Here is a 57671-nt window from a genome sequence, read left to right on the forward strand (position 1 = left end):
GACGTCGAGACAAGACCGATCCGTCCGGTCGGGCCGCCATCAGCGGACGGAGGCGCGCTCGGCCCCACCGCGGACGCTCGCCATCGCGCGTCGGTAGTGCTCGACGAGCTCGTCGCCGAGGGTCTCCCACGTCCGCGAGACGACCACGCGCCTCCCCGCTTCGCCGAACCGGGCCCGCAGCTCGTCCGAACCGACCAGGGTGCGCACGCTCCGGCGGAGCGAGTGGTCGTGGCGGGGATCGAAGAGGAACCCGTCGACGCCGTGCCGCACGAGGTCGAGCGGACCGCCGGCGGCCGGGGCGACGACCGGCAGCCCGCTCGCGTGGGCCTCCTGCACGGTCTGACCGAAGGTCTCGGTCGAGCCCGTGTGCACGAAGACGTCGAGGGCCGCGTAGGCGTCGGCGAGGTGCTCGCCGTGGAGGGGGCCGGTGAAGACCGGGTCGAGATGCCGCAGGCGACGCCGCAGGGCGGGCAGCGAGGGGCCGCCGCCGACGACGACGAGTCGCGCCTCGCGCAGGGGCCTCAGGGTCGCGAGGCGTTCGACCTGCTTCTCGGGGGCCAGACGGCCCACGTAGCCGACGAGCGTGCGCTCCGGGGCGCCCCACGACTCGCGCAGGGCACGCACCGCGTCGCCCGACTTCCGGTTCGGGTGGAACAGGGTCGAGTCGACCCCGCGCCCCCAGGTCGCGAGCCGCCGGACGCCGGCCGTCTCGAGGTCCCTCACGGAGGCGCGCGAGGGGACCAGCGTCGTCGTGGCCTGGTCGTGGATGCGGCGCACGAGCCGCCAGGCGACGGCCGAGCCGAGCCCGAGCCCGTTCGTCCCCGCGTACCGGGCGACGTCGGTCTGGAAGACGGCGACCGAGGGCACGCCCAGGCGTGCCGCCGCGGCGATGGCCTGGGCGCCGAGCAGGAACGGCGAGGCGACGTGCACGACGTCGGGTCGGAAGCCGGCGATGGCGGCCGCGACCTGCGGGTTCGGCAGACCGACCGGGAACTGGCGGTAGGCCACCGACGGCACCCGGTGGACCGGGAAGCCGGCGTAGCTCGTGGTGCCGCGACCCGCCGGCGCGATGACCAGGGCCTCGTGCCCGCGTCGGGCCAGGTGGTCGAGCACGCGCAGCACGCTCGTGGTGACCCCGTTGACGGTGGGCAGGAAGCTCTCGGTCACGATCACGACTCGCATCGGTCCTCCTCGGACTGCTCGTGCCGCGAGCCTCACCGGTGACGGTGGCGGGAGGGGATCGGAGGCATGGAGGAGGAGCGTCGATAAGGTGAACGCATGACGATCCAGGAAAGCCTCGACCGGTTCTACAGCATCATCCCGGCGGGCGGCATCGGGTCCCGTCTCTGGCCGCTCAGTCGGGCCGACGCGCCCAAGTTCCTCCACGACCTCACCGGCAGCGGTACGACCCTGCTGCGCGGCACCTGGGACCGCCTCGCCCCGCTCAACGGCGACCAACGCATCATGGTCGTCACCGGGCGGGCGCACCGTGCGGCGGTGGAGTCGCAGCTGCCCGGCCTCGCCGACCACAACGTCGTCCTCGAGAGCGAGCCGAAAGACAGCACCGCAGCCATCGGTCTCGCCGCCGCCGTGCTCCGTCGTCGCGAGCCGGACGTCATCATCGGCTCGTTCGCCGCCGACCACGTCATCGCCGACACCCGCGGCTTCGGCCGCGCCGTCCGCGAGGCCATCGTCGCCGCCGACGAGGGCTACATCGCCACGATCGGCATCACCCCGACCGAGCCCGCGATCGGGTTCGGCTACATCCACGTCGGGGCGCCCCTCGACATCGAGGGCGCCCCGAGCGCCCGGACGGTCGAGTCGTTCGTCGAGAAACCCGACCTCGAGACGGCCGAACGATACGTCTCCGGCGGCGACTACCTCTGGAACGGCGGCATGTTCATCTCGCGCGCCGACCGGCTGCTCGAGCAGCTGGGCGAGACCCGTCCCGACCTGCTCGAGGGCATCGAAGAGCTCGCGGCCGCATGGGACACCCCGAGGCGCGGCGCCGTCGTCGACAAGGTGTGGCCCGGCCTCGAGAAGATCGCCATCGACTACACCGTCGCCGAGCCCGCGGCCGCGGCGGGCCGCCTGGCCGTCGTGCCCGGCGACTTCGACTGGGACGACGTCGGCGACTTCGCGTCCATCGCCAAGCTGCACGCCGGCGGCCGCAAGAGCGACCTGGCCATCCTCGGCGAGAACGCCCGCGTGCTGGCCGACAGCTCGAGCGGCATCGTCGTCGGCAACAGCGGCCGACTGATCTCGCTGATCGGCGTCAACGACATCATCGTGGTCGACACCCCCGACGCCCTGCTCGTCACGACGACCGCCAACGCGCAACGCGTCAAGAGCGTCGTGGACGCCCTCAAGCTGAGCGGGCGCAGCGACGTCCTCTGACCCACTCGAGGGCCGTGCAGGTTTCGTGTTCGTTACGTCGTGGTCGCGACTGTGTAACGCCTCGGCATCACTACCACCCGACGGTCGGCGGCGCTCGTCACAGTAGGTAACCTGTCAGCCATACCCACCCGGCGCGCCTCGTGCCGGGCTGCACCCTGGAGGACAACTTGACTACAACTGCGCGCAAGGCCGTGCTCAGCGGCCTCGCCCTGGCGAGCACCGCCGTCATCCTGGCCGGCTGTGCCTCGGCCCCCGAGAGCGGCTCTGGCTCGACCAACGGCGCCTCGAGCGACTTCGTCCCTTGCATGGTCTCCGACGCCGGCGGCTTCGACGACAAGTCGTTCAACCAGCTCGGCTACGAGGGCCTCACCGAGGCCGCCGAGACCATCGGATCGACCCCGAAGACGGTCGAGTCGGCCGACGAGACGGTCTACGACGCCAACCTGTCGAACCTCGCCGACCAGGGCTGCAACCTGATCGTCACGGTCGGCTTCGCGCTCGCCGACGCCACCAAGGCGGCGGCCGAGGCGAACTCGAACATCAACTACGCCACCATCGACGACGCCTCGATCACGGCCGACAACGTGCAGCCGATCACCTTCAACACCTCCGAGGCCGCTTTCCTCGCGGGGTACGCGGCAGCGAGCTACTCGAAGACCGGCGTCGTCGGCACCTTCGGCGGCATGCAGTTCCCGACCGTCACGATCTTCATGGACGGCTTCGCCGACGGCGTGAAGTACTTCAACGAGCAGAAGAGCAAGGACGTCAAGGTCGTCGGCTGGGACGTCGACTCGCAGACCGGCAGCTTCACCGGTGGCTTCGAGGCCGGGACCACGGCCAAGCAGAGCGCTCAGACGCTGATCGACCAGAACGCCGACGTGATCCTGCCGGTCGGCGGCCCGATCTACCAGAGCGCCGCCGAGGCGATCCGCGACTCCGGCAAGGACGTCGTCCTGGTCGGTGCCGACAGCGACACCTACGAGACCGACAGCGCGAACAGCGACCTGTTCCTCACGTCGGTGCTCAAGGGCATCAAGCAGGCGACCGACGCGGTCGTGACCCAGGCCAGCGAGGACAAGTTCTCGAGCACGCCCTACGTGGGCACGCTCGAGAACGACGGCGTCGGCATCGCGTCGTTCCACGACTACGCCGACAAGGTCGACTCCGGTCTGCAGGACGAGCTCGACACGATCAAGGCCGGCATCATCGACGGCTCGATCGAGGTCGAGTCGCCCTCGGCTCTCACCAGCTGACGAAAGCACCTCCCGTCATCGATTAGCATCGACTGACCCAGGGCCGGGAGCGACGGTCACCCCGTCGCTCCCGGCCCTCTCAACGCCCGTGGGCGGACCGCCGACCCGGTGCCGTCCGTCACCCACCCGAATGCCTAGACCCGAGGTAGCCACCTGAGATGAAGCTCGAACTGCGGGGCATCACCAAGCGATTCGGCGCTCTGACCGCCAACGACCACATCAGCCTGACCGTCGAGCCCGGCGAGATCCACTGCCTGCTCGGCGAGAACGGCGCCGGCAAGTCCACGCTGATGAACGTCCTCTACGGCCTGTACCAGGCCGACGAGGGCGAGATCCTGCTCGACGACGCCGTGCAGCACTTCTCGGGCCCGGGCGACGCCATGGGTGCCGGCATCGGCATGGTGCACCAGCACTTCATGCTCGTCCCCGTCTTCACCGTCGCCGAGAACGTCATGCTCGGCCACGAAGAGACCAAGTCCGGCGGCCGTCTCGACCTGTCCGCGGCCCGAGCGAAGGTGCGCGAGATCAGCAGTCGGTTCGGTTTCGACATCGACCCCGACGCCCTGGTCGAAGAGCTGCCCGTCGGCGTGCAGCAGCGCGTCGAGATCATCAAGGCCCTGTCCCGCGACGCGAAGGTGCTCGTGTTCGACGAGCCCACCGCCGTGCTGACGCCGCAAGAGACCGACGAACTCATGGTGATCATGCGTCAGCTCCGCGACGCCGGCACCGCCATCGTCTTCATCACCCACAAGCTGCGCGAGGTGCGCGAGGTCGCCACCCGCATCACCGTCATCCGCCTGGGCAAGGTCGTCGGCGAGGCCGAACCGACCGCCTCGAACGCCGAGCTCGCCTCGCTCATGGTCGGGCGCGCCGTCGAGCTCACCGTCCAGAAGGCCCCGGCCGAGGCCGGTGAGCCCGCCCTGGTGGTCGAGAACCTCCGGGTCGTCGACCCGATCGGGCAGGTCGTCGTGGACGACGTCTCGTTCGAGGTCCGTCGTGGCGAGATCCTCGCCATCGCCGGCGTCCAGGGCAACGGCCAGACCGAGCTCACCGAGGCGATCCTCGGCCTGCAGCCCCGTGTCGAGGGTCGGGTCTCGCTCGACGGGCGCGACATCACGGGCCGCAGCGTGCGCCAGGTGCTCGACGCCGGTGTCGGTTTCGTCCCCGAGGACCGCAACCAGGACGGCCTCGTCGGTGAGTTCACCGTCGCCGAGAACCTCATGCTCGATCGCTCGCAGTCCGGCCCCTTCGTGAAGCGTGGCTCCCTGAAGCTCGCCGACCTCGCGGCCTTCGCCGTCGCCAAGGTGAAGGAGTTCGACATCCGCACCCAGGGCATCGCCACGCCCGCGGGCCGCCTCTCGGGCGGCAACCAGCAGAAAGTCGTGCTGGCGCGCGAGCTCAGCCGCGACCTGCGGCTCTTCGTCGCCGCTCAGCCCACCCGCGGCATCGACGTCGGCTCGATCGAGTTCGTGCACAAGCGCATCGTCGAGACCCGCGACCAGGGCGTGCCCGTCATCGTCGTCTCGACCGAGCTCGACGAGGTCGCCGCCCTGGCCGACCGCATCGCCGTGATGTACCGCGGCACCATCGTCGGCATCGTGCCGGCGGACACCCCTCGCGACGTGCTGGGGCTCATGATGGCCGGCGAGATGCCGCAGGGAACGGAGCAGGCAGCGTGAGCGACGCCACGACCACCACGCAGGGGCCGGGTACACCACCCGCCCCGTCGTCACCGGAGTCCACAGAGGGGCGCGGCTCGCGCCTCCTGCGAGAGATCACGACCGGCAACGCGCTCATCTCCGTGCTCGCCGTCGTGCTGGCACTCGTCGTCTCGGGCCTCCTGATCGGGTTCACCGACACCACCGTGCAGGGCACGCTGGGGTACTTCTTCTCCCGTCCGGCCGACTTCTTCCAGGCGTTCTGGGCCGCGGTCGGCGGGTCGTACTCGTCGCTGTTCCAGGGCGCGATCTACAACTTCCGGGTCGACGGTTTCGCGGCGGGCATCCGTCCGCTGACCGAGACCTTGAACTACGCCGTGCCGCTCATCGCCGCGGGCCTCGGCGTCGCGGTGGCGTTCCGGGTGGGACTGTTCAACATCGGTGCCCGCGGGCAGATGCTGATGGCCTCGGCAGCCGCGGGCTGGGTGGGCTTCTCGTTCCACCTGCCGCTCGCCGTGCACCTTCCCCTCGCCCTCGCCGCCGGCATCGCGGCGGGTGCGCTCTGGGGAGGCATCGTAGGTTTGCTGAAGGCCCGGACCGGCGCACACGAGGTGATCCTGACGATCATGCTCAACTACATCGCCTTCTACCTGCTGGCCTTCATGCTGCGCACGCAGGGGTTGCTCCAGGCTCCGGGCAGCGCGAACCCGAAGTCGCCCGCGACGCTCGACACGGCGATCCTGCCCGACCTGTTCGGCGCCCGCTACAACCTCAACTGGGGCTTCGTGCTGGTCATCGTCATCACGGCGGTCGTCTGGTGGTTGATCAACCGGTCGACGCTCGGTTTCCGGTTCCGTGCCGTGGGCGAGAACCCGCACGCGGCCCGCACGGCCGGCATGAACGTCAAGAACATCTACCTCTACGCGATGCTCATCTCGGGCGCCCTCGCGGGCGTGGCCGGCTCGACGCAGGTGCTCGGCACGCTGACCAGCGGCTTCACCTCGGGCATCGACGCGGGCATCGGGTTCGACGCGATCACCGTCGCGCTGCTCGGTCGCTCGCGGCCGTGGGGCGTGTTCGGCGCCGGCGTCCTGTTCGGGGCGCTCAAGGCGGGCGGGTACTCCATGCAGGCCGCCAACGGCGTGCCGATCGACATCGTGCTCGTCGTGCAGTCCCTCATCGTGTTGTTCGTGGCCGCGCCCCCGCTGGTCCGAGCGATCTTCCGTCTGCCGGCCCCGGGCCTCCGCCCGGTGCGCAAGGCCTCGAACAAGGAGGCGGTGGTCACCAAGTGAGCACGCTCACCCCCGACACCGCGGTCCCCGCCGCCCCGTCGCCCGACCTGGCCCGGGCCACGACCCGCAGCCTCAAGGCTCCGATCGCCTTCGCGATCTTCACCGTCGTGGCCGCCGTGTTGTTCCTCGGCCTGGCCCGCGACGGCGAGAGCACGTTCCGCCTGTCGACCGCGACGGACTTCTTCGCCCTGCCCGACGCCGTCCTGCCGGCCGCCGGCACCGGCATCGTGCTCACGGTCCTGTTGGCCGTCGTCACCGTGATCGCCGCGCTCCGCGCGATCCGCTTCGAGAAGGTGCCGATCTGGCTGGTCGCCGTGTTCGGCGTCCTGTTCCTGCTCGGCTTCCTCACCTGGGCGAGCGCCGGTCAGACCATCCCGGTGCCCGGTCTGCTGCTCGGCGCTCTCGCGCTCAGCACCCCGCTGATCTTCGGTGCCCTCGGGGGCGTCATCAGCGAGCGGGTCGGCGTCGTCAACGTCGCGATCGAGGGGCAGCTGCTCGCCGGCGCCTTCGTCTCCGCGATGGTCGCCTCGGCGACCGGTTCGGCCTACGTCGGCCTGATCGGGGCGATGATCGCGGGCGTGCTCGTGTCGATGGTGCTCGCGGTCTTCAGCATCCGCTACATCGTCGACCAGGTGATCGTCGGCGTCGTGCTCAACGTGCTCGTCACGGGCCTCACCAGCTTCCTGTACTCGCAGGTGCTCTCGAAGTCCGAGTCGCTGAACCGCGGGGTGCGCTTTCCGCAGCTCGACATCCCGGTGCTCAGCCAGATCCCGATCGTCGGGCCGGTCTTCTTCCGCCAGACGATCATCGTCTACCTGATGTACATCGCGATCGCGGTCGTCTTCTACGGTTTGTTCCGCACCCGGTGGGGGCTGCGCCTCCGATCGGTGGGCGAGCACCCGCAGGCGGCCGACACCGTGGGCATCAAGGTCAACGCCACCCGTTTCTGGAACGTCTCCCTCGCGGGTGCCATCGCCGGTCTCGGCGGGGCCTACTTCACGCTCGGCTCACTGGGCAACTTCCAGAAAGAGATGACGGCGGGCGCGGGCTTCATCGCCCTGGCGGCGGTCATCTTCGGTCGCTGGGACCCGATCCGGGCCACGCTCGCGGCACTCCTCTTCGGTTTCGCGAGCAACCTGCAGAACGTGCTCGGTGCCATCGGCTCGCCGGTGCCCAGCGAGTTCATGCTCATGTTGCCGTACGTCGTGACGATCTTCGCGGTCGCCGGCCTGGTCGGGCAGTCCCGGGGCCCCGCGGCCTCGGGCAAGCCCTACATCAAGTCGTGACGGCCCGCAGCAGCGAGTCGGTCGTCGCCGAGACCGACTGGGACGCGCTCCGTGAGGCCGCCCGCGACGCCATGCGCAAGGCGTACGTGCCGTACTCGAGGTTCCCGGTGGGGGCAGCCGCCCTCACCGACGACGGCCGGGTGGTCTCGGGGTGCAACGTCGAGAACGCCTCGTACGGCATCACCCTCTGCGCCGAGTGTTCGCTCGTGTCCGACCTCGTGATGACGGGCGGCGGACGGCTGGTCGCGTTCGCCTGCGTCGACGGCAACGGCGGGGTCCTCATGCCGTGCGGTCGCTGCCGGCAGCTGCTCTACGAACACTCCGACGAGGCCATGGTGCTCGACACCGTCTCGGGCTTCAAGACCATCGACGAGGTGATCCCCGACGCGTTCGGGCCGCGCCAACTCGAGCAGTACCGGGCCTCGCAGAGCTGACCCGCGCCTCCTCGTCCGTCCCGATCGCGACGTCCGCGTCGCCGCACCACACCCACCGCACCACCGCTAGGAGCCCCACCGTGACCCAGAACGCCGTCGAACCGTTCGACACCGTCGACCTCATCCGCGTCAAACGGGGCGGCGACGCCCTCAGCACCGAGCAGATCGACTGGTTGATCGACGCGTACACGCGCGGCTACGTCGCGGACGAGCAGATGTCGGCGTTGACCATGGCCATCTTCCTCAACGGCATGGAGCGTCGCGAGATCCGTGACATGACCATGGCCATGATCCGGTCGGGCGAGACGATGGACTTCGCCGGACTCGGCAAGACGACCGTCGACAAGCACTCCACCGGCGGTGTCGGCGACAAGATCACCCTGCCGCTGGCCCCTCTGGTCGCGTCGTTCGGCGTCGCGGTGCCCCAGCTCTCGGGTCGGGGCCTCGGCCACACCGGGGGCACGCTCGACAAGCTCGAGTCGATCCCGGGCTGGCAGGCGTCCATCTCGAACGAGCGCATGCGCGAGATCATGGCCGACAGCGGTGCCGTGGTCTGCGCCGCCGGTTCGGGCCTGGCCCCGGCTGACGGCAAGCTCTACGCGCTCCGCGACATCACGGGCACCGTCGAGGCCATCCCGTTGATCGCGTCGTCGATCATGAGCAAGAAGATCGCCGAGGGGACCGCGGCGTTGGTCCTCGACGTCAAGTTCGGTTCGGGCGCGTTCATCCAGGACATCGAGAGGTCGCGCGAGCTGGCTCGCACCATGGTCGACCTCGGCACCGACGCCGGCGTCGCGACCACGGCTCTGCTCACCGACATGAACGTGCCGCTCGGCCTGACCATCGGCAACGCCCTCGAGGTGCGCGAGTCGGTCGAGACCCTCGCCGGAGGGGGGCCGGCCGACATCCGCGAGCTCACCGTCGCCCTCGCCCGCGAGATGCTGACCCTGGCGGGTCGGCCCGATGCCGACGTCGAGGCCGCCCTCGACGACGGCCGCGCGATGGACGCCTGGAAGCGCATGATCCGAGCCCAGGGCGGCGACCCCGACGCCGCGCTGCCGACCGCCCGCGAGACGCACGTCGTCACCGCCGGCGGCACGGGCTACCTGACCGAGCAGCACGCGCTGCCCTTCGGCATCGGCGCCTGGCGCCTCGGCGCCGGTCGCGCCCGCAAGCAGGACCCCGTCCAGGCCGCCGCCGGCATCGAGCTGCACGCGAAGCCGGGTGACCGGGTGACCCAGGGGCAACCCCTGTTCACGCTGCACACCGACGAGCCCGGCCGGTTCGAGCGGGCGCTGGAGGCCGTCGAGGGCGCCTGGACGATCGGCGACGAGGCCCCGGCGGCACGCACCATCGTCGCGGAGCGGATCGGCTGACCGGGTCCCGCCCGACGAACGTCCGTCCGGCGCCGCGCTTCCGTTCAGGAGGCGCGGTGCCGGTTCTCGTGACGGGCCCACCTCTCTCGTGGCGCGCGTCCAGAGTCGTCACCCGGACCGCTAGTAGATTGAGGGCATGAGCGCTCCCGACAAGGACTACCGGCTGCCGAACGGGGGCCCGCGCTTCGCGGCGCTGCCGAAGGTCTCGCTGCACGACCACCTCGACGGTGGCCTGCGACCCGAGACCGTCGTCGAGTTGGCGATCGAGGCCGGGGTCGACCTCCCCGCCACCGAGCCCGAGGCGCTCCGTCGCTGGTTCGTCGAGAACGCCGACTCGGGCAACCTCGTCGACTACCTCGCGACCTTCGACCTGACGGTCGCGGTCATGCAGACCGCCGACCACTTGACCCGCGTCGCCCACGAGTTCGTCCTCGACCTGGCCGCCGACGGCGTCGTCCATGCCGAGGTGCGCTGGGCACCCGAGCAGCACCAGCGACTCGGACTCACGTTGGACGAGGCGGTCGAGGCGGTGCAGTCCGGCTTCGCGTCGGCCGTTCGGTCGCTCGCCGCCGACGGGTACGAGATCTCGGTCGGGCAGATCCTCAGCGCGCTGCGCCAGGGCGAACGATCGCTCGAGATCGCGCAGCTCGCCGTCCGGCACCGAGAGAACGGCGTGCTCGCGTTCGACATCGCCGGGCCCGAGGCGGGGTACCCGGCCGCCGATCACAGGGTCGCCTTCGACCTGTTGGCCCGCGAGTTCATGCCCGTCACGGTGCACGCGGGCGAGGCGGACGGCCTCGACAGCATCCGTGGTGCGTTGATCGACGGGCGGGCCCTCCGCCTCGGCCACGGCGTGCGCATCGCAGAGGACATCCGCGTCGTCGCCAGCAAGGGCTCGACCTCCACGGTCGAGATCGGGCCGATCGCCTCATGGGTGCGTGACCGCGAGATCCCTCTCGAGTTGTCGCCGCAGTCGAACCTGCAGACCGGCGCCGTCGCCGCCTGGGGCCGAGACCTCGACGACCACCCCTTCGACCTCCTGTACCAACTCGGGTACAGCGTGACGGTCAACACCGACAACCGTCTGATGAGCGACACGAGCCTCTGCAAAGAGCTCGCCCTGCTCGGCCAGGCCTTCGACTACGACCTCGACGACCACGAGACGTTCCAGCTCAACGCCGCCGCGTCGTGCTTCCTGCCGCTCGAGGATCGCGAGGCGTTGGCCGATCGCATCACCGCCGGCTTCGAGGGGGTCTGAGCATGGCGCTTCCCCCGCTGCCCGACGAGGCGGTCGTCATCGGAGCCCGGGTCGCCGACTGGCGCGAGGCCGTGCGACTCGCCGGTCACGCGCTGGTGGACTCCGGTGTGGCCCGCGAGGGCTACGGCGACGAGATGGTGCGCATGATCGACGAGCACGGCCCCTACGTGGTCATCGCGCCCGGCCTCGTGCTCGCCCATGCCCGCCCGGGTGACGACGTCGTCCGCGACGGCCTGGCCGTGGTCACGTTGGCCGAGCCGGTGCCGTTCGGACACCCGCACAACGATCCCGTCAGCGTGGTCCTCGGTCTCGCCATCGTCACGGTCGGCGGCCACCTCGAGTCGATCGCCGACCTCGCCAACGTGTTCAACGAGGCCTCCGTCATCCCCGCCCTCGCGGCCGCCACCTCGGTCGACGAGGTGCGTCGGTTGATGGGCGTCTCCGCCTGACCATCCCTCGACAGATCGAGACAGCCCCCATGAAGATCGTCACCATCTGCGGCGCCGGCATCGGCAGCAGCGGAATCCTCAAGGTCAACGCCGAGCGGGTGCTGGCCAGGCTCGACATCGAGGCCGACGTGGTCGCGGCCGACATCGGCTCGATCGCCTCGGTCGGCGACGACGCGCAGGTCATCCTGACGTCGGCCGAGTTCGTCGAGGCGATCGGCTCGACGTTCGCCGACGTCATCGTCATCCAGAACCACTTCGACCAGGCCGAGCTCACCGAGAAGCTGCAGAAGTCGCTCGGCTGAGCGCGGGGCCTGCCCGCGAGGCGCAGGCGGTGCCCTCGGTACGCGAGAGGCCCCGGAGGAGCTGGTCGCGCCTCCGGGGCCTCCGTCGTCGTCGAGGCGGTCACCCGCCCGGCGCGGTCCGGCCGCTGCTCAGGCCAGCAGGGCGCGCATGCCTGCGTCGAGGTCGGCCACGGCCGCCTCGGCAGCGGTCCGACGGGCGACGGCGTCGCCCTCGGTGCTGGACGCGTCGATGTAGACCTTGAGCTTCGGCTCGGTGCCGCTCGGGCGGACGATGACCCGAGAGCCGTCGGTCAGCCAGTAGCGCAGCACGTCTCCCGCCGGGAACGACCCGAACCCGTCCCGGAAATCGTCGATCCGGTCGACGCGGTGTGAGCCGATGGTCGAGGGCGGGCGCTGCCGAAGGCGGGTCGTGAGGGCCGTGATCGTGGCGAGGTCGTCGACCCTGATCGAGATCTGCGACGAGGCGTAGGCCCCGAACCGCTCGTCGAAGGCGACGAGGTGCTCGGCCAGGCTCGAGCCGGCGGTGTGCAGCTCGGTCGCGAGGGCGAGCAGGTCGACCGCGGCCGAGATGCCGTCCTTGTCACGCACGACGTCGGGGTCGACGAGGTAGCCGAGCGCCTCCTCGTAGCCGTAAAGCAGCCCACCGACGCGGGAGACCCACTTGAATCCGGTCAGGGTGTCGACGTAGTCCAACCCGTGCACCCGCGCGATCTCGCGCAGGGCGGGGGAGGAGACGATGCTCGCGGCGAGGGTGCCGTCTCGGTCGTCCCGACGCGCGCGCTCGGCGGCACGCCAGCCGAGCAGCGAGCCGACCTCGTTGCCGCTGAGGCGACGCCAGCCGCCGTCGACGGGGATCGCGACCGCGAGCCGGTCGGCGTCGGGGTCGTTGGCGATGACCAGGTCGGCCCCGACGCGGTCGGCCGTGGCGTACGAGAGGTCCATGGCGCCGGGCTCTTCGGGGTTGGGGAAGGCCACGGTCGGGAACGCCGGGTCGGGTGCGCTCTGCTCGCTGACCGGGATCGGTTCGGCGAAGCCCGCCGTGGCGAAGACGCGGCGGGCGACCTCCCACCCGACGCCGTGCATGGCGGTGTAGACGACGCGGGGCTGGCGACCCGTGGCCGCCGTGCCGGCCACGGCGGCGGTGCGACGGACGTACTCCAGGACGAGGTCGTCGCCGGCCTCGCGGTAGTCGTCGGAGCGCGGTAGATCGGTGACGGGGGACTGCGCCGCATTCTCGATCTCGGCCGCGATCTCTCCGTCGACGGGTGACACGATCTGCGACCCGGCGTCGACGCCGCCGAGGTAGACCTTGTAGCCGTTGTCCTGCGGCGGGTTGTGGCTCGCGGTGACCATGACGCCGGCGCTGACGTCGAGCTGACGCACGGCGAAGGCCAGCACCGGGGTCGGCAGGGCGCGGGGCAGGATCGTCGCGGCGACGCCGGCCGCCGCCATGATCTCGGCGGTGTCACGTGCGAAGACGTCGGAGTTCTTGCGCCCGTCGTAGCCGATGACGATCGAGGGGTGGGCTTCGCGGCCCCGCAAGAACGCCGCGAAGCCGGCCGCGGCCTGCGCCACGAGCACGCGGTTCATGCGGTTCGACCCCGAGCCCAGGGCGCCGCGCAGGCCGGCGGTGCCGAACTGCAGGCGACCGGCGAACCGGTCGGTGAGTTCATCCAGGGCGTCGGAGTCGTCGGCCCCGGCCCGGGTCAGCAGGCGGTCGAGCTCGTCGCGCGTCTCGTCGTCGGGGTCCTGGTCGCGCCAGGCCGTGGCCGTCGCGAGGAGCCGTTCGAGGTCCGCCGGTGCCGAGGCGCCGGCGGTGCCGGCCCCCGTCACGTCGTCGCTCACAGCGCCGCCACGATGCGAGCGAGCAGGTCGCTGATCTTCGCCTCGGCGTCGCGCCCGGCCTCGAGCACCTCGGCGTGGCTGAGCGGGGTCTTCTGGATGCCCGCGGCGAGGTTCGTGATCAGGGACATGCCCAGCACCTCCATGCCGGACTGGCGGGCGGCGATGGCCTCGAGGGCCGTCGACATGCCGACGATGTGTCCGCCGATCGCCTTGGCCATCTGCACCTCGGCGGGCGTCTCGTAGTGGGGCCCGCGGAACTGGGTGTACACGCCCTCGTCGAGGGACGGGTCGATGCCGCGCGCGAGGTCGCGCAGGCGAGCCGAGTAGAGGTCGGTCAGGTCGATGAACGTGGCGCCCTCGAGCGGCGAGTCCGCCGTGAGGTTGATGTGGTCGCTGATCAAGACGGGTGTGCCGGGTTTCCAGGTCTCCCTGATGCCGCCGGCACCGTTCGTCAGGATCATCGTGGTGGCACCCGTCGCGGCGGCCGTGCGGACGCCGTGCACGACCCGGCGCACGCCGTGGCCCTCGTAGTAGTGCGTGCGGGCACCCATGACCAGGGCGTGCTTGCCCGAGGGCAGGGCGATGCTCCGGATCGAGCTCGTGTGGCCGACGACGGCCGACGCCGCGAAACCGGTGATCTCGGTCGCCGGGACCTCGGCGACGGTCTCGCCGATCAGGTCGGCGGCCTTGGCCCAGCCGCTGCCCAGGGTCAGGGCGATGTCGTGCCGGGCGACGCCGGTCTTCTCGGCGATCTCGGCGGCGGCGGTGCGGGCGACCTCGAAGGGGTCGGCCGCGCGGTCGTCGAGCGGGTGCGTGGTGGTCTCAGACATGGCGTCCACTCTATGGTCTGCCGACCCGCCACCCCGGTTGCGCCGGGGCCCGGCGCGCGGGTCAGCCGATGCTGAGCAGGACGTGACCCGACGACACGGTCTCGCCGACGACGGCCGCGATGCCCGAGACGATGCCGTCACGGTGGGCCGCGACGGGTTGTTCCATCTTCATGGCCTCGAGCACGAGCACCAGGTCGCCCTTGACGACCTGCTGGCCGGCCTCGACGGCGAGTTTGACGACGGTCGCCTGCATCGGCGCCTTGACCTCGGCGCCGGTCGCGGTCACGACCGACGACCGGGAGGCGCCGCGGCGCTTCGGGGCGATCGCAGGAGGCGCGGTGCGCGACCCGAGACCGGCCGGCAGCGAGACCTCGAGTCGCTTCCCTCCCACCTCGACCACGACGGTGTCGCGTTCGTCGGCCGGGCGGGGGGCCTCGGCCTCGCCGCTCCACGCGGGGATGGTGTTGTCGAACTCGGTCTCGATCCAGCGGGTGTAGATCGAGAACGGCTCGCCGCCGTCCGGTGCGAAAGCCGGGTCGTCGACGATAGCGCGGTGGAAGGGCAGCACGGTCGGCAGACCGGCGACCTCGAACTCGGCGAGGGCGCGGCGTGAGCGCTCGAGGGCGTCCTCGCGCGACGAGCCCGTCACGATCAGCTTGGCGAGCAGGGAGTCGAACGACCCACTGATCTCGTCGCCGGCCTGGACGCCGCTGTCGACGCGGACACCGGGACCACCTGGGGCCTTGAAGACGTGGATCGGCCCGGGGGCGGGCATGAAACCGCGACCGGCGTCCTCGCCGTTGATGCGGAACTCGAACGAGTGGCCGCGGGCCTCGGGGTCGTCGTACTCGAGCACGCCGCCCTCGGCGAGGCGGAACTGCTCGCGCACGAGGTCGATGCCGGTGACCTCCTCGGAGACGGGGTGCTCGACCTGGAGGCGGGTGTTGACCTCGAGGAACGACACCGTGCCGTCCTTGCCGATCAGGAACTCGCAGGTGCCCGCGCCGACGTAGCCGACCTCGCGGAGGATGGCCTTGGACGACTCGTAGAGCGCGGTGGTCTGCGCCTCCGTCAGGAACGGGGCGGGCGCCTCCTCGACGAGCTTCTGGTGACGGCGTTGCAGCGAGCAGTCGCGCGTCGACACGACGACGACGTTGCCGTGCGCGTCGGCGAGACACTGCGTCTCGACGTGGCGGGGCTGGTCGAGGTACTTCTCGACGAAGCACTCGCCGCGGCCGAAGGCTGCGACGGCCTCGCGGACGGCCGAATCGAACATCTCGGGCACCTCGTCGCGGGTGCGGGCGACCTTGAGGCCGCGTCCGCCGCCGCCGAAGGCCGCTTTGATGGCGACGGGCAGGCCGTGCTGGTCGACGAAGTCGAGCACCTCGTCGGCACCCGAGACGGGGTTGAGGGTGCCGGGTGCGAGCGGTGCGCCGACGCGCTCGGCGATGTGCCGGGCGCTGACCTTGTCGCCGAGCTGCTCGATCGCCTCGGGGGAGGGGCCGATCCAGACGAGCCCCGCGGCGGTCACGGCGCGGGCGAAATCGGCGTTCTCGGCGAGGAACCCGTAGCCGGGGTGCACGGCGTCGGCCCCCGAGCGGCGGGCGACCGAGAGGATCTTGTCGATGACGAGGTAGGTCTCGGCGCTCGTGGTCCCGCCCAGGGCGTAGGCCTCGTCGGCGAGGCGGGCGTGCTGGGCGTCGCGGTCCTGGTCGGCGTAGACCGCCACCGAGCCGATTCCGGCGTCACGCGCGGCCCGGATCACGCGGACGGCGATCTCTCCACGGTTGGCGATGAGGACCTTGCTGATACGCGGCATAGTTCCCCACCCTATTGCGCGCCTCGCCACTGCCTTTGGCTGACGTGCACAAAAAGGACCTGGAGGTGCGAGGCGGAACCTACAAAGCCCTCGCGGTCGGTGAGGTCCACAGTTCGTGCCACGGCACACCGAAGCCCCGCACGAGCGACCGCAGCACGGGTACCGAGAGCCCCACGACGGCGCTCGGAGTGCCCTCGATGTGGGTGATGAACGCGGATGCCCGGCCGTCGATCGTGAAGGCGCCGGCGACCTCGAGCGGCTCGCCCGTCTCGACGTAGGCCGTGAGCTCGCGCGGGTCGAGGTCGTCGGCGAAGGTGAGGGACGCGCTCGCGACCCGGCCGGCGCCTCCTGACGGGTTCTCGGTCGTGGCGCGCCGAGCACCGCCGCGGTGGTCCACCAGCCAATGGCCCGACCAGAGGGTGCCGTGACCGATCTCGGCCATCCGGCGCCACCGGTCCAGCGCCAGCGCGGGCTCGTGCGGTTTGCCGTGCACCTCGCCGTCGAACTCGAATGCGCTGTCGCCGCCGAGCACCAATCCGTCGAGGGGGTGGCCGTCGACCAGGGTGTCGAGCACGGCCTCGGCCTTGAGGCGGGCGAGGTGCTGCACCGTCTCGGCCGCCGTGAGGTCGCGGCCGAGACGGTCCTCCTCGACCCGGACCGCGGCCTCCTCGTCGACGCCGGGACTGATCAGCACCGGCTCGATGCCGGCGGCGCGCAGCAGGGCGAGTCGGGCGGGGGAGGTGCTGGCCAGGTAGAGCGGGACGGTCATGCCGCCCAGCCTGTCAGACTCGACGCATGGGAGACATGCTGGGCCGCGAGGTCGAACTGGACGTGACGGGCATCGCACACGGGGGCATCTCGGTGGCCCGGCTCGACGGGAGGGTGGTGTTCGTCACCGACACCCTGCCCGGCGAGAAGGTCGTGGCGCGCATCGCCGAGGACCGCAAGAAGTCGTTCTGGCGGGCCGACACGGTGAGCGTCCTCGAGGCGAGCGAGCACCGGCGACCGCACGTGTGGGGCGCGGCCGCCCTCGAGTTCGATCCGGCCGACCGTGCCGGCGGGGCCGAGTTCGGGCACGTCGAGCTCGCCCACCAGCGCGAACTGAAGCGCCGCGTGGTGGTCGACGCGCTCACTCGGATGGGCGGTGTCACCGACGCCGAGGGCAGGGTCACGGTCGAGGCCCTCCCCGGCGACGACGAGCGCGGCGGCATCGGGTGGCGGACGCGCCTGCGCCTCCACCTCGACGCCGAGGGGCGTCCCGGGCAGTACGCGGCCCGGTCGCACCGGGTCGTGCACGTGCCCGACCTGCCGCTCGCGTCCCCCGAGGTCGCCGAGGTGGCCCCGCTGGGCGACGCCTTCCCGGGCGAGGAACACGTCGACGTCGTCGCCCCGAGCGTGGGGGGCGCCCGTCTGATCATCGGGCGACAGGCCCGATCGACCATCACCGAGGTCGTCGGCGACCGCGAGTTCCGCCTCGACGACGGCGGGTTCTGGCAGGTGCACCGCGAGGCCGCCGCCACGCTCACCACGGCCGTGCAGACCATGATCGACCCGGATCGGTTCGACCCCAAGGCCGCCAACCTCGACCTCTACGGCGGGGTCGGTCTGCTCGCCGCCGCCGTGGGGGACCGGTTCGGCGCCGGGACGCGCATCACGAGCGTCGAGAGCGACGAGCGGGCCACGGAGCACGCCTCCGAGAACCTGGCGGAGTGGATCGGCGCGTCGGCCGTGACCGGACGCGTCGAGCGGTGGCTGAGGCAGACCTCGTCACAGGCGAGCGACTCCGAGCGCGAGCGGCTCGCCGCCGCGACGATCGTGCTCGATCCGCCCCGCTCGGGAGCCGGTCGTGACGTGGTGACCGAGATCGCGGCGCTCCGCCCCGCCCAGGTCGTCTACGTCGCGTGCGACCCGGTCGCCCTGGCCCGCGACATCGCTCTCTTCGCCGAACGCGGGTACGCGCTCGACGCCCTGCAGGCGTACGATCTCTTCCCCCACACGCACCACGTCGAGACGGTCGTGCGCCTGCTGCCTGCCTGAGCCGCAGGCCGGTTACGATGTACCCCGTGCACGCCCGGGGTTCAGGGACCAGGGCACACGCCGACCGAAGGATCACCGTGTCAGACCTCACGACCGAGACCCCCACTCCCGCCCGCCCGACCGCGCCCGTGCGGGTCGCCGTCGTCGACGACCACGAGTCGGTGCGGCTCGGCATCCAGGCCGCCTGCCAGAACGAGGGCTTCGAGGTGATCCTCACCGCGGCCGGCGTGCAGGAGTTCGTCGAGAACCTCGCCGGCCGCGAGGTCGACGTCGTCGTGCTCGACCTGTCGCTCGGCGACGGATCGACCGTCACCGAGAACGTCAAGCGCGTCCAGGCGACGGGGTCGGCGGTCCTCGTCCACAGCATCGCCGACCGGGTGGCGTCGGTGCGCGAGGCGCTCGCCGCGGGGGCGGCCGGGGTCATCCCGAAATCCTCCGCCACCAAGACCGTCATGGCCGCCGTCGCCACGGTCGCGCGGGGGGACGTGCTCAACAACCTCGAATGGGCGAGCGCGATCGACGCCGACCGCGACTTCGCCAAGGCCCAACTCGGCCGACGTGAACGCGAGATCCTGCACCTCTACGCCTCCGGCCTGCCGTTGAAGCTCGCGGCCCAGCAGCTCGGCATCGGTTACTCGACGGCTCGCGAGTATCTCGACCGGATCCGTGTCAAGTACGTCGAGGTCGGCCGTCCGGCACCCACCAAGGTCGACCTGCTGCGTCGTGCCGTCGAGGACGGCATCCTCCCGGGTCTCGACGCGGACGGCGGCGATGGCCGGTGAGGGTCGGCTGAGCCCCCCGAACCCCCTCGCGGCGCTCCGGCCCCCGCGCAACCCGATCAGCCGCGCCCTGCTCGACAAGGTGCTGGGGCGCATCATCGCGGCGGCCGGGCTGGTCTTCGGCCTGCAAGCGCTCCCGGGCATGATCGGCCAGGTCGGCAGCATGCAGCTCGCCTGGGCCTGGGTCATCGGCGTGGCGATGTTCGGCGGGTTCTTCGCGCTCGCCGTGGCGAGCCTCGTGCAGCGAGGCGTGACGACGGTCGAGTCGTTCGTCGCGATCGCGTACCTGATCGCCCTGGTCACCTGGCCTCTCGCCGTCGACGACCCGAGCCAGGTCCAGTCGAGCGTTCCGTGGCTGTGGTACCTGTGCACGGTCGCCACGGCGTCCGCGGCCTCGGCGTTCTCCACCTGGATCGCCACCGGGTACCTCTTCGTCGCGCCCGCCGTCTACGGCTTCATCCGTCTGACACCGTCGGGCGGCGCGGTCTCGCCGCAGCGCGCGACCCTCGACTCGGTGTACGCGATCCTGCTCGGCGGCGCCGTGTTGATCCTCGTGGTGATCCTGCGCCAGGCGGCCGCGAACGTCGATCAGGCCCAGGCGACCGCCGTCGCACGGTACTCCGAGGCCATCCGCGAGCACGCCACCGAGCTCGAGCGGGTCGAGGTCGACGCCATCGTCCACGACAGCGTCCTCACGACCTTCATCCAGGCGGCCCGGGCGTGGTCGCCCGACGAACGCGAGCTCTCGACCAACATGGCCCGGAACGCGATGTCCCACCTCTCGGCCGCGGCGAGCACCACGCCGTTCGACGAGTCGGACACCACGCTCGTGAGCGTGGTGGACCGCATCGAGGCCGCCGTGGCCGACCTGGGGGTCGTGGTGGCGGTGCGGCGGGGACCGATCGAGGGCGAGGGCATCCCGTCCAACGCCGCCGAGGCGCTCTACTCGGCGACGGTGCAGGCTCTCGTCAACAGTTCACAGCACGCGGGCGACGGGCCCGGTGTCGAGCGGTGGGTCGCCATCGTCCGTGACGCCGGGGGCATGACGACCGTCGAGGTCGGTGACACGGGCAGGGGGTTCGAGCCGGCGTCCGTACCGACGGAGCGCCTCGGGGTCCGCGTGTCGATCCACGAGAGACTCAACAACGCCGGGGGGTTGGCGACCATCGACTCGGCTCCGGGGAGCGGCACCGTGGTGCGCCTGCGGTGGCCCGTCGACGTTCTCCCGGATGCAGACCCGAGGGCCGACCTCTCGCCCGGCCCCGCCGGCGAGACGGGTGCTCCGGAGGGCTCCGCATGAGGGTCTCCGTGCCTCGATGGCTGATCGTCTCGCTGGCCGCGGTCTTCTCGGCCTACCACCTGGTCCTGGCGGCCGCGTCCCTTGACCGCTTCGCCGACCCGATGCCCGTCGTCGCCTGCATGGTGCTCTACTCGGCCGCCACCGTCACGGTGCTGTGGCCCGGTGGCCACGTCATCATGCCCGTCTGGATGGCCTCGTTCGCGTTGGCGGTCAGCATCGTCATCCCTCTCGTCGTCACCTCGCAGCTCGATCCCTCGGTCAAGAACGGCTACGCGACCTGGTACGTCGCGGCGGTGGGCACGCTGATGGTCATCGTGTCGACGCGTCGGCGACAGGGGTTCGCCTGGCTCGGTGTCGGATTCATGGCGGTGCACGGCCTCGTGTGGGCCGGCCCCGCCGAGATCGCCGACCTCGGCATCGTCGGGAGCGTGGTCTGGGTGGCCTTCAGCCACGCCATGTCGAGCACCCTCACCCGCGCCGGGCGCGAGACGCGTGAGTTCATCCTCGCCGAGCACGAGGCGGCGGACTGGCAGGCCGCCCAGGAAGCCCACGTGAACGAGCGTCAGTACCGCCTGCTGCAGACGGGTCGGACGGCGCGCCCGATGTTGCAGACCATCGTCCGGCGGCACGGCGACCTGACCTCGGCCGAACGACAAGAGTGCCTGAACCTCGAGGGTGCGATCCGAGACGAGATCCGGGGGCGCCGCCTCCTCGACGACGACGTGCGTCACGAGGTCATGGCCGCGCGCCGGCGCGGAGCCGTGGTCAGCCTGCTCGACGAGGGAGGCATCGACGACCTCGGGCCGGCGGACCTGCGCCGGGTCCACGCCGTGCTGGCGGCAGCCCTGCGTGGCTCGGTAGCCGACCGCATCGTCATCCGCACGGTCCAGGGCGGCGGTGACGACGCGGTCACGGTCGTCGGGCTCGGCTCGGCCGACCTGTCGTCGAGTGCACTCGGCCGAGGTGTCTCGGCCGACGCGGACGAGGACGAGGACGACGACGAAGTCCAGCTCTGGTTGCAGATCCCGCGCTCGGCGCCCTGAGGGCTCGTAGGAGCGTCGGAGCCGACGAGCCCGGCAGGAACGGAGAAAGGGCCGGACGATCGTCCGGCCCTTTCCAGACCCTGAGTCAGGGCGGCAACCCGAATGTCGCCCTGACTCCCCCCGGCAAGAGCCCGCTTACCCTAGTCGGCTCCTGCGCGGTGGTGTGACTCTGAGAGAGACACCTAGCATCAGCAACTATGACTCGTCGACGACGTGCGTGCAGTCGTCATTTAGGGGGACAGGCGGGGGAGGATCACCTCGTCTACCCCTGTTCGAGGCGCGTCAGCCTGCGAAACCGCGCCACTGGCCGTCTCCCGCGACGACCATCGGACGAGGTGCTCGGGCCGAACGGGTCCAGGCCGACGAGGTGGGGCGGGACGTCGTCCCTGCCGACTCGGCACGGCCCGCCTCGACCGCGGCGAGCAGCGCCGTCACCGCCGCCAGCTCGTCGGAGGTCGGGGCTCCCGCGACGACCCGCAACAAGGGAGCGGCCGTCGGTTCGACCATGTCGTGGGGAGCGTCCGTCGCGTCGGATGACGCGGCTGCGTGGCGCCCGCTCACAGGGGGATGTTCCCGTGCTTCTTCGGCGGCAACGTCGCCCGTTTCGTCTTCAGGGCGCGGAGTGCCTTGATCACGGCGACCCGGGTCGCCGCGGGTTCGATGACACCGTCGAGTTCACCGCGTTCGGCGGCGAGGAAGGGGCTCGCGACGTTGTACGTGTACTCGTTCGCGAGTCGCGTGCGAACGGCTGCGACGTCCTCGCCGGCCTCCGCAGCCGCCTTGATCTCGTTGCGGTAGAGGATGTTGACGGCGCCCTGACCGCCCATGACGGCGATCTCGGCCGTCGGCCAGGCGAGGTTGATGTCGGCACCCAGCTGCTTGGACCCCATGACGATGTAGGCGCCGCCGTAGGCCTTGCGCGTGATGACCGTCACGAGCGGGACGGTTGCCTCGGCGTAGGCGTACAGCAGCTTGGCGCCGCGACGGATGACGCCCGTCCACTCCTGGTCGGTACCGGGCAGGTAGCCGGGCACGTCGACGAGCGTGAGGATCGGGATGTTGAACGCGTCGCAGAAACGCACGAAACGGCTGGCCTTCTCGCCGGCCTCGATGTTCAGCGTGCCGGCCATGGCCGACGGTTGGTTGGCGATGACGCCGACCGGCCGACCCTCGACCCGGCCGAAGCCCACGACGATGTTGGGCGCGAAGAGCGGCTGGACCTCGAGGAAGTCTCCGTCGTCGACGACGTGCTCGATGACCGTCATCACGTCGTAGGGCTGATTCGGGCTGTCGGGGATCAGGGTGTTCAGCTGGCGGTCGTGGTCGGTGGTCTCGAGTTCGACCGGGACGTCGAAGACGTGCGGGTCGGCGAGGTTGTTGTCGGGCAGGTACGACAGCAGCGTGCGGGCGTAGTCGAGGGCGTCGTCCTCGTCGCTCGCCAGGTAGTGCGAGACGCCCGAGACCTTGTTGTGGGTCAGGGCCCCGCCGAGTTCCTCGAAGCCGACGTCCTCGCCCGTGACGGTCTTGATGACGTCCGGTCCGGTGACGAACATGTGGCTCGTCTTGTCGACCATGATCACGAAGTCGGTCAGCGCGGGGGAGTACACCGCGCCTCCGGCCGCCGGTCCCATGATCAGTGAGATCTGGGGGATGACACCCGAGGCGGCCGTGTTCAGCCGGAAGATCTCGCCGTACTTGCCGAGGGCGACGACGCCTTCCTGGATGCGGGCACCACCCGAGTCGAGGATGCCGATGATGGGCACCCCGGTCCTCAGTGCGAGCTCCATGACCTTGATGATCTTCTCGCCGGCGACCTCGCCGAGCGAGCCCCCGAAGATCGTGAAGTCCTGCGAGTAGACGGCCACCTGACGGCCGTGGATCGTGCCCGTGCCGGTGACGACCGCGTCACCGTAGGGACGTTTGGCCTCCATGCCGAAGGCGTGCGTGCGGTGGCGCACGAACTCGTCGAGCTCGACGAACGAGCCCGGGTCGAGGAGCTCGTCGATGCGCTCGCGGGCCGTCTTCTTGCCCTTGGCGTGCTGCTTGGCGATCGCGGCCTCGCCGCTGGCCGTGACGGCCTCGTGATAGCGGGCCTTGAGGTCGGCGAGCTTGCCCGCGGTGGTGTGCAGGTCGGGCGCGGCGTCGGTGAGGGGCGCGGAGTCAGGAGTCACGCGCTTCACTCTACTGACCGGCCCGCGGCCCGCCGTTGGAGGTTTCCACGCGTGGACGACCTCGGACGTCGTAGGACTCGTCAACTCGGCCCCTAGGCTGGGCCGATGGACTTCCCCTTGACCTCGGCCGTCAGCCCCCGTGTCGCGGTGCTCGAGTCCACGGGGTCGACCAACGCCGACCTGCTGGCCGCCGTCGACGAGCCGCACCTGGCCACCTGGCTCACGCTCGACCAGTCCGCCGGTCGGGGACGACTCGACAGACGGTGGGTGACCGCGCCCGGTCGGTCCCTCGCGGTGAGCGTTCTCCTGCACCGCGGCGACCTGCCGGTCGACTCCCTGGGCTGGGTACCGCTCCTCGCCGGGGTCGCGATGCGCGCCTCCGTCCGGGGCGTGGTCGAGAGCGGTGACGTCACGCTGAAGTGGCCCAACGACGTCCAGGTCGACGGCGACAAGGTCTGCGGCCTGCTCGCCGAGCTGCGGTCCGACGCGAGTGCCGTGGTCGTCGGCGCCGGGGTCAACCTGACGGTGCCCGTCGACGACCTGCCCACCTCGACCTCGACGTCGCTCGGCCTGCACGGCGCGCGAGGTACGGCGCTCGAGCTCGCCGACTCCGTGTCGTCGTCCTGGGTCTCGGGCCTGGCCCGGCTCGTCCGGGACCTCACCGGCGCCGGGGGCGACGCGGCGGCGAGTGGTGCCCTGGCCCTGGTCCGGGCGGACTGCGCGACCCTCGGCCGCGACGTCCGCGTCGAACTCCCCGGAGGCGCGGCCCTGGTCGGCGAGGCGGTGGACGTCGACGAGGCGGGTCGGCTGGTGGTCCGTTCGGCGTCGACGGGCGGGCTGACAGCCGTGGCTTCGGGTGACGTCACGCATCTGCGGTATGAATGAGCCTGTGAGCACCGATGGACCGCAGCCGACCGAGTACGTCGTCGCGCGCTTGCGTCCTCACGCCCGCGTCCTGTTCTGGCCGTCCCTCGCCCTCGTCGGCATCTGCGCGGCGACCGGGTACTTCGGTGGTCGCTTCGACGTGGACTGGCAGAACTACGTCGTGCTGGGGGCGGCCGTGGCCCTGATCGTGCTGCTCTGGCTGATCCCCGTCCTGTCCTGGCTCGGCAAGCGCTACGTCGTCACCTCGCGGCGCCTCGTCGTCCGCAGGGGGCTGTTCGTCCGCACCCGCCAAGAACTGCTGCACAGCCGCGGCTACGACCTGACGGTGCGCAAGAACTCGATCCAGAGCGCGTTCCGCAGCGGCGACGTCCTCATCAACACCGGTCTCGACCGCCCACTCGTCCTCTGGGACGTCCCGACGGCCGATCTCGTCCAATCGACCCTGCACGATCTGATGGAGTCGAATCTCAACAGCGTGGCGCAGCGTCGCCAGCACGAGCAGTCCGTCGGACACGCCGACACCACCTCATGGGGCGACGACCGGGTCGTCTGACCCGGCGCGCGTGATATAGGATATTACAATGCGAATCTCTGTCATCGGTTGCGGTTACCTCGGAGCCGTGCACGCCGCGTGCATGGCCGACCTCGGGCACGAGGTGGTCGGCATCGACGTCGATCCGCGCAAGATCGCGATGCTCTCGTCGGGTCACGCGCCGTTCTTCGAACCCGGTCTGCCCGAGGCGCTCCGTCGGGCCCTCGACTCGGGGCGACTGCGGTTCTCGACCGATCCGGCCGACGCCGCGGGGTCGCAGGTGCACTTCGTCGCCGTGGGCACCCCCCAGACCGCGGGCAGCGACGCGGCCGACCTGACCTACGTCGACGCGGCGGTCCAGGGTCTGCTGCCCCACCTCGCCGACGGCGACCTCGTGGTGGGCAAGTCCACCGTGCCGGTCGGCACCGCGGGTCGACTCGCCGACCTGGTCCGCGCCTCCTCCGGGGCCGACCTCGCCTGGAACCCCGAGTTCCTGCGCGAGGGATTCGCCGTGGCCGACACCGTCGCGCCCGACCGTTTCGTCTACGGCGTGCCGTCCGGCGACGCCGGCGACAAGGCGACGGCCGTCCTCGACGAGGTCTACGCGACCGCGCTCGCCACGGGTACGCCCCGCCTCGTGACCGGCTACGCGACGGCCGAACTGGTGAAGGTCTCGGCCAACGCGTTCCTCGCCACGAAGATCTCGTTCATCAACGCGATGGCCGAGATCGCCGAGGCGACCGGCGCCGACGTGACGCAGCTCGCCGACGCCATCGGGCACGACGCCCGCATCGGTCGGCGGTTCCTCAACGCCGGCCTGGGCTTCGGCGGCGGCTGCCTGCCGAAAGACATCAGGGCCTTCCGGGCTCGCTCGCGCGAGTTGGGCCTCGAATCCCTCGACTTCCTCGCCGACGTCGACGCCGTCAACCTGCGCCGCCGTGATCGTGTCGTCGACCTCGCGGGCGAGATGCTCGGCGAGGTGCGCGGGGCGCGTGTCGCCGTGCTGGGTGTGGCGTTCAAGCCCGACAGCGACGACGTCCGTGACTCGCCCGCACTGGACGTCGCGCGCCGACTGCGCGCCGCCGGAGCCGACGTGGTGGTGCACGACCCCGAGGCCAACGAGACCGCCTCTCGACTGGCGCCCGACCTCACCTACGTCGACGACGTCCCGACGGCCCTCCGTGACGCCGACCTCGTGCTCGTCCTCACCGAGTGGAAGCAGTTCAAGGCGCTCCGTCCGGCCGACGTCGCCGAGCTGGTCTCCGAGCGGCGGATCATCGACGCCCGCAACGTGTTCGACCCCGCCGAGTGGCGCGAGGCGGGCTTCGAGTTCCGGGCGCTGGGGCGGCCGTAGGCGGACGACCCGCCGACGCGGACGCCGGGTGGCCGGGGCGCGCCTCCTTCGGCACGTCCGGGTCGATCGAGCGAGCGTCACCGATACGATGACCGCATGACGAACCGGGCTCTCATCACCGTGCTCACCGCCGGGGTCCTCGCCCTCACCCTCTCCGCGTGCACGAGCGGCGACGACGATCCGTCGCCGACGGTGTCGAGCTTCAGCCCGACGTCGACCGCGTCGCCCCCGGCGCCCGACACGGGGGCCGGGGCGACCGCCCCCACCACCCCCATGGCCCCCACCGAGTCGGCCGACGACCCTGTCGGCACCGTCGAGACCCCGGTCCCCGTCCCGGCCGACCAAGCCGACGGCTGGACCGACACCCGTGCCTACGACGCCTGCCGGAACGAGGCCGCGAGGTCGCAGGGTGCGGATTACACCTGGAACGACCGCTCGTCGCAGATCCTCGTCCAGGGCTCCGGGGGGCGCACGATCGACGTCGCCGGGCTCTACACCGGCGGCGACGTCGGTGTCGCCAACGTCACCTACCGGTGCGCAGTCGGTGGTACTCCCGACTCGCCGCAGCTGAGCGGGACGGTCGTCCGATGACGGCTCTTCGCGTCGGCGTGGTCGGTGGTGGCCAGCTCGCCCGCATGATGATCCCGCCCGCCGTCCACCTCGGCATCGAGATCAGCGTCCTCGCCGAGGCCGAGGGCAGTTCGGCCCGGTTGGCCGCGACCCGGGTGGGCGACTACCACGACGTCGACGTCGTCCTCGACTTCGCCCGCACGGTCGACGTGGTCACCTTCGACCACGAGCACGTTCCCCAGCACGTCCTCGCCGCCCTCGTCGACGCAGGCGTGCGCGTGCACCCCGGGCCGTCCGCGCTGGCCGTCGCGCAGGACAAGATCGTGATGCGTCAGAAGCTCTCCGAGCTCGGTCTGCCCGTTCCCGACTGGGCCGCCGTCCGTGACACCGCCGAGCTCGAGGCCTTCCTGGCCGATCACGGTGGTCGCGCGGTCGTCAAGACGGCGCGTGGGGGCTACGACGGCAAGGGCGTGCGGGTGGTCTCGGCGGCCCACGACGCCGACGACTGGTTCGGTGCCCTGGCCGAGGACGGCAACGGAGGCGCGCTCCTCGTCGAAGAGCTCGTCTCGTTCCGGCGCGAACTGTCGCAGCTCGTGGCCCGGCGGCCGAGCGGCGACATCGTCCCCTGGCCCCTCGTCGAGACCGTCCAACGGGACGGGGTGTGCTCCGAGGTCTTCGCCCCGGCGCCGTCGAGCGCCGGTCGTCTGGCGGACGCGGCCGACGAGATCGCCCGGACGGTCGCCGAACGCCTCGGCGTCACCGGTGTCCTCGCCGTCGAGCTCTTCGAGACGACCGACGAGCGCCTGCTGATCAACGAACTCGCGATGCGGCCCCACAACACCGGGCACTGGACGATCGACGGCTCCACGACGAGCCAGTTCGAGCAGCACCTCCGGGCCGTGCTCGACCTGCCCCTCGGCGACACGGACTGCCACCGTCCCTGGAGCGTCATGCTGAACGTGCTCGGCGGGCCGGCGACGGGGTCGATGGCCGACCGCCTCCCCGCTCTCATGGCCGACCAGCCGGCGGTCAAGGTGCACGACTACGGCAAGGACCCCCGGCCGGGTCGCAAGGTCGGGCACGTCACGGTGGTCGGTGACGACCTCGACGAGGCCGTCTTCCGGGCGCGCGCCGCTGTCGAGTTCTTCAGCGACTGACAGCTATCCTCTAGTCCGTGTCCGACCCGAAGAGCACCGACGTGCGCCCGAACGACCCCGCCGTACCCGCGAAGGTCGCCATCGTCATGGGCTCCGACAGCGACTGGCCCACCATGCAGGGTGCGTCGACCATCCTGTCCGAGCTGGGCATCCCGCACGAGGTCGAGGTCGTCTCGGCCCACCGGACGCCCGACAAGATGATCGCCTTCGGTCGCGAGGCCGCCGGTCGCGGGCTGTCGGTCGTCATCGCCGGGGCCGGGGGAGCGGCGCATCTGCCCGGCATGATCGCGTCGGTCACGACCCTCCCCGTGGTCGGTGTGCCGGTCGCCCTGGCGAAGCTCGACGGCCTGGACTCGTTGCTCTCGATCGTGCAGATGCCGGCCGGCATCCCCGTCGCCACGGTCTCGATCGGCGGCGCCGTCAACGCCGGTCTGCTCGCGGCCCGCATCATCGGAGCGCACGACCCGGTGATCGCCGAGCGGTTGGCCCGCCACGCCGAGTCCCTCGCCGAGCTGGTCGAACAGAAGAACGCCGACCTGCGTCGATCGCTGTGAGCACCTCGCTGCCCGTCCGTCACCCGGACGTCACCTCCGAGCCCTTCATGACGAAGCGTGCCTGGGTGCTCGTCCTGCTCAACGTGATCGTGCCGGGGTCGGCCCAGGTGCTCGCCGGTAGCCGGCGACTCGGCCGGTGGGGCCTCGCCTCCACCCTCGTCTTCTGGGCGGTCGCGGTCGTCGTCATCGTCCTGGCGTTCACCTTCCGCTCGCCACTGATCGAGATCGCGACCAACGTCGTCGCCCTGACCGTGGTCCAGATCTTCCTCGCCTACTACGCGGTGCTGTGGGTGGTGTTGACGGTCGACACGCTGCGGCTGGCCCGGATCGTCCGGGCGGCCCCCTCGGCCCGGGGTCTCCTCGCCGGAGCCCTGGTGCTTCTGATGGTGGTGACCGTCGGGCCCGCCGCCTACGGGGCCTACCTCGCCGGCGTGCAGCACGGTCTGCTCAACAGTCTGTTCACCTCGCGTGCCGACGCCGCGCCTCCTGTCGACGGTCGCTACAACATCATGTTGCTCGGCGGCGACGCCGGTGCCGACCGCACGGGGCTGCGCCCCGACAGCATCTCGGTGGCGAGCATCGACGCCGAGACCGGCGCGACCACGATCGTGGGCATCCCGCGCAACCTCTACGACGCTCCCTTCGTCGTGGGATCACCCCTGTACGGCGACTATCCCGACGGCTACGACTGCGGCGACGACTGTCTCGTGAGCTTCCTGTACACCTACGGCGAAGAGCACCCCGACCTCTACCCGGACGCCGAGTCGAAGGGCAGCAACCCCGGGGTCGAGGCCATGCGTGACGCCGTCGAGGGCATCACGGGCCTGACGGTGCAGTACTACGCCCTGATCGACATGCAGGGATTCGTCGACCTCATCGACGCCCTCGGTGGCATCCAGGCGGACGTGCAGCAGCGCATCCCGATCAACGGGGGGGTCGACCGTAACGGGCAACCGATCAACGTCGACGGCTGGATCGAGCCCGGCGAGCAGAAGCTCGACGGCTACCACGCCCTCTGGTACGCGAGGGCCCGGCACGGCACCAGCGACTACGACCGCATGGCTCGCCAACGCGAGGTGCAGCAGGCGTTGCTCTCGCAGTTCCAGCCGGCGACGGTGTTGTCGAAGTTCCAGGCCGTCGCGGCGGCCGGCGTGCAGACCGTCGACACCGACATCCCGCAGGGGGCCCTGGCCGCCTTCGTCGATCTGGCCGCGAAGGCCAAGTCGCAGCAGATCACGAGCCTCGAGCTCGTTCCGCCGACCTACGACAACGTCTACCCCGACTACGACGCGATGCGGGCCGCCGTGGCCCAGGCCACGACGTCGGCCACCGCGCCCTGACGACCGGCCACGGGCTCCGTGGCGCGGTCCGCCGACGGCGGTGTCCGCCGGCAGGACGAGGGGGCACGGCTCGGTTCTCCGGCGACGTCACGTCGCCGAAGGGTGCGACCGGTGACTCAGAGGTCGGCGTGCAGCTGCCAGACCTTGTCGGCCGAATCCCGCCAGCTGAAGGCCCGCGCACGGTCGATGCCGGCGATGCCGAGCCGTGTCGACAGCTCGACGTCGGTGACGACCTGGAACATGGCCTGGGCAAGGCGTTCGGGATAGCCGGCGGCGTCGTCACGAGCGACGCTGACGGCCGCGTCGGCAGCGACCTCGAGGAGGGCCGGGGCGTCCGACACGATGGTCGGCGTGCCCAGGCTGAAGGCCTCGACGACGGGAAGGCCGAAGCCCTCGGCGAGACTGGGGAACACGAAGACCGACGCCCGCTGCAGCAGCACCGCCAGCTGTTCGTCCGACACGAAGCCCATGGTGCGGACCTTGTCGGCGGGCAGGCCGGCGGCGGCCACCAGATCGGACACCTTGATGTCTCCCCACCCCTCGGGCCCGACGATCAGCAAGGGCAGGTCGGGGGCGTCCGGGTGTGCGAGAGCCCGGATGAGCGGCTCGAGTCCCTTGCGCGGCTCGAGCGTGCCGACGCTGAGCGCGTACCGCTCGGGCAGGTCGAGGGAGTCGGCGACCTCGTCGGCGTCCGCGGGCACGGCGAGCTTCGGGCTCACGGCCCCGCCGATGACGCGGAGGCGGTCACCGAAGGGGAAGAGGTCGGCGAGTTCGCGGGCCACGCTGTGGGTCGGCACCACCACGCCGTCGGCGTGCCTGAAGGCGCGCTTGGTCATGGCCTTGTGCCAGCGGACACCGCGAGGGGTGAGGGTCTCGGGGTGGGTCCACGGGACGGTGTCATGGATGGTGACCACGGTCTGCGTACCCGGGTCGAGTGCTCGGTCGTGGCGGTAGAGCGGGGCGAAGAGGCTGGTCGCGTGGACCATGCCACGGCCGGGCAGTCCGAGGACGCCGCCTTGCCACGCCAGGGCGAGCTCGCGACGACCGAGGGGCGACTTGGCGACACGTGACAGGCCCGGCAGCGCGTCCGTCAGGCGGTCGTAGTCGGACTGCGGGTGCGCCGCCACGACCCCCTCGACCTCGCACCCCCGCGGAGCGGTCTCGACGAGGGCGCGGGTCAGTTCTTCGGTGTACCGCCCGATGCCCCCGGGGATGGGAGCGAGGATCTGGTCAACGACTACTCGCAGCGTGGTCATCGCTCTGCAACACTCCCCTGCTCGCGGCCTCGGCCAGCGCTTCTCTCCACGGACGCATGGGCACCAATCCGGCTCGCCCCCACGCGTCGTGGCCGAGGACGCTGTAGCTCGGTCGAGGCGCAGGGCGCACGAACGACGAGCTGTCGGTCGGCTCGACCCTAGCAGCGTCGAGTCCGGCCTCCTCGAAGACGGCCTGGGCGAACTCGAACCAGCTCGCGCTGCCCGAGTTCGTGCCGTGGTACACACCCGCCGGGGCGTCGGAGTCGAGGAGCGCGACGATCTGCGTCGCGAGGTCGGCCGTCCAGGTCGGCTGGCCGAGTTGGTCGTCGACCACCTTCACCGTGTCGTGCGAGGCGGCGAGCTTGACCATGGTCTTCGCGAAATTGCCCCCGTGCGCTCCGTAGAGCCAGGCCGTGCGCACGACGTAGGTGCCCGCCGGGTTCGCCGCCAGGGCCAGCCGCTCGCCTTCAGCCTTGGTGCGGCCGTAGGCGCTCACCGGGGCGATGGGGGCGTCCTCGGGGTAGGGCTCGGTGGCGTCGCCGTCGAAGACGTAGTCGGTCGATACCTGGACGAGCTTCGCCCCGACGGAGGCGGTGGCTTCGGCCAGCAGACCGGCTGCGGTCCCGTTCACGGCCAGTGCGGCCTCTTCGTCGGACTCGGCCGCGTCGACGGCGGTGTACGCGGCCGCGTTGATGACGACGTCGTGTCCCTGGACGGCGGCGAGAACGGCGTCCCGGTCGGTCACGTCGAGGTCGGCACGGCCGAGCACCGTGACGTCACGCCCGAAGAGCGCTTCGAGCAGGTCGGTCCCGAGCATGCCCCGGGCCCCGGTGACCAGGTACTTGGTGTTCTGGGGGGTGGTCATCAGAGGGCGGCGCGCTCTTTGAGGGGCTGCCACCATTCGCGGTTGTCGCGGTACCACTGCACCACGTCGGCGAGGCCCTCCTCGAAGGGGACCTGGGGCTCGTAGCCGAGTTCGTCACGGATCTTCGAGATGTCGACGGAGTACCGCAGGTCGTGGCCGAGGCGGTCCTGGACGCGGTCGACGTACGACCAGTCCTTGCCGGTGGCCTCGAGGAGCATCTCGGTGAGCTCTTTGTTGGTGAGTTCGGTGCCGCCGCCGATGTTGTAGATCTCGCCCGCCCGCCCGTCGACGAGGACCATGGCGATGCCGCGGGTGTGGTCGTCGACGTGCAGCCAGTCACGGATGTTGTCACCCTCGCCGTAGAGGGGGACGTGCACGTCGTCGATCAGGTTGGTGACGAAGAGCGGGATGACCTTCTCGGGGAAATGGTACGGGCCGTAGTTGTTGCTGCAGCGGGTGATCGACACGTTCAGGCCGTGGGTGCGGTGGTAGCTGCGGGCGAGCAGGTCGCTGCCGGCCTTGGAGGCCGAGTAGGGCGAGTTCGGCTCGAGCGGGCGGTCCTCGGCCCACGAGCCCTCGGCGATCGAGCCGTAGACCTCGTCGGTCGAGACGTGCACGAAACGCTTCAGGTCGTTGCGGAGGGCGGCGTCGAGCAGCTGCTGGGTGCCGAGCACGTTGGTCTCGACGAAGATCGACGCGTCGCGGACCGAGCGGTCGACGTGCGACTCCGCAGCGAAGTGGACGACGGCGTCGACCTCGGGGAAGAGCGTGTCGAGCAGGGCGCCGTCACGGATGTCGCCCTTGACGAACGTGTAACGGGGGGAGCCGGCGACGCTCGCCAGGTTGGCCTCGTTGCCCGAGTAGGTCAGCGCGTCGAGGACGACGACCTCGGCCCCTTCGAGGCCCGGGTAGGCGTCTTCGAGCGTGCGGCGGACGAAGTTGGAGCCGATGAAGCCGGCTCCGCCGGTGACGAGGATTTTCACAGTGTTCCCTTGGGGTCGATCGCAGGCGGTCGGTCAATCGTAGCGGAGGGCACCTCCGGCCTCCGCTGGCCCGAGACGTGCCCGTGTCCGCTCGGAGACGTGCGGAACCGGGTGGGCCGGTAGGATGCCCGGGTGCAGATCCGCGAACTGAAGATCCCAGACAGCTACGAGATCACGCCGAAGCAGTTCGGTGACGACCGGGGGGTGTTCCTCGAGTGGTACCGCTTCGACAAGCTCGCCGAGGTCGTGGGGCATTCCATCGACCTGCGACAGGCGAACACGTCGGTCTCCAAGCGGGGCGTCGTCCGCGGCATCCACTTCGCCGACGTGCCTCTCGGCCAGGCCAAGTACGTCACGGCGACGCACGGGGCCGTGCTCGACTACGTGATCGACATCCGTGTGGGGTCGCCGACCTACGGCCAGTGGGACACCGTCCTCCTCGACGACACCGACCGTCGTGCCATCTACATCGCCGAGGGGCTGGGGCACGCGTTCGTCGCCCTCACGGACGACGCGACCGTGAGTTATCTCGTCACCGACACCTTCAACGCCGAGCGTGAGCACGGCATCGACCCCCTGGACGGCGAGATCGGTCTCGTCTTCCCGGCCGAGGCGGGCGAGCCGCTCCTCTCGCCGAAGGACACCGAGGCCCCCTCGCTCGCCGAGGCGGCGTCGGCAGGGCTCCTCCCCACGTGGGACGACATGCGGACGTACTACGCGTCCCTCGACGGAAAGGCGGTCTGACGTGAAGGGCATCATCCTCGCCGGGGGTTCGGGCACGCGCCTGTGGCCCATCACCAAGGGCATCTCGAAGCAGCTCATGCCGATCTACGACAAGCCGATGGTCTACTACCCCTTGTCGACGTTGATGATGGCGGGCATCCGCGAGGTCCTGGTCATCACGACCCCCGAGTACAACGACCAGTTCCGCGCCCTGCTCGGCGACGGCTCACAACTCGGCATGAGCATCGCGTACGCCGTCCAGCCGTCACCGGACGGTCTCGCCCAGGCTTTCATCATCGGTGAGGACTTCATCGGCGACGACTCGGTCGCGCTCGTCCTCGGAGACAACATCTTCCACGGCGTGGGGCTCGGGTCGAACCTCAAGAAGAACGCCGACGTCGAGGGCGCGACCATCTTCGCGTACCACGTCTCGGACCCCAAGGCCTACGGCGTGGTCGAGTTCGACGAAGCCTTCAGGGCGGTCTCCATCGAAGAGAAGCCCGCGGTGCCCAAGAGCAACTACGCCGTCCCGGGGCTCTACTTCTATGACAACCGCATCGTCGAGATCGCCAAGACCATCGAGCCCAGCCCTCGCGGCGAGCTCGAGATCTCGACCGTCAACGAGCGCTACCTCGAAGCCGGCGACCTGCAGGTCCAGGTGCTCGATCGTGGCACCGCCTGGCTCGACACCGGCACGTTCGAGTCGATGATGCAGGCGTCCGAGTACGTCCGTGTCATCGAGGACCGCCAAGGGCACAAGATCGGCTGCATCGAAGAGATCGCCTGGCGCAACGGCTGGATCGACGACGAGCACCTGGCCGCCTTGGCGGCACCGCTCGCCAAGAGTGGCTACGGCGTCTACCTCAAGGCGTTGCTCCAGGCCTGAGTCCGTTCCCCCCTGACGTCGGCACCGCTGCGGTGCGTCAGATGTCGCGGATGCGACCACGTCTCCAGCTCGCCCGGACACGGGGTGGGCCCCAGAGGGATGCACGTCCCTGCCGTCGTTGCTCGTGGAAGAACTCGTCCTTGAGGGGCTTCAAGCCGTGGTATTGGTTGAGCTCTTCGGACACGAGTTCGATGTGTGTCGAGGCCTTGACGACCCGCCAGGACTTCTGGTGTGCCACGAACGACATCCATTGGTCCTCGAGGAACGCGAAGCGTCGCGGTAGCCGGGCGAAGAACCGGTCGTCCGTCACGAGCTCGGAGTCATAGACCGTTCCGCCTGTTCCCGCGTGATCGGCGGCTGTGCCGGGTTCGATCTCGGCTCGACGCCAGTACGAACCGTGCTGGCTGAAGGCCCACCACGCCACGATCGATCGGGGCCCGTAATCGGCCAGGAGCTCGTCGATGAAGTCGACCGACACGTCCTGGTCGTCGTCCAACATGACGATCGGACCCCGATAGCCGCCGTTCACGGCCAGGCGTGCGGCCACGAATCGCGCGAGCCCACCGATGTTGACCGGGCTGTCGTACAGATCGATGCTCGCGAGGCTGTCACCCGCACCGTCTCGCGCCACGGCACGGTACGTGTCGGCGTCCTCCGGGTTGTTGTTCCAGAACAGGAGGCGGATCGGACGGGTCGTCGCCTGCGCACGAAGCATCCGAGCCACCTCGGCGGCGCGGTCCGGCCTGTTCCAGAGGCAGACCACGACAGGAATCGCATCGTCGTCGGGCCTGGCCCACTCGGCCGTGCCGACGACCCCGATGCCCTCGGTGAGGAATCGACCGACGACGCGCTGCCACGCACGTTCTCGAGGGATGGCCTTGACCCGGCGGGCGCCGGCGAGTGAACGGTCGTACACCCCCTCGAGCCGCAGGCCCCGGACGATCCGACGCACGGAGGCCCGGGCCGGTCCGAACGCGGGGGAACGGCTGGTCACGCTCGCGGCCGCAGTCGACTCGCGACGGCATCGGTGAGACGGACGACCTTCCGGGCCTTCGTGGCGTCCAGGGTGGACTGCAGACGACGTATCTCGGCCGTGAGGTCTGTCTGATGGGCGAGGAGGGCCGCCTCCCGTGCCTCGGCCTCGGTCGTGACCCGGTCGATCTCGGCGCGCATCCTGTCGAGTTCGGCCGTGTTCTCCGCCTGCTGGCGTCCGAACGACGCGAGTTCACGGGCACGCTCGACGCCGAACTCGACGTCGGGCTCGCCGATTGAGATCCCGTGGGTCGCGAAGAACTGGGGCAGGGTCCGGTCGAGCGTGAACGGGCCGTCGTCGAGTTCGTCCCGAACGGGGTGACGAGCCGCGTAGAACGGCAGCAGCACACCCTTCTTGAGCCGCGCGTAGTCACGCATGCCGTGGTGGTTGGGACTCGGACGGAGGTGCGGGCTGGCCTCGTAGCCGGCGCCGGCCATCTCGACCTTGTGCTCGAACTGCCGCCAGGACCGCCACGGGAGGTGCAGGACCTCGAGGGCCAGCTCCGGCGGCGGCGCACCGTGGCTGGCGATGCTCACGAGGTGGTTGCCCTGGACGACCGTGACGTCCGGGGCCCCGACGTGCACGGCATTCGTCGTCGGTTGCGCCAGCACCCCCACCGTGCGGAGTTCGTCGTTCGTCCGTTCGTCGCGCCAGACGAGTCGTTCGAAACCGGCACCCGACTCGGCCACGGGGCCGATGAGGTTGACGACGCGCACGCCGAACGACCCGAGTCCGGGGTCGATGAGCGAGAAGACGTCCTTCAGCGACCGGGAACGATCGACGGGCACGACGAATTCGTCGGCGTCGGCGTTCACGACCCAGTCGGCCCCGTGTTCGGCGGCTGCCTCACGAGCCATCCGCGTGACGACCTCGCCCTGTTGCTTCTCGTGCCGGGGGTCGTGATGCAGCACGACCGAGCCGGCGGCCTCGTACGCCTCGAGGATCTCCGTCGTCCCGTCCGTCGAGGCGTTGTCGGTCACGATGATGACGTCCACGCCCTGGGCCAGGTGGTACTCGACCCATTGGGTGATGACGTCCGCCTCGTCGCGGACCATGGCGGTCACGGCCAGTTTCATGCTGTCTCCTCGGGCGTGGGACGGTTCGGGTCGTCCGACATCATCTCTGAACAAGGGCGCGGAGGCTCAACCCGACGCGAAGGGCGAGCCGCAGTGGCCAGAGCCACCAGGCCGAGTACTTCCGCGAGAGGAACCGATAAGCGCTGCGGTGGTGCTCACGGCGCATCGCGACCGACTCGTTCCGCGTGGAGTGGGCGCCGACGTGCGTGACGTCGGCTCGCGGCTGGTACACGTTGCGGAGCCCGGCCCTGCCGAGTCGCCAGCCGAGGTCGACGTCCTCGAAGTACATGAAGAACGAGGTGTCGAAACCCCCGAGTCGGTCGAAGGCGTCGCGTCGGACGAGTAGACACGCGCCCGAGAGCCACCCGACGGTCTGGTCGCCCTGGTCGGGGCCCGGACCGTGGTACCGACGGGTCCAGGGATTGCCGGGCCAGACGTCCGCGAAGACGGCATGGCCGAGACCGGTGCGGAGGGAGGGCAGGGAGCGGGCCGAGGGATAGGACTCGCCGGTGGGCTCCCAGATCGCGGGTCCGACCGCGCCGATTCGCGGGTCGGCCTCTGCCGTCGCCACGAGGACGTCGAGGGCCCCCGGGGTCAACACCACGTCGGGGTTGGAGACGAGCACGTACCGGACGCTGGGCGGCAGACCGTCCACGGCGACGTTCACCGCGCCTCCGTAACCTGCGTTTCGTCCGACCTCGACGAAGCGCGCACCGGCGCGTTCGGTGGTGAGCCGAGCCGCGTCGGGATCGGCGGATGCGTTGTCGGCGACGACCGTCAGGACGACGTCCGGGTGCGCGGTCGCCGCGGGCACGGAGGCGAGGAACTCGCCGAGGAACCGACCCGAGTTGTAGCTGACCGTGACGACCGCGACGGTCGGCGCTGAAGGGAGGCTGGGGTCGTTAGGCATGGTTTCTCTGAGGGTCGATGGCGTCTCGTGTCCGCCGGGACGACGCCTGGCCGGAGTGACGACTCGGGGCACCAGTCTGGCACGCGGACGCGAGCCGACCGACTACGACGACCAGGACCGGAACGCGTCGGTCAGGCGGTCGTCGCGGACGAGCTCGTCGAGCAGGGGACGGGGAGACGCGTAGGCCCGCGTGACGAGTTCGACTGCGTCGGGGTCGTAGCCCTGTCGCTGCATGCCCACGACGTTGGCGCCGTGCAGGCTCGCCGGGGACCCGTACGCCTTCGCGAACGGTGGCACGTCGCGGGTCACGACGGAGGACATCCCCACCATCGCGCCCCGGCCGATGCGACGCCCCTGGTGGACGGTGGTGGCCATGCCGAGGTTCGCGTCGGGCTCGACCTGGACGTGGCCGGCGAGCAGCACGCTGGAGGCCAGCGTCGCTCGCGACCCCACGTGACAGTCGTGGGCCACGTACGACTGGTTCATGATGAAGGCGTCGTCGTCCACCTGCGTCACGGATTTCCAGCCGTGATGCACCTGGGCCCCCTCCCGCAGGACGACCCGATCGCCGATGACGACGCCTCCGCCCGCGGGGTCGTCGTCCGTCCGCGGGTGCGTCCAGGAGCGCACCTCGGGAGGAGCGCCGATCACGACCCCGGCACCGAGCCAGCTGTCGTCACCGATCCGGACGGGGCCCGTGAGGACCACGAAGGGACCGATCGTCGTCCGCGAGCCGATCGTCACGTCGCCGCGGATCACGGCGGTGGGGTGTATGTCGCTCACGGAGTCCTGTCGGTTTCACGGTCGGAGACGGAATCGAGGGGCGGCTCGTCGTCTGCGAACAGACTAAGTCCAAGCTATGTTGGACGGCGGTGTGCACGCACGACCACCCTTACACGTCTCAGAGGAAGCCCCATCCCATGATCCCCATCACGAGCGTCGACTTCGGAACCGAGATCGAGGAGTCCGTCCTCGCCGTGCTCCGGTCGGGAATGATCGCGCAGGGGCCGAAGGTGGCCGAGTTCGAGGCCGCCTTCGCGGAGCGGTTCGGAGCTCGGCACGCCGTGGCCGTGAACAACGGGACGACCGCTCTCGTCGCGGCCCTCGAGGTCCTCGACCTCGGCCCCGGCGACGAGGTCATCACGACGCCCTTCACGTTCGTCGCCACCCTCAACGCGATCCTCGCGACCGGGGCGACGGCGCGTTTCGCCGACATCCGCGAGGACGACTTCAACCTCGACCCGTCGTCCGTCGAGGCGCTCGTCACCGACCGGACCCGCGCCATCATGCCGGTCCACCTCTACGGGCAGATGGCCGACATGGTCGCGATCTCCGACATCGCCACACGTCACGGGTTGGCCCTCGTCGAGGACTCGGCCCAGTCGCACGGGGCGAAGGTGGGTGATTCCTTCGCGGGGACCTTCGGCATCGGCACGTTCTCGTTCTACGCGACCAAGAACATCGCCACGGGTGAGGGCGGCATGATCACGACGTCCGACGACCGCGTGGCCGATCGTCTCCGTGTCCTGCGCAACCAGGGCATGCGTGCTCGATATCAGTACGAGTTCCCCGGCAACAACTACCGCCTCACCGATCTGCAGGCGGCCGTGGGGCTGCCGCAGCTCCTCCGCTACGACGAGGTCGTCCGTGCCCGGCAGGCCAACGCCGCCCTGCTGTCGGAGCGTCTCGAGAACGTCCCCGGCGTCGTCGTCCCTCGTGAGCTGGCCGGGCGTCGTCACGTGTGGCACCAGTACACCGTCCGTGTGACTCCCGAGGCAGGCGTCTCGCGTGACGAGATGGCCGCCGGCCTGACCGACGCCGGGGTGGGTTCCGGGGTGTACTACCCCGCTCTCCTCGGGGACTACGACGCCTACCGAGACCACCCGAGGGTCGCGCAGCACGACGAGACGCCGGTCGCCGCCCGCATCGTGGGCGAGGTCCTGTCGCTGCCGGTCCACCCCAACGTCGGAACAGAGGGCATCGACACGATCGCCGCCGCCGTGTCCGCCGTCGTCTCGAGCGGTGCCCGCCGATGACCCGTCAACGCATCGCCCTCGTCGGCGCCGGGGTCATGGGCAGCCACCACGCCCGGGTCATCTCGCAGTCACCGTCGGCCGACCTCGTGGCCCTCGTCGATCCTTCGCCCGACACGGGACGGCTCGTGGCCGAGCGGTACGGCGCACGATGGACTCCGGAGCTCCCCGACCTCGACGACGTCGACGGGGTCGTCGTCGCCGCCCCGACCGAATACCACCGGCGGATCGCCCTCGACGTCCTCGAATCCGGCACGCCGTTGCTCATCGAGAAGCCCGTCGCCGCCGACCTCGGCGTCACCCGCGAGATCCTCGCGGTCGCCGACGGTCGCGACATCCCGCTGATGTGCGGGTTCCTCGAGAGGTTCAACCCCGCGGTGTTGACGGCGGCCTCCATCGTCGAGGCGCCCGTCCACCTCACGGCCGTGAGGCACTCGCCTTACGCTCCCCGCATCCGGACGGGGGTCGGCTGGGACCTCCTCGTCCACGACGTCGACCTCGCCCTCCGGTTCCTCGGTGACGAACCCACGCGCGTCCGATCGTCGCTCGGGCACTTCCACCCGACCTCCGGGCCCGACTCCGAGGACGTCGCCGAGGCGGTCCTCGGTTACGAGAACGGGGGAGTGGCCCACGTCTCGGCGAGCCGGGTCGGTCAGCGGAAGATCCGGCAGTTGTCCATCTACGAGCTGGATCGACTCGTCGAGGTCGACCTCCTCCGCCGCGACGTCACCGTGTATCGTCACGTGTCCGAGAACTCCGCGGACGGCGAGGGGCGTGGTTACCGGCAACAGACGGTCATCGAGATCCCCGAGATGTTGACCTCACAAGAGCCGCTCACGGCTCAGTTCGAGAAGTTCCTGTCCCTCGTGGCCGGCCAGGGGGATGCAGCCGCGGAGCGCGCCTCCGTCCTGCCGGCGCACGTCGTCGTCGACCAGGTCATCTCCGGCGGGCTCGGGTGACGGTGGCGTCGGACGCCGAGCTCGGGACCGACAGCGCGCCCGATCCCTCGCCGGGGATCTGGGACCGAGTCCGGTCGTCACCGGTCGTACGGTACCTCGCCGTCGGGGGGTCCGCGTTCCTCGTCGATCTGGGGCTGCTGGCGCTCTTCCACGAAGCGCTCGGATGGACTCTCTGGATCGCGACCGGTTCGGCCTTCCTGCTGAGCTTCGTCTACACCTACACGCTGCAACGACTGGCCTTCGGCTCGAAACTCCCGCACGGGAGCGCCCTCCTGCGGTACACCCTGCTCGTCGGGGCGAACACCGTCGTGACGGCAGCCCTGGTCTCGGTGGCGTCGCCGGCCGTCGGCTGGGTCGCGGCGAAGGTCCTGACGACCGCGGTCACGACGGTGTGGAACTTCTTCGCCTACAAGCACTGGGTCTTCGCGACCCCGACCAACGGGCACCGAGCCCTCGACGGCCATGAGGAGGCCCACTGATGTTCCGAGGTGCCGTGGTGGCCGCTGTCGTCCCCGCCTACAAAGAAGAAGCGATGATCGAACGGGTCATCGAGACCATGCCCGACTACGTCGACCACATCGTGATCGTCGACGATTGCAGTCCCGACCGCACGAGTGAGGTCGTCCGCGCCTCGTCCGATCCTCGGGTCGACCTGATCCGTCACGAGATCAACCAGGGGGTGGGCGGAGCCATCATCACCGGTCACACCCGGGCCATGGACCTCGGCGCCGACGTCAACGTCATCATGGCCGGAGACGCCCAGATGGACCCGGCGTTCTTGCCGGACCTCCTCGACAAGGTCACGGACGGTGGCTACGGGTTCGCGAAGGCCAACCGATTCTTCTCACCCGAGTCCTTCGAGGGCATGCCGCGCTATCGCGTCCTCGGCAACATCGGGTTGTCCTTCATGACCAAGCTCGCGTCGGGGTACTGGCACCTGTTCGATCCTCAGAACGGCTACACCGCCATCCGGACGAGCGTCCTGAGGCGACTGCCGCTGCAGAACGTCGCCAGACGCTATTCGTTCGAGAACGATCTGCTGATCCATCTCAACATCCTCCAGGTCCCGGCCGTCGACGTCCCGATCCCCGCCGTCTACGGCGACGAGGTGTCCAGCATCAAGCTGAGCAAGGTCGTCCCCGAGCTCGTCAACCTCCTGGGCAAGGGTTTCCTGCGCCGGATCTGGTATCGCTACGTGTTGTGGTCGTTCAGCCCGATCGCCCTGCTCCTCGTCCTCGGCGTCGTCCTCCTCGGCTTCGGCGTCGCCATCAGCATCTGGATCGTGTTCCTGTCGGTCACGTCGGTGATCGCGACGGCGGCGACCGTGATGCTCGCGGCGTTGCCTCTCATGATCGGCACGCAGCTGTTGATCAGCGCGTTGCAACTCGACATCCAGGCGAGTCCTGACACCCCGGACGCGCACCCGTTCGGCCCGCACGAGGACGTCGCGTGAGAGCAGCGGCCGGGCGCCGAGGAGGTCGCGCCACCGGGGTGGCCCTCGCGATCGTCGCCCCGCTCCTCGCCTTCGTCGCTCTGATGTCGTGGGGGCTCTCGAGCCCCGTCGCATCGAGTCCCGACGACGACTTCCACCTCGCCAGCATCTGGTGCGCCGCCGGCGACGAGGTCCGGACGTGCGAGCCGTCCCCGACGGCGGAGAACCGGGAGATCTCCGAGAAGCTGCTCAGATCGCACGTCTGCTTCGCCTTCTACCCGGATGCCAGCGCCGCCTGCCAACCCGGAGACCTGAGCGACGTCCAAGCCCCGCTCATCGATTCCGAGCGCGGCAACTTCGCGGGGCTCTACCCGCCGGTCTTCTACGGCACGATGTCGCTGTTCGCGGGCGACAACCTCGAGACGTCGGTCCTCGTGATCAGAGCGGTCAACTCGTTGCTGATGGTCGGGCTGATGACGGCCGTGGTCGTCGTGGCGCCGCGACGGCTCCGGATGCCCGCGGTCCTGGGAGTCGTGGGCACAGCGGTTCCTCTGGCCGTCTTCATCATCCCGTCCACCAATCCCAGCAGTTGGGCTGTCATCTCGGCGGCCACGCTCTGGCCGGCCCTCATGACCTGGTACGCGTCCACCGGTCGGAGACGTGTCGTGTCGGGGATACTCGCCACCCTCGCGGTGGTCATGGGCGGAGGCGCTCGCTCGGACGCCGCGCTCTTCGCGGTCCTGGCCATGGTGGCGGTCGTCATCCTCTCCGCCGAGCGGTCCAAGAGGTTCCTGATCTCGACCATCCTGCCGGTCGCCCTGACCGTCGTCGCCGGGTTGTTCTTCCTCTCGGGGCGTCAGGGGTCACAGGTGGGCAGCGGCCTGCCCAACGCGGATGGCGACCAGCGCGGTCTGCGGTTCTTGATCGGTGAGAACCTCCAACAGGTGCCGTCCTTGTTCGCCGGCATCTTCGGCAACGGTGCGAACCTCGGATGGCTCGACACCCCGGTGCCCGCCGCGACGTGGGTCCTCGGTCTCAGCATCTTCTTCGCCCTCGGTTTCGTCGGCGTCGGCGTCCTCGACCGACGGAAGACCGTCGTCGTCGTCGCCGCCTTCGCGGCGCTCTGGCTGGTCCCCACGGTGCTGCTCGTACAGACCAGGGCACTCGCGGGATCACAGGTACAGCCCCGCTACGTGCTCCCGATCGCCGTGATCCTGCTGGGACTCACCCTGGTCGCGACCCGGACCGGACGGCCGCGGCTCCGTCGGGGGCAGATGGTCTTCGTGATCGCGGGACTGAGCCTGGCCAACGCGCTCGCCTTGCACGGCAACATGCGACGGTACGTCACCGGGCTCGACGTCGACGGATGGAACCTCGACTCCGGCCTGGAATGGTGGTGGCCTGCGGCCCCGTCGCCTTCGCTCGTGTGGGTGGCCGGATCAGCGGCGTTCACGCTGTGTCTCGTCGCTCTCGCCGCAGTGCTCGAACGGGCCACCGAGCGAGACGTGCCGAGGCCTGGAGACGAGCGGGGCCATGGCAGGGACGATGCGTCCGATCAGGACGACGAATGGACGCGGCCGGCGGTCAACGCCGGCTGACTCCCGAGACGTCCGCGTAAGCGCTCAGATGGGTCTCCGCGCAGTGGCCCCACGTGAACTCGCGTGCCCGTCGTTCGGCCGCCAGCGCGAGGGCAGCACGCTCGTCAGGATCGTCGAGCAGTCGACCCAGGACGTCGGCGATGCTGTCGACCTCGGGTTCGCAGTAGCCCACGGCGTCACCGCCGACCTCGGGCAGGGCGAGCCGCCGTGTCGTGAGGACGGTCGCCCTGCACGACATGGCCTCGAGGACGGGTAGACCGAATCCCTCGCCGGTGCTGGGGTACACCACCAGTGTGGAACCCCCCAGAAATGCCGACAGGTGGTCCAGGGGAAGGTAGCCGAGGTGCCGAAGAGGCGCGCCCGCGACGTCGCCGGCGGCCTCCAGCTGCCCTCGAGCCTCGGCGTCCCATCCGAGACCTCCTGCGATGAGGAGCGGAGGGACGTCCGGGGAATCCGCCCTGAGTCGCTGGTGGGCCTCGATGAGCGCGGGGATGCTCTTGCGGGGCTCGACCGTGCCGAGGAACGCTATCCAGCCGAGCTCGGGGTCGAGTCCGTGGTCGCGGGCGAAGGCTGCCGTCGCCTCGTCGGTGGGCGGGGCGAAGACGGTCGGATCGACGCCGTGCAGGGCGATGGTCACGGGGCCGGACGCCGACCCGCTGAAGCGGGCGATCTCCGAGGCGGTGGCCCTGCTGGGGGCCACGGTGCCGGCGGCCAGGCGCCGCCCCAACCGGATCCAGGTCGTGAAGAAGGTCCGCTTCAGCAGCGAGTGCTCGTGGGGCGAACTGAAGAAGGTGGCGTCGTGCACCGTCACGAGGCTGCGTCCCGCTGCGAGTACGGAGAACGTGTAGTGGGGCGAGTGGATCACCTGCACCCGCCGACGTCGCGCGACGAGAGGGAGGCCGATCTGCTCCCAGAGGAGGCGCAGGGGACGAACGTCGACCAGTCGCGGTGCCGCCACGTAGTGATGGTGAGGCGCCTGAGCGGACAACCACGGGAGGTCCGAGGCCTTGACGACGACGTCGATGCTGGTCCCCTGGTCCGTGAGGCCGCGGAGCAATCCGGCGATGTACCGCGCGACCCCTCCTTTGTTGGGGGGGAGCGATGTGGCGTCCAGCAGGACGGGCGCGCGCGTCGGCACCATCAGGCGGGAAGGGATCGCGCCGCCGCCTTGATGCGGATGACACCGCTTGCCTCGTCGTCGTCGGCGACGACGAATCGCGCCGCTTGTCGCTGGATCGCGATGTGCGATCCGTTGGACTGAGCGAGGAAGCTGTGGACGAAGTACGGCCCCCCGCCGAGCTGGACGTCGGTCAGACGATACTCGACGGACGCCGTTCCCCGGAGGGGCTCGTGGACGAGCCCGAGCATCCTGCTGTCGGTGCCGTAGACCTGGGTTCCGAGGTTCGTCTCGATCTTGAAACCGCTGTGCCACCGGTCGAGAGAAGTGGTGTGGCTGAACTCGATGCGGACGAGGAGCGTGTCGCCGGGCTGGACCTCGGCCCCGGGCTCACGCCCCTCGACGATCACCTCGGTCTTGGTCACGGCGCCGGGATTCGCGTCCTCTTCCGGCTCGGCGGCTTCGGCTTCGGCGATGCGCCGCCCCTCGAGGATGTCGCGGAAGTTCTTGACGGCGTCGGCGGCGGACCCCTGGAACTTCACTTCGCCACGGGACAACACCACGGCCTGATCGCACAGCTCTTGCACCTGTCCGAGGGAGTGGCTCACGAGGATGATGGTGCGGCCCTGTTGCTGGAACTCTCGGATCTTGTCGAGGCACTTGCGTTGGAAGGCCTCGTCGCCGACCGCGAGCACCTCGTCGACGAGCAGGACGTCGGGATCGGTGTGGATGGCGACGGCGAAGGCGAGACGGACGTACATGCCCGACGAATAGAACTTGACCTGGGTGTCGATGAAGTCGCCGATTCCCGAGAACGTCAGGATGTCGTCGAACTTGTCCTCGGTCTCCGCCTGTGACAGGCCGAGGATCGAGGCGTTCAGGAAGACGTTCTCCCGTCCGGTGAGGTCGGGGTGGAAGCCCGCGCCCAGCTCGAGCAGGGCCGCCAGCCGGCCCCTTCGGGTGATGGTGCCCTTCGTGGGCTCGATGATCCCGCCGATGGCTTTCAGCAACGTGCTCTTGCCGGAGCCGTTGGGGCCGAGGAGACCGATCGTGGAACCGGCAGGGATGTCGAGCGAGACGTCTTTGAGGGCCCAGAACTCTTCGCTGTGTCGACGTCCGGCTCGACCGAGTGTCACCAGACGCTCCTTGAGCGAGTTGTCCTTCCTGATGACGAACTTCTTGGACACGTTCGAGATCGACACGACGGTCGGTCGGGTGTCCGTGCCGTCGAGTCGGCCCGGGGCGTTGTCTTGCGTGATGCTCATGGTGTGGCGTCCTGTGTCTCTAGAGTTCCTGGGCGAAGTTGCCCTGCAACCTCGCGAAGACGCGGTGGAAGGCGTAGACGAGCACGAGTCCGATGAGCATCGCGACGCCCATGCGGAGCAGGAGCTCGTCGGGGTACGGGGTGTCGGCGCCGCCGATCCAGAAGGCGCGGTGGAAGCCGAGGACGGCGAGCGTGATCGGGTTGTCGGTGTAGAGCTGAAGCAACCAGCCGTGGCTGGCGGCCAGGCGGTCGGACACCATGCTCCAGGAGTAGACGATGGGGGACGCCCACATGGCCAGCATCAGCAGGACTTCGACGAGGTACTGCATGTCTCGCAGGTACACGTTGAGCGCGGCGAGCAAGAGGCCGAAGGCCATGCCGTAGATCAGGACGAGCACGACGGACGGGAAGAAGTAGAGGATGTCCCAGTGCCAAGGGATGGCCCCGGTCACGATGGTCGCACCGACCAGGACGACGAGCTGGATGCCGAAGTTGAACAGTGCCGAGCCGATGCTCGCGAGCGGGTAGATCTCGCGTGGCGTGTAGACCTTCTTGATCAGGCCGCCGTTGCTGACGATGGACGACGTCGACCCCGCGATCATCTCGCTGAACAGACCGTAGATCGTGAGGCCCGAGAAGATGTAGACCGCGAACTCGGGGATGCTCCGCGCGGCACCGAGGATCTGCCCCATCACGAAGTAGTAGATGATCAGCTGGGTGATCGGACGGATGAGCGTCCAGACGAAGCCGAGCGCACTGTCTTTGTACCGTGACTTCAGGTCGCGGCGGATCAGGAGATCGAGCAGCTGGCGATGGGCGAAGATCTCACGGACGATGCCGAAGGTGCCGCCGAAGACCTTGGAAGGCTGCCCGGCCACCACCATGGGTTCACGGTCGAGTCGAGCGAACCTCTCGCCGGGGGTCGTGCTGGGTGTGGTCGTTGCCATGGGTCGAGACCCCTTCTACGTCAGAACTGAAGCACTCTACCCCGCCGCGTGTGGACACCCGGCGGGGCACGGAACGGATCACAGGCCGTTTTTGCTCGCCCGTACGGTCGCCAGACGGTTGCGCACCTTGCTGCGGAGCACCTCGATGCCTCCACCGTCCGTGACGTAGTGCTTCGCGAGCGCGAGATCCCGACCGAGGCCGTGCCGTCGGTTGGCGATCTCGTGGAACTTCTCCTCGCTGCTCTTGGCGACCTTGCCCTTCATGGTCTTGATGCGGGTGACGGGGGTGCTGTCGAGCGCCCGGTCGGGGGCGACGTGCGGGTCGCGGCAGAACTCGACCAGGGGAGCGAGAGCCTTCTCCCAGGTGAAGTCCTCACGCACCCGGGCCACCGACGCGCGAGCCGCGGCGGCGGCCTCGTCGTCGTAGAGGACGAGCTCGAGCGCGTCGGCGAGGGCCTCGACGTCGCGCTCGGGGACGGCGACGCCCATGCCCTCGGCCCCCACGAGGTCACCGAAGCTGTCGCCGCGGGTCGTGACGATCGGCAGGTTGGCCCACATGTAGTCGAGGATGCGCGTGCGGAACGAGAAAGTCGTCTCGATGTGGTCGTAGTGGGTGCTGACGCCGGCGTCCGCCTCGAGGAGATAGTTCGCCCGGTCGTCGAGGGCGACCCACTGCTCGTTGAAGAAGACGTTCTTGCCGGCCACGCCGAGCTCTGCGGCCAGCTGCCGGGTCTTCGCGACGATGGCCATCTCGGGCACGTCGGGGTTGGGGTGGGCCACGCCGAGGAAGAACAGCCTCACGTCGGGTCGGGTCTCGGCGAGACGGGCGACGGCACGGATGAGGGTCATCGTGTCGAACCAGTTATAGATGCCACCGCCCCAGATGACCACCTTGTCGTCGTCCGAGATACCCGGGACGACCCCGCGGATGGCCTTGCGGACGTGCTGGGGTGGCGCGCTGTCCATGCCGAAGGGGGCGATCGCGATGAGCTTCTCGAGGTTCTCGTCGGCGGCGTAGTTCTCGGGGTTGATCCGACCGAGGCCGGCGAGCTGCCCGAGCCAGAACAGCCGTTGGCGCTCGGAGGCGCAGAGGAAGAAGTCGGCTCGGAGCAACTGCTCGTTGAGGACGTCCGTCGCGGAGGCGACCTGGTTCTTCCACTGGGCGAGGCCCCACTCGCGACCCTGCTCGAGTTGCTCGAGGTGCATGGGGTCGTACAGGTCGGCGACCATGATCTTCTGCGACTTCTTCAAGGTCGTGAAGTGGTGCAGGGCGTGACCCTGGAACACGATGACGTCGGCCCACTCTTCGTGCTGCTTCATCTCGTGTTCGTTCTGCAGCCGGACCCGCGTCACCTCGAAGGCGTCGGAGCGGCGATTGGCCACGTTCCAGGTGATGAGACGGACGTCGCTGTGCTCCGAGAGCGCCTCGCTGATCTTCCAGGCCCGCATCGCGGGGCCGGCCATCTTGTCGCCGATGGCGTCACCCGTGATGACGAGCACCTTCGAACGCTCGGTGTGCTCGCGGATGTCGAAGGCGTCGACGATCGACCGGAAGCCCTCGAGGTAGTAGGGGTCACCGAACAGGGGCTTGAAGATGTCGCCGAAGAGGCGGAAGACGTCCGCGTCGGTCTTCGTGCGTCGGGCCTGCAGGTCGTCCCTGGTCGTCTGGAGGTCGGGCAGCTCTTTGACGAACTGGTCGAGCGCGAAGAGGCCGGCCACGGTGTCTTTCGAGACCGGGGTCTCGGGGTCGAATTCGTCGTCGGCCCCGACGAAGCGACGGATGTCGAACATCTCGGAGTCGAGCCCGCTCTTGGCCACGGCCCGGCGGGCCAACAGCGCGAGCGCGCCGGGCAGGAACTTCGAGAGGCTCTCGTCGGAGAGGTTCTTGAAGAGCAGCATCAGGGCGTTGCGCTCGAGGAGGTACATCTCGCGGTACTCGCCGAAGCTCTTCATCGAGCCGTGGTGCTTGTGGTAGACGATCGACTCGGGCGCGAACCGCACGCGGTAGCCGAGGATGTTGAGGCGCCAGCCGAGGTCGACGTCGTCGTAGAACATGAAGAGGCGCTCGTCGAAGCCGCCGACCTCGTCGAAGACCGACTTCCGGACGAACAACGCCGATCCCGTGCCGAAGAGGAGGTCCTTCGGCGTTCCGAAGGACCCGTCGTCGATCTCGGTGACGCGGTCCTTGTAGCCCATGCCGAACCAGGTGAGGCTGCCCTGGACGAAGTCGATGGCCCGTCCGTCCCAGTCGAGGACCTTGCTGCCGACGGCAGCCACCCGCGGGCTCACGTTGAACTGTTCGAGCGCCTTCGAGATCCACTGCGGTCCGGGCTTGGCGTCGTTGTTCAGGAACGCGACGTACTCGCCCTTGGCGCGGGACGCGCCGAGGTTGCTGCCGCCGGTGAACCCGAGGTTCTCCTTGGACAGGACGATCGTCACGTTCGATTGTCCGCCCAGCGCGGCCTTGAGGCGCTCGGGGCTGTCGTCACCCGAGCCGTTCTCGACGACGATGATCTCGAGCTGGGCGCTCGGCCACTCGACGTCGTTGAGGCGGGCCACGCACTCGAGCGTGTCGTCGGTTCCTCTGAAGTTGACGATGACGACCGAGACGACACTGGACGAAGAAACTGGCAAGACACGGACTCCAAGACGTCGGAAACACGGGGGCGAGCCCTCTCCGGGCGATCCAACTATAGCCGCGGCGTTCCGGGGCAGGATCGTGAGACTGCTTAGATGGCGTGATGGATGCCTCCGTCGTCGTCGTCAACTGGCGACGTCCCGACCTGACCGCCGCGTGCCTCCGGAGCCTGCTCGCTCAGCGGACCACGAGGTCGTACGAGATCGTCCTCGTCGAGAACGAGGCGGACCAGGGCGCGGGTCGGCGCTGGCACGAGGAGTTCCCCTCGGTGGCCGTCGTCGAGGTCGCTCACAACGCGGGCTTCGCCGGAGGGGTCAACCGGGGGCTGCGGGCCGCCGACGGTGAGGTCGTCGTCCTCGTCAACAACGACGCGACGGTGGACGAGGACTTCCTCGAGACCGGACTGGCCTGTCTCGAACGAGGAGGCGCGGGTCTGGCCGGCGTCGCCGCCCGCGTCCAGCTCGAAGGCCGGTTCGTCCGGGCCACGGGCGCCCCGTCGGAGGACGACGCCGTCGCCGTCGACGGCACCCGCTGGCGTCGGGCCCCCGGCGGCGGCGTCGAACTCGTGAACGGCACGGGGACCCTCCTGACGAGGGATGGGAACGGCCAGGACCGCGACTGGCTCCGTCCGGTGGCCGAACTCGAGGAGCACGCCGACGACCCGTTCGGATTCTCGGGCGGGGCCGCATTCGTCCGGAGGGATCGCCTCGAGGCCGTCGGTGGGTTCGACGAGACGATCTTCATGTACTACGAGGACCTCGACCTCTGCTGGCGTCTGCGCCTGGCGGGGGACCGTATCGGTTACGCCGGAGGGGCCCGCGTGACCCACCGGCACGGTGGCAGCTCGTCCAGTTCGAGCGTGCTGGTGCGCGAACAGAGCATGCGCAACAGGCTCGTGGTCGTGGCGGCCAACGGCAGCAGGCGCATGCTCGTCCGGGTCGTGGGACGGACGGCAGGGCGGTTCGTCCGTGACGCCGTCCGACCGGCTCGGGCGCACCTCCCGCTCTCGGCGTGGCGGCGCATCGCTCGGTGGCTGCCCCGTGCGCTGTGGGCGTCCGCCCGTCGACGCAGGGCGAGTGGTGTGTCCGAGCGGGAGCGCAGGACGCTCGAAGCGGCTTTCCTCTCTCGGTAGCCTCGACCCGACCCGCGAGTGGCGTCAGGTCCGAGCGCGGCCCGACCGGGGGGTGCCGGGATGCCTCGTGCCGGTCCTGCACCGCGTTAGTCTGTCCCGACGCGGGTGCGGCCCTTCGACGGGCAAGGCTGTCGACCCACCACGTCCTCGCACCCGGCTCCAGGAGGCCCCGTGACCCGCTCACCGTTCTCGACCGCGGCCGTACTCGCCGTGGTGACGACCCTCCTCGTCGGGTTGGTCTCATTCTTCCCCGGCACACCGGCCGTGGCCGTCTCCGGGGCCGACTTCGACGCCGGCAACATCATCAGCGACGAGGTCTACTACAACGCCTCGGCCATGACGGAGAACCAGGTCCAGACGTTCCTCGACCAGAAGGTCGGCGCCTGCTCGAACGGCGCCTGTCTCAACGTCAAGAAGGTAGACACCGCCTCCCGCCCCGCCGACGCGGTGTGCCGGTCGTACCAGGGAGCCGGGCAGGAGCCCGTGTCCCGCGTCATCGTCAAGGTCTCCCAGGCGTGTGGGATCAATCCTCAGGTGCTGCTCGTGACCCTGCAGAAAGAGCAGAGCCTCGTCGAGGGGACGACGGCGCGGGCACCGTCCGCCGCCCGCTTGGACCGTGCCACGGGCTACGCGTGTCCCGACACCGCGCAGGGCGGCTGCGACCCGTCCTTCGCCGGCGTCTACAACCAGCTCTACAAGTCGGCTTGGCAGTTCAAGCGGTACTCGAACCCGGCCGGGACGTCGGCCTACTTCACCTGGTTCGCGCCGGGCAAGACCGTGGACATCCAGTACAACCCCAACGTCAGCTGCGGGACCAAGCGCGTGACGATCGCCAACCAGGCCACCGCAGCCCTCTACTACTACACGCCCTACACCCCGAACGCCGCCGCACTGTCCACGCTGAACGGTGCCGGGGATTCGTGCTCCGCCTACGGCAACCGCAACTTCTGGGTCTACTTCACGACCTGGTTCGGGTCGACGAAGCCCGTCGGCCAGACGGTCGGGAACGTGGACGTGGCGACGGGTGGCTTCGGCTCCGTCACGGTCTCCGGATGGGCCCTCGACAAGACCACCAGCACCTCGATCCCCGTCCACGTCTACGTCGGCGACAAGGGGAGCGCCGTCACCGCGTCGTCGTCGCGTCCGGACGTCGCGAGGCACTATCCCGCGGCCGGGCCGCTGCACGGGTTCTCGACGACCGTCTCGGCCGCCCCAGGGTCGCACGACGTCTGCGTGTACGCCATCGGCGTGCGATCGAGTGACCTCGTGTCGTGCTCCACGGTCACCGTCCTCGATCCTTCACCCGTCGGCTCGCTCGACGTCGTCCGTTCCGGGCCGGGCGGCGTGCAGGTGGCGGGCTGGGCCCTCGACCCCGAGACGGCCGATCCCATCTCGGTGCACGTCTACGTCGGCGGTGTCGGACGTGCCGTGCGGGCCGAGGCGAGCCGACCCGACATCGCACGGGCCTACCCGGCCTCGGGCGCGGCACACGGGTTCTCGACGACCGTCTCGGCGTCGCCGGGACCGCAGCAGGTCTGCGCCTACGCCATCAACGTCGGGGCCGGCGCCACCAGGGCGCTCGGCTGTCGGACCGTCCAGGCCCTGGGGTCGGACCCCGTGGGCAGTCTCGATTCGGTGAGCGGAGGCAGCCGGTCGCTCACCGTGTCGGGTTGGACCCTCGACCCCGACTCCGCGGGGGCGATCCCCGTGCACGTCTACGTCGACGGGGTCGGACGCGCGGTGACGGCCGACCGTGCTCGTGGCGACATCGCTCGAGCGTTCCCGGCCTTCGGGTCGGGCCACGGGTTCTCGGTCCAGTTGGACGCGGCCCCCGGTGATCACCAGGTGTGTGTCTACGCGATCAACGTCGGGCCAGGGGCCACGTCGCCCCTGGGGTGCCGCACCGTGTCCGTGACGGCCACGACGCCCGTCGGGTCGAGTGACGTCGTCCGAGGCACGGCCGGCGGAGTGCAACTCGGCGGCTGGGCGCTCCACCCCCAGGCGCCGACGGAAGTCGTCCCCGTCCACGTGTACGTCGACGGCGTCGGTACGGCGTTGCGGACCGGTCGACCACGTCCTGACGTGGCACGGGCATGGCCCGGCGCCGGCAACGACCAGGGATACGAGGCGGTCGTGGCCGCGCAGCCGGGCTCGCACGACGTCTGCGTCTACGCCATCGACACGCGCGGCGGAGCCAACGCGCTCCTCTCGTGCTCGACCGTGGTGGTGGCGCGATGACGCCGGGCGCGGATCAGCCCGTCCGCACGCGCGTCGAGCGCGACACGGGTGACGTCCCCGGAGAACGGCCCTCGGACGTCCGCCCCCGGGCTCGACTCGAGATCGCCGTCACCGTCGCGGTCCTCGTCGGCGCAGCCCTCGTGTCCTGGTTCCGGCTGCCGGCCACGACGCGGGGCACGCTGTGGGCGGAAGACGCCGCGCTCTTCCTCCAGCAGCGACTCGACCTCGGACCGTGGACCACCCTCGGCACGCAGTACGACGGGTACCAGCATCTCCTCGCGCGTCTGCTCACCGACGTCGCGGTGCTCGCACCGGCGGACGACTACGCCCTCGTGCTGACGGCACTCGCCTGCGCGGTGGTGGGAGGCGCGTCAGCCCTCGTGTTCTTCTTCACCCGGGGTGTGGTCGCGTCCTCGGCCAGCCGGGTCGTCCTCGCCTTCATCCCGGCCCTGGTGCCCCTCGGGCCGATCGAGGTCTCGGGAAACCTCGCGAACCTGCACTGGTACCTGCTCTACCTGGCGCCTTTCGCGCTGCTCTGGCGTCCTCGGACGGGGAAGGGCAGTGCAGCCGTGGCGGTGCTCCTCGGCGTCGTCGCCCTCTCCGAGATCCAGGCGGTCGTGTTCGCGCCGCTCGTCCTCCTCGCCCTGCGGCACCGCCGCTCGTGGCCGGGCATGTTCGCCTTCGCAGGGGGTCTGGCGGTCCAGGTCGTGACGAGCCTCACGAACCCCCGCGTCCGCCCGGACCTGCCCGCCTCCGATCCGGTCGACGTCGCCGTCGGATACCTGACCCAGCCCGTCCTGGGCACCTGGGCGCCCGTTCCCGACACGAACGCGGCACTCATGGTCTTCCACGGCGGGGTGCCTCTCGCGATCGCCGCCTTCGTTCCCTTCGTCATCGCCCTGGCGGTCGCCCTCGCCACCCGCTGGCGAGCCCGGAGCGTCCTCGTCGTCACGCTGGCCCTGGGGTCGGTCCTCGTGTGGACGCTCGACGTCACCCTGAACCGCACCGACCTGATCGACTTCGGCACCAGGGGGCCGAGCATCGTCGCCCAGGTGGGCTACCTGCGCTACGCCGTGGTTCCGTCCATGTTCTTGCTCGCGGTGCTGACCCTGGGCTGCGACCGCCTCATCGCGTCGACCCGGGCCATCCTGCGGGTGCCGGGCTGGGTCGTCCTGGTCGCGGTCGTGGTCACGCAACTGATCTGGTTCGTCCCGTTCAACACGGTTCGGTCGGCAGGGCCCGAATGGGACGACGGTGTCATCGGGGCCGTCGTCGAGTGCGAGGCAGGAGCCGACGAGGCGCGCATCGACGCCGCTCCCGGAGGCTGGGGCACGACGGTCGATTGCGACGGCCTCGACGACGCGGACGCCCCCTTGCCCTGAGGTCGGCAGGGTACGAAGAAGACGGCGCCGACGGACAGGGTCCGTCGGCGCCGTCTCGTCCTGTCGGCGGACCGGCTCAGTCGAAGACGTTCCAGCCGGACCCGACGACGGCGTAGGCCGCCAGTCCGGATTTGGCGGTGCCCGTCCGTCCCGTGGCCGGGTAGTACCAGAGCGTGCCGTCGTTGCGGACGGCGAGGACGTCGCCGCCCCGGCCGGCGACCGTGTCGCCTGTCCCACCCACGACGGGGAAGGTCGTCCATCCGCTGCCCACCGTGAGGGGCGAGTCGGCGACGCGTGCGGCACCGGACGAGGATCCCGTCCCCCTGAAGGCCACGAGCGAGCCGTCGGGCTTCGTGGCGAGCACGTCGGCTCGGCCGTCCCCGGTGCGGTCGCCCGTCGAGACCGGAGTGTGCTGGCCCCTGTTGAGGACCGGCACGGTGACGGAGGACCCGAACCACACCGTCGATCCCGCGGCCCGCTGGAGGCCGGGTAGGACGACGTTGCCGCCGTCGTTCAGCGTGACGAGCAGGTCCGCCCGGGAGTCCCCGGTCAGTTCCGCGACACGGAGCTGACGGATGGCGGCCCCGTCGATGCCCGTGACACGGGTGGGGGCCCCGTAGGACACTCTCGAACCCGTACCGGTGCCCGGATAGATCCACACCGATCCATCGGTGCGTTTGCCGATGAGGTCGCTCTTGCCGTCACCCGTGAGGTCGGCCGCGGCCACGGTCTGGAAACCCTCCCAGCCCGACCCGATGACCGAGCCGGCCGAGTATCCGCGGTTGGTCCCGCCCCCGTTGCCTTTGCCGGGGTAGGACCACAGTCGCCCGTCCCGGCCGATGGCCACGACGTCCGCCGACCCGTCCGCCGTCACGTCACCTGCTCCGATGACGAGGCGGAAGGTGTCCCAGCCGGTACCCACGCGTTGACCACCGCCGAACGCGTCCAACTGCACGCTCGTGCCGGCGAAGAAGTTCAGCGCGCCGGTCTGGGTCTTGGTGAACAGGTCGACCCGTCCGTCCTGGTCGGCGTCGCCACCCGCCACGAGGAGGTCCGAGGCGGACATGCCCGCGTTCGGCAGTGCGTCCCCGCCGACGTAGGAGGTCCCCTGACCGCGGTAGAGCGCCAGGGCGCCGGTCGCTCGCTTCGCCACGAGATCGTCCCGTCCGTCACCGTCCATGTCGCCGACACCGACGACCTGCGCGAACGCGTTCCAGCCCGAGCCGATCTGCGTGCCGGCCCGGAACGTCTCCTGCCCGGAACCCGCGCGGCCGGTCCCGGCGTAGAGCCACAGGGTGCCGTCCGACTTGCGGGCGACGAGGTCGGTCCGTCCGTCGCCGTCGGTGTCGCCGGCCGCGATGACGTCCGTGAAGATCGACCAGCCCGAACCGATCTGGATGCCCTTGCCCAGGCCCGCGCCGGTCGTGGGGCTGGCACCGGTGCCCGGGTACAGCCACAGCGTGCCGTCCGAGCGGCGGGCGACGATGTCGTCCTTGTCGTCGCCGTTCAGGTCGCCCGTGAGGACGATCTGGTTGAAGACACCCCACCCGGTCCCGATGCGCGTCCCACTGGCGAAGCCGACGCCCGCCCCCTTCGGGCCGTCCGTCGCGTAGAACCAGAGCGTCCCGTCCGGCTTGCGGGCGACCAGATCGGGCCGCCCGTCGCCGTTGAGGTCGCCGTTCCCGACGACGGACCGCGTGAGGGGGACACCGGTCAGGGCCAGCTGTTGCAGGCCGGCCATGGTTCCGTTGAAGACGTCAGAGTCCCCGGGGAACGGACCGGTGCTCGAGTACTGCCACATCGTGTACGCGGACCAGCCGGACGGGAGGGTCCCGGCTCCCGACGCGAGGTTGGCGGGGTAGCGCGCGACGAACAACGGATTGAGGCTGAAGCCCGCGTTGTTGCCGGTGCAGCGCGTCCACCAGTCGGTCGTCGTGTAGATCGCGGGACGCGCGCCCGTCAGGCTCTGGATGCGCTGAGAGAACTCGGCGATCCAGGAGACCATGGCGCCTTGGCTCAGGCCATAGCAGACGTCGGTCCCGTCGCTGGCTGCATAGGGGTTGTACTCGATGTCGAGCAGCGGGGGAAGGGTCCGGCTGTCACCCGCCCAACCGCCACCATTGGCGACGAAGTAGTCGGCCTGTGCCGTGGCCGACGATCGGTTGGGCACGGCGAAGTGGTACGCGCCGCGGATCATGCCCACGTCGTAGGCGCCTCCGTATTGCGACGCGAAGCGGCTGCTCTTGTACGTGAGGCCCTCGGTGGCCTTCACGTAGGCGAATCGAGCCCCCTGGTTGTAGACGGCGGCCCAGTCGACGTTCTCCTGCCAGGCGCTGACGTCCAGGCCGGGGATTCCCGGCGGCGTGGCGGCTGCAACCCGCGACGTCGATCCGGTCGCTTCGGGAGCTTGCGCCTCCGCGGTGGACCGTCGCTGCGCCGTTGCCCCGTCGGAGCCGGACGGCGCCGCGACGGTGGGGTCGAGCTCGCGCACGGTCGAGCCCATGGTGTGGTCACCGGCCGCCGTCATCTCGTCGAGGCTCGGGTCGGCGGTGGACAGGTACCCGGCGTCCCCCGGGCCGGTGGACGACTCGGCGGCCGCCGTTCCGGGCGATTCCGGCTCGGGTCGCTCCGTCGGTGGGGCCGACGGTGGAGCCGTCGCCGATGCCGTCGGGGCCGGTGAGGACCGAGGGTCGGACGCAGCCGTGGCCGTCGTCGTCCCCGCGCTCCAGGTCACTGCCACGAGCAGGGCAGCGAGAGCTGCCGAGGTCTTCGTTCTACGCGTCACGCACGTCTCCCTGATGATGTGTGATCTGCAGGGCTCGATCGTCGACGAACGGCCCCCCGTCCCTGGAGCGTACAGGTCCGTCCCCTTCCCCTCGAGCCCTCGATCGGGTGGCGACGGCAGGGGCGGAACGGGTTCGCACGGCGGTCGCGACGTCCGCCCGGGGCGCCCCGGGCGGTCGCGTCGCGCGGGGACACCGCTAGAGTCTGTACGTCCCGATAGAGCAGACGGGGCGGCCCAGCATCACGGAACGGAATCTCGCCGCATGACCTCCCCCCACACCGGCGCAGGCGCTCTCGTCGTCGTCCCCACGTACAACGAATGCGAGAACCTCCCGATCATCCTGGGGCGCCTGTTCAGCGCTGCCCCCGAGATCGACGTGCTCGTGGTCGACGACGGCAGCCCCGACGGCACCGGTGACCTGGCCGAGACGATGGCCGCCACGGACCCGAGGATCCACGTGATGCACCGCACGGGCAAGCTCGGCCTGGGGTCC

The 57671-nt window shown here is 70.1% G+C and carries 51 protein-coding genes (1 of these 51 running past the window's edge); 32 read left to right on the top strand and 19 right to left on the bottom strand.

The window, feature by feature from the left end:
* Nucleotides 1–39 precede the first annotated feature (39 nt).
* The gene (locus EDF50_RS07300) at nucleotides 40–1182 is read right to left on the bottom strand and encodes a glycosyltransferase family 1 protein (RefSeq protein WP_123518869.1); all 1143 of its coding nucleotides are present in this window, start codon (nucleotides 1180–1182) and stop codon (nucleotides 40–42) included.
* Between the two features lie 96 nt (nucleotides 1183–1278).
* On the opposite strand from EDF50_RS07300, the gene EDF50_RS07305 reads away from it, so the two are divergent.
* From EDF50_RS07305 to EDF50_RS07350, 10 genes are all read left to right on the top strand, one after another.
* Nucleotides 1279–2397 carry a mannose-1-phosphate guanylyltransferase gene (locus tag EDF50_RS07305; RefSeq protein ID WP_123518870.1) on the top strand — a complete coding sequence of 373 codons (1119 nt, stop codon included), beginning with the start codon at nucleotides 1279–1281 and terminating at the stop codon, nucleotides 2395–2397.
* A 167-nt stretch (nucleotides 2398–2564) separates the two neighbouring features.
* Entirely contained in the window at nucleotides 2565–3650 is a 1086-nt protein-coding gene (locus EDF50_RS07310; RefSeq protein WP_123519001.1) for a BMP family protein, read from the top strand.
* Between the two features lie 158 nt (nucleotides 3651–3808).
* Nucleotides 3809–5329 carry an ABC transporter ATP-binding protein gene (locus tag EDF50_RS07315; RefSeq protein ID WP_123518871.1) on the top strand — a complete coding sequence of 507 codons (1521 nt, stop codon included), beginning with the start codon at nucleotides 3809–3811 and terminating at the stop codon, nucleotides 5327–5329.
* A complete protein-coding gene (locus EDF50_RS07320; protein ID WP_123518872.1) occupies nucleotides 5326–6600 on the top strand; it encodes an ABC transporter permease in 1275 nt (424 codons plus the stop codon). The genes EDF50_RS07315 and EDF50_RS07320 overlap by 4 nt, the downstream gene beginning before the upstream one ends.
* Complete coding sequence (locus EDF50_RS07325) at nucleotides 6597–7886, top strand: ABC transporter permease (protein WP_123518873.1); 1290 nt, start codon at nucleotides 6597–6599, stop codon at nucleotides 7884–7886. The genes EDF50_RS07320 and EDF50_RS07325 overlap by 4 nt, the downstream gene beginning before the upstream one ends.
* A complete protein-coding gene (locus EDF50_RS07330; protein WP_123518874.1) occupies nucleotides 7883–8320 on the top strand; it encodes a cytidine deaminase in 438 nt (145 codons plus the stop codon). Before EDF50_RS07325 ends, EDF50_RS07330 begins: the two co-directional genes overlap by 4 nt.
* A gap of 80 nt (nucleotides 8321–8400) precedes the next feature.
* Nucleotides 8401–9696, top strand: a complete 1296-nt coding sequence (locus EDF50_RS07335) for a thymidine phosphorylase (RefSeq protein ID WP_123518875.1) — start codon at nucleotides 8401–8403, stop codon at nucleotides 9694–9696.
* Between the two features lie 136 nt (nucleotides 9697–9832).
* The gene (locus tag EDF50_RS07340) at nucleotides 9833–10954 is read left to right on the top strand and encodes an adenosine deaminase (RefSeq protein WP_123518876.1); all 1122 of its coding nucleotides are present in this window, start codon (nucleotides 9833–9835) and stop codon (nucleotides 10952–10954) included.
* Nucleotides 10955–10956: 2 nt separating this feature from the next.
* Entirely contained in the window at nucleotides 10957–11403 is a 447-nt protein-coding gene (locus tag EDF50_RS07345) for a PTS sugar transporter subunit IIA (RefSeq protein ID WP_123518877.1), read from the top strand.
* A gap of 29 nt (nucleotides 11404–11432) precedes the next feature.
* Nucleotides 11433–11705: a PTS sugar transporter subunit IIB gene (locus tag EDF50_RS07350; protein WP_123518878.1), complete on the top strand. Its 273-nt coding sequence runs from the start codon at nucleotides 11433–11435 to the stop codon at nucleotides 11703–11705.
* Between the two features lie 129 nt (nucleotides 11706–11834).
* Here the strand turns inward: EDF50_RS07350 and EDF50_RS07355 are convergent, their stop codons facing one another.
* From EDF50_RS07355 to EDF50_RS07370, 4 genes are all read right to left on the bottom strand, one after another.
* Nucleotides 11835–13550: a phospho-sugar mutase gene (locus EDF50_RS07355; protein WP_370453979.1), complete on the bottom strand. Its 1716-nt coding sequence runs from the start codon at nucleotides 13548–13550 to the stop codon at nucleotides 11835–11837.
* Nucleotides 13547–14380, bottom strand: a complete 834-nt coding sequence (locus EDF50_RS07360) for a purine-nucleoside phosphorylase (protein WP_123518879.1) — start codon at nucleotides 14378–14380, stop codon at nucleotides 13547–13549. The genes EDF50_RS07355 and EDF50_RS07360 overlap by 4 nt, the downstream gene beginning before the upstream one ends.
* A gap of 61 nt (nucleotides 14381–14441) precedes the next feature.
* Nucleotides 14442–16199, bottom strand: coding sequence for a biotin carboxylase N-terminal domain-containing protein (locus EDF50_RS07365; RefSeq protein WP_123518880.1), 1758 nt, complete (start codon nucleotides 16197–16199; stop codon nucleotides 14442–14444).
* 79 nt (nucleotides 16200–16278) lie between these two features.
* Entirely contained in the window at nucleotides 16279–16968 is a 690-nt protein-coding gene (locus EDF50_RS07370) for a nucleoside triphosphate pyrophosphatase (protein ID WP_123518881.1), read from the bottom strand.
* A gap of 26 nt (nucleotides 16969–16994) precedes the next feature.
* Here EDF50_RS07370 and EDF50_RS07375 point away from each other — a divergent pair, with 26 nt between their 5' ends.
* The 4 genes from EDF50_RS07375 to EDF50_RS07390 all read left to right on the top strand — a co-directional run bounded on the left by EDF50_RS07375 (nucleotide 16995) and on the right by EDF50_RS07390 (nucleotide 21358).
* Nucleotides 16995–18236, top strand: a complete 1242-nt coding sequence (locus tag EDF50_RS07375; protein WP_123518882.1) for a class I SAM-dependent RNA methyltransferase — start codon at nucleotides 16995–16997, stop codon at nucleotides 18234–18236.
* Nucleotides 18237–18307: 71 nt separating this feature from the next.
* Complete coding sequence (locus EDF50_RS07380; RefSeq protein ID WP_123519003.1) at nucleotides 18308–19018, top strand: response regulator transcription factor; 711 nt, start codon at nucleotides 18308–18310, stop codon at nucleotides 19016–19018.
* On the top strand, nucleotides 19008–20315 hold the full coding sequence (locus EDF50_RS07385) for a sensor histidine kinase (protein WP_123518883.1): 1308 nt from the start codon (nucleotides 19008–19010) through the stop codon (nucleotides 20313–20315). The genes EDF50_RS07380 and EDF50_RS07385 overlap by 11 nt, the downstream gene beginning before the upstream one ends.
* Nucleotides 20312–21358, top strand: coding sequence for a hypothetical protein (locus EDF50_RS07390; RefSeq protein WP_123518884.1), 1047 nt, complete (start codon nucleotides 20312–20314; stop codon nucleotides 21356–21358). The genes EDF50_RS07385 and EDF50_RS07390 overlap by 4 nt, the downstream gene beginning before the upstream one ends.
* Before the next feature lie 282 nt (nucleotides 21359–21640).
* On the opposite strand, the gene EDF50_RS07395 is transcribed toward EDF50_RS07390, so the two are convergent.
* Together EDF50_RS07395 and EDF50_RS07400 are read right to left on the bottom strand one after the other, a co-directional pair.
* Nucleotides 21641–21865 (bottom strand): acyl-CoA carboxylase epsilon subunit, encoded by a 225-nt coding sequence (locus EDF50_RS07395; RefSeq protein ID WP_123518885.1) that lies wholly within the window; start codon nucleotides 21863–21865, stop codon nucleotides 21641–21643.
* Nucleotides 21866–21915: 50 nt separating this feature from the next.
* Nucleotides 21916–23529: an acyl-CoA carboxylase subunit beta gene (locus EDF50_RS07400; protein ID WP_123519004.1), complete on the bottom strand. Its 1614-nt coding sequence runs from the start codon at nucleotides 23527–23529 to the stop codon at nucleotides 21916–21918.
* Nucleotides 23530–23634: 105 nt separating this feature from the next.
* Between EDF50_RS07400 and EDF50_RS07405 the strand changes: the two genes are divergently transcribed.
* From EDF50_RS07405 to EDF50_RS07435, 7 genes are all read left to right on the top strand, one after another.
* On the top strand, nucleotides 23635–24414 hold the full coding sequence (locus EDF50_RS07405) for a biotin--[acetyl-CoA-carboxylase] ligase (protein ID WP_123518886.1): 780 nt from the start codon (nucleotides 23635–23637) through the stop codon (nucleotides 24412–24414).
* Nucleotides 24415–24418: 4 nt separating this feature from the next.
* Complete coding sequence (locus EDF50_RS07410; protein WP_233570403.1) at nucleotides 24419–24967, top strand: PH domain-containing protein; 549 nt, start codon at nucleotides 24419–24421, stop codon at nucleotides 24965–24967.
* A gap of 28 nt (nucleotides 24968–24995) precedes the next feature.
* On the top strand, nucleotides 24996–26300 hold the full coding sequence (locus tag EDF50_RS07415; protein ID WP_123518888.1) for a UDP-glucose/GDP-mannose dehydrogenase family protein: 1305 nt from the start codon (nucleotides 24996–24998) through the stop codon (nucleotides 26298–26300).
* A 96-nt stretch (nucleotides 26301–26396) separates the two neighbouring features.
* A complete protein-coding gene (locus tag EDF50_RS07420) occupies nucleotides 26397–26891 on the top strand; it encodes a hypothetical protein (protein WP_123518889.1) in 495 nt (164 codons plus the stop codon).
* Nucleotides 26888–28027, top strand: coding sequence for a 5-(carboxyamino)imidazole ribonucleotide synthase (locus EDF50_RS07425; RefSeq protein ID WP_123518890.1), 1140 nt, complete (start codon nucleotides 26888–26890; stop codon nucleotides 28025–28027). Before EDF50_RS07420 ends, EDF50_RS07425 begins: the two co-directional genes overlap by 4 nt.
* Before the next feature lie 17 nt (nucleotides 28028–28044).
* Nucleotides 28045–28581 (top strand): 5-(carboxyamino)imidazole ribonucleotide mutase, encoded by a 537-nt coding sequence (purE, locus tag EDF50_RS07430; protein WP_255410052.1) that lies wholly within the window; start codon nucleotides 28045–28047, stop codon nucleotides 28579–28581.
* The gene (locus EDF50_RS07435; RefSeq protein ID WP_123518891.1) at nucleotides 28578–29921 is read left to right on the top strand and encodes an LCP family protein; all 1344 of its coding nucleotides are present in this window, start codon (nucleotides 28578–28580) and stop codon (nucleotides 29919–29921) included. The genes purE and EDF50_RS07435 overlap by 4 nt, the downstream gene beginning before the upstream one ends.
* A 116-nt stretch (nucleotides 29922–30037) precedes the next feature.
* Here the strand turns inward: EDF50_RS07435 and EDF50_RS07440 are convergent, their stop codons facing one another.
* The 3 genes from EDF50_RS07440 to rfbB are packed head-to-tail and all read right to left on the bottom strand — an operon-like array spanning nucleotide 30038 to nucleotide 33025.
* Nucleotides 30038–31177 (bottom strand): glycosyltransferase family 1 protein, encoded by a 1140-nt coding sequence (locus tag EDF50_RS07440; RefSeq protein WP_123518892.1) that lies wholly within the window; start codon nucleotides 31175–31177, stop codon nucleotides 30038–30040.
* On the bottom strand, nucleotides 31152–32042 hold the full coding sequence (gene rfbD / locus EDF50_RS07445; protein WP_123518893.1) for a dTDP-4-dehydrorhamnose reductase: 891 nt from the start codon (nucleotides 32040–32042) through the stop codon (nucleotides 31152–31154). Before rfbD ends, EDF50_RS07440 begins: the two co-directional genes overlap by 26 nt.
* On the bottom strand, nucleotides 32042–33025 hold the full coding sequence (rfbB, locus tag EDF50_RS07450) for a dTDP-glucose 4,6-dehydratase (RefSeq protein WP_123518894.1): 984 nt from the start codon (nucleotides 33023–33025) through the stop codon (nucleotides 32042–32044). Before rfbB ends, rfbD begins: the two co-directional genes overlap by 1 nt.
* Before the next feature lie 132 nt (nucleotides 33026–33157).
* Between rfbB and EDF50_RS07455 the strand changes: the two genes are divergently transcribed.
* Together EDF50_RS07455 and rfbA are read left to right on the top strand one after the other, a co-directional pair.
* A complete protein-coding gene (locus EDF50_RS07455) occupies nucleotides 33158–33769 on the top strand; it encodes a dTDP-4-dehydrorhamnose 3,5-epimerase family protein (RefSeq protein ID WP_123518895.1) in 612 nt (203 codons plus the stop codon).
* A 1-nt stretch (nucleotide 33770) separates the two neighbouring features.
* Nucleotides 33771–34634: a glucose-1-phosphate thymidylyltransferase RfbA gene (rfbA, locus tag EDF50_RS07460; RefSeq protein ID WP_123518896.1), complete on the top strand. Its 864-nt coding sequence runs from the start codon at nucleotides 33771–33773 to the stop codon at nucleotides 34632–34634.
* Between the two features lie 37 nt (nucleotides 34635–34671).
* On the opposite strand, the gene EDF50_RS07465 is transcribed toward rfbA, so the two are convergent.
* The 4 genes from EDF50_RS07465 to EDF50_RS17020 form a co-directional block, all read right to left on the bottom strand.
* Nucleotides 34672–35628 carry a glycosyltransferase family 2 protein gene (locus EDF50_RS07465; protein WP_123518897.1) on the bottom strand — a complete coding sequence of 319 codons (957 nt, stop codon included), beginning with the start codon at nucleotides 35626–35628 and terminating at the stop codon, nucleotides 34672–34674.
* Nucleotides 35625–36743, bottom strand: coding sequence for a glycosyltransferase family 2 protein (locus tag EDF50_RS07470; protein ID WP_123518898.1), 1119 nt, complete (start codon nucleotides 36741–36743; stop codon nucleotides 35625–35627). Before EDF50_RS07470 ends, EDF50_RS07465 begins: the two co-directional genes overlap by 4 nt.
* A 40-nt stretch (nucleotides 36744–36783) precedes the next feature.
* Complete coding sequence (locus tag EDF50_RS07475) at nucleotides 36784–37653, bottom strand: glycosyltransferase family 2 protein (RefSeq protein ID WP_123518899.1); 870 nt, start codon at nucleotides 37651–37653, stop codon at nucleotides 36784–36786.
* Nucleotides 37654–37755: 102 nt separating this feature from the next.
* Nucleotides 37756–38436, bottom strand: coding sequence for a DapH/DapD/GlmU-related protein (locus EDF50_RS17020; protein WP_123518900.1), 681 nt, complete (start codon nucleotides 38434–38436; stop codon nucleotides 37756–37758).
* 137 nt (nucleotides 38437–38573) lie between these two features.
* On the opposite strand from EDF50_RS17020, the gene EDF50_RS07485 reads away from it, so the two are divergent.
* The 5 genes from EDF50_RS07485 to EDF50_RS07505 are packed head-to-tail and all read left to right on the top strand — an operon-like array spanning nucleotide 38574 to nucleotide 43675.
* Nucleotides 38574–39689, top strand: coding sequence for a DegT/DnrJ/EryC1/StrS aminotransferase family protein (locus EDF50_RS07485; protein ID WP_123518901.1), 1116 nt, complete (start codon nucleotides 38574–38576; stop codon nucleotides 39687–39689).
* Complete coding sequence (locus EDF50_RS07490; RefSeq protein ID WP_123518902.1) at nucleotides 39686–40645, top strand: Gfo/Idh/MocA family protein; 960 nt, start codon at nucleotides 39686–39688, stop codon at nucleotides 40643–40645. The genes EDF50_RS07485 and EDF50_RS07490 overlap by 4 nt, the downstream gene beginning before the upstream one ends.
* On the top strand, nucleotides 40642–41124 hold the full coding sequence (locus EDF50_RS07495) for a GtrA family protein (protein WP_123518903.1): 483 nt from the start codon (nucleotides 40642–40644) through the stop codon (nucleotides 41122–41124). Before EDF50_RS07490 ends, EDF50_RS07495 begins: the two co-directional genes overlap by 4 nt.
* On the top strand, nucleotides 41124–42098 hold the full coding sequence (locus EDF50_RS07500; RefSeq protein WP_123518904.1) for a glycosyltransferase family 2 protein: 975 nt from the start codon (nucleotides 41124–41126) through the stop codon (nucleotides 42096–42098). Before EDF50_RS07495 ends, EDF50_RS07500 begins: the two co-directional genes overlap by 1 nt.
* The gene (locus EDF50_RS07505; RefSeq protein WP_148076785.1) at nucleotides 42095–43675 is read left to right on the top strand and encodes a DUF2142 domain-containing protein; all 1581 of its coding nucleotides are present in this window, start codon (nucleotides 42095–42097) and stop codon (nucleotides 43673–43675) included. The genes EDF50_RS07500 and EDF50_RS07505 overlap by 4 nt, the downstream gene beginning before the upstream one ends.
* On the opposite strand, the gene EDF50_RS07510 is transcribed toward EDF50_RS07505, so the two are convergent.
* From EDF50_RS07510 to EDF50_RS07525, 4 genes are all read right to left on the bottom strand, one after another.
* Nucleotides 43662–44816, bottom strand: coding sequence for a glycosyltransferase family 1 protein (locus tag EDF50_RS07510; protein ID WP_123518906.1), 1155 nt, complete (start codon nucleotides 44814–44816; stop codon nucleotides 43662–43664). The two genes, EDF50_RS07505 and EDF50_RS07510, sit on opposite strands and share 14 nt — an antisense overlap.
* The gene (locus tag EDF50_RS07515) at nucleotides 44816–46057 is read right to left on the bottom strand and encodes an ABC transporter ATP-binding protein (RefSeq protein WP_123518907.1); all 1242 of its coding nucleotides are present in this window, start codon (nucleotides 46055–46057) and stop codon (nucleotides 44816–44818) included. Before EDF50_RS07515 ends, EDF50_RS07510 begins: the two co-directional genes overlap by 1 nt.
* A 19-nt stretch (nucleotides 46058–46076) precedes the next feature.
* Nucleotides 46077–47003, bottom strand: coding sequence for an ABC transporter permease (locus EDF50_RS07520; protein ID WP_233570405.1), 927 nt, complete (start codon nucleotides 47001–47003; stop codon nucleotides 46077–46079).
* 78 nt (nucleotides 47004–47081) lie between these two features.
* Nucleotides 47082–49637, bottom strand: a complete 2556-nt coding sequence (locus tag EDF50_RS07525) for a glycosyltransferase (protein ID WP_123518908.1) — start codon at nucleotides 49635–49637, stop codon at nucleotides 47082–47084.
* Nucleotides 49638–49744: 107 nt separating this feature from the next.
* Here EDF50_RS07525 and EDF50_RS07530 point away from each other — a divergent pair, with 107 nt between their 5' ends.
* From EDF50_RS07530 to EDF50_RS07540, 3 genes are all read left to right on the top strand, one after another.
* Nucleotides 49745–50773, top strand: a complete 1029-nt coding sequence (locus EDF50_RS07530) for a glycosyltransferase family 2 protein (protein ID WP_123518909.1) — start codon at nucleotides 49745–49747, stop codon at nucleotides 50771–50773.
* A gap of 171 nt (nucleotides 50774–50944) precedes the next feature.
* A complete protein-coding gene (locus EDF50_RS07535; protein WP_123518910.1) occupies nucleotides 50945–53011 on the top strand; it encodes a hypothetical protein in 2067 nt (688 codons plus the stop codon).
* Nucleotides 53008–54393 carry a hypothetical protein gene (locus EDF50_RS07540; protein ID WP_148076786.1) on the top strand — a complete coding sequence of 462 codons (1386 nt, stop codon included), beginning with the start codon at nucleotides 53008–53010 and terminating at the stop codon, nucleotides 54391–54393. Before EDF50_RS07535 ends, EDF50_RS07540 begins: the two co-directional genes overlap by 4 nt.
* A gap of 76 nt (nucleotides 54394–54469) precedes the next feature.
* Here the strand turns inward: EDF50_RS07540 and EDF50_RS07545 are convergent, their stop codons facing one another.
* A complete protein-coding gene (locus tag EDF50_RS07545) occupies nucleotides 54470–57178 on the bottom strand; it encodes a GH25 family lysozyme (RefSeq protein ID WP_148076787.1) in 2709 nt (902 codons plus the stop codon).
* 262 nt (nucleotides 57179–57440) lie between these two features.
* Between EDF50_RS07545 and EDF50_RS07550 the strand changes: the two genes are divergently transcribed.
* On the top strand, nucleotides 57441–57671 hold the beginning of the coding sequence (locus EDF50_RS07550) for a polyprenol monophosphomannose synthase (RefSeq protein ID WP_123518913.1). It continues 558 nt past the right edge of the window; the window shows 231 of its 789 coding nt (coding positions 1–231); the start codon lies at nucleotides 57441–57443; its stop codon lies beyond the right edge, outside the window.

The sequence above is a fragment of the Frigoribacterium sp. PhB24 genome (assembly GCF_003755185.1).
Lineage (GTDB): Bacteria > Actinomycetota > Actinomycetes > Actinomycetales > Microbacteriaceae > Frigoribacterium.

Bases quoted from the DNA above. Each gene is read 5' to 3' on its own strand.
- EDF50_RS07300 (WP_123518869.1), bottom strand. From the start codon at position 1,182: ATGCGAGTCGTGATCGTGACCGAGAGCTTCCTGCCCACCGTCAACGGG.
- EDF50_RS07305 (WP_123518870.1), top strand. From the start codon at position 1,279: ATGACGATCCAGGAAAGCCTCGACCGGTTCTACAGCATCATCCCGGCG.
- EDF50_RS07315 (WP_123518871.1), top strand. From the start codon at position 3,809: ATGAAGCTCGAACTGCGGGGCATCACCAAGCGATTCGGCGCTCTGACC.
- EDF50_RS07340 (WP_123518876.1), top strand. From the start codon at position 9,833: ATGAGCGCTCCCGACAAGGACTACCGGCTGCCGAACGGGGGCCCGCGC.
- EDF50_RS07345 (WP_123518877.1), top strand. From the start codon at position 10,957: ATGGCGCTTCCCCCGCTGCCCGACGAGGCGGTCGTCATCGGAGCCCGG.
- EDF50_RS07350 (WP_123518878.1), top strand. From the start codon at position 11,433: ATGAAGATCGTCACCATCTGCGGCGCCGGCATCGGCAGCAGCGGAATC.
- EDF50_RS07360 (WP_123518879.1), bottom strand. From the start codon at position 14,380: ATGTCTGAGACCACCACGCACCCGCTCGACGACCGCGCGGCCGACCCC.
- EDF50_RS07365 (WP_123518880.1), bottom strand. From the start codon at position 16,199: ATGCCGCGTATCAGCAAGGTCCTCATCGCCAACCGTGGAGAGATCGCC.
- EDF50_RS07370 (WP_123518881.1), bottom strand. From the start codon at position 16,968: ATGACCGTCCCGCTCTACCTGGCCAGCACCTCCCCCGCCCGACTCGCC.
- EDF50_RS07375 (WP_123518882.1), top strand. From the start codon at position 16,995: ATGGGAGACATGCTGGGCCGCGAGGTCGAACTGGACGTGACGGGCATC.
- EDF50_RS07385 (WP_123518883.1), top strand. From the start codon at position 19,008: ATGGCCGGTGAGGGTCGGCTGAGCCCCCCGAACCCCCTCGCGGCGCTC.
- EDF50_RS07390 (WP_123518884.1), top strand. From the start codon at position 20,312: ATGAGGGTCTCCGTGCCTCGATGGCTGATCGTCTCGCTGGCCGCGGTC.
- EDF50_RS07395 (WP_123518885.1), bottom strand. From the start codon at position 21,865: ATGGTCGAACCGACGGCCGCTCCCTTGTTGCGGGTCGTCGCGGGAGCC.
- EDF50_RS07405 (WP_123518886.1), top strand. From the start codon at position 23,635: ATGGACTTCCCCTTGACCTCGGCCGTCAGCCCCCGTGTCGCGGTGCTC.
- EDF50_RS07415 (WP_123518888.1), top strand. From the start codon at position 24,996: ATGCGAATCTCTGTCATCGGTTGCGGTTACCTCGGAGCCGTGCACGCC.
- EDF50_RS07420 (WP_123518889.1), top strand. From the start codon at position 26,397: ATGACGAACCGGGCTCTCATCACCGTGCTCACCGCCGGGGTCCTCGCC.
- EDF50_RS07425 (WP_123518890.1), top strand. From the start codon at position 26,888: ATGACGGCTCTTCGCGTCGGCGTGGTCGGTGGTGGCCAGCTCGCCCGC.
- EDF50_RS07440 (WP_123518892.1), bottom strand. From the start codon at position 31,177: ATGACCACGCTGCGAGTAGTCGTTGACCAGATCCTCGCTCCCATCCCC.
- rfbD (WP_123518893.1), bottom strand. From the start codon at position 32,042: ATGACCACCCCCCAGAACACCAAGTACCTGGTCACCGGGGCCCGGGGC.
- EDF50_RS07470 (WP_123518898.1), bottom strand. From the start codon at position 36,743: ATGAAACTGGCCGTGACCGCCATGGTCCGCGACGAGGCGGACGTCATC.
- EDF50_RS07475 (WP_123518899.1), bottom strand. From the start codon at position 37,653: ATGCCTAACGACCCCAGCCTCCCTTCAGCGCCGACCGTCGCGGTCGTC.
- EDF50_RS07485 (WP_123518901.1), top strand. From the start codon at position 38,574: ATGATCCCCATCACGAGCGTCGACTTCGGAACCGAGATCGAGGAGTCC.
- EDF50_RS07490 (WP_123518902.1), top strand. From the start codon at position 39,686: ATGACCCGTCAACGCATCGCCCTCGTCGGCGCCGGGGTCATGGGCAGC.
- EDF50_RS07500 (WP_123518904.1), top strand. From the start codon at position 41,124: ATGTTCCGAGGTGCCGTGGTGGCCGCTGTCGTCCCCGCCTACAAAGAA.
- EDF50_RS07510 (WP_123518906.1), bottom strand. From the start codon at position 44,816: ATGGTGCCGACGCGCGCGCCCGTCCTGCTGGACGCCACATCGCTCCCC.
- EDF50_RS07515 (WP_123518907.1), bottom strand. From the start codon at position 46,057: ATGAGCATCACGCAAGACAACGCCCCGGGCCGACTCGACGGCACGGAC.
- EDF50_RS07520 (WP_233570405.1), bottom strand. From the start codon at position 47,003: ATGGCAACGACCACACCCAGCACGACCCCCGGCGAGAGGTTCGCTCGA.
- EDF50_RS07530 (WP_123518909.1), top strand. From the start codon at position 49,745: ATGGATGCCTCCGTCGTCGTCGTCAACTGGCGACGTCCCGACCTGACC.
- EDF50_RS07540 (WP_148076786.1), top strand. From the start codon at position 53,008: ATGACGCCGGGCGCGGATCAGCCCGTCCGCACGCGCGTCGAGCGCGAC.